49 protein-coding genes and 11 pseudogenes (1 of these 60 running past the window's edge) are annotated in these 56,336 nt (G+C 58.2%); 28 read left to right on the top strand and 32 right to left on the bottom strand.

From position 1 onward, the window contains the following. From CES87_RS25555 to cysB, 4 genes and pseudogenes are all read left to right on the top strand, one after another. Positions 1 to 557 (top strand): annotated as a pseudogene (locus CES87_RS25555) (putative 2-dehydropantoate 2-reductase) (it extends 399 nt beyond the left edge of the window). Positions 558 to 582: 25 nt separating this feature from the next. Beyond that, positions 583 to 1,487, top strand: a pseudogene (locus CES87_RS25550) (5'-nucleotidase). Between the two features lie 94 nt (positions 1,488 to 1,581). Then, entirely contained in the window at positions 1,582 to 2,085 is a 504-nt protein-coding gene (locus CES87_RS25545; protein WP_128608300.1) for a universal stress protein, read from the top strand. 113 nt (positions 2,086 to 2,198) lie between these two features. Then, positions 2,199 to 3,173, top strand: a complete 975-nt coding sequence (cysB, locus tag CES87_RS25540) for an HTH-type transcriptional regulator CysB (RefSeq protein ID WP_008057010.1) — start codon at positions 2,199 to 2,201, stop codon at positions 3,171 to 3,173. Between the two features lie 6 nt (positions 3,174 to 3,179). Here cysB and CES87_RS25535 read toward each other — a convergent pair whose 3' ends face one another. Together CES87_RS25535 and CES87_RS25530 are read right to left on the bottom strand one after the other, a co-directional pair. Beyond that, positions 3,180 to 3,662 (bottom strand): GreA/GreB family elongation factor, encoded by a 483-nt coding sequence (locus CES87_RS25535; RefSeq protein ID WP_128608299.1) that lies wholly within the window; start codon positions 3,660 to 3,662, stop codon positions 3,180 to 3,182. A 2-nt stretch (positions 3,663 to 3,664) separates the two neighbouring features. Continuing rightward, positions 3,665 to 4,075, bottom strand: coding sequence for a hypothetical protein (locus CES87_RS25530; protein WP_128608298.1), 411 nt, complete (start codon positions 4,073 to 4,075; stop codon positions 3,665 to 3,667). Between the two features lie 123 nt (positions 4,076 to 4,198). On the opposite strand from CES87_RS25530, the gene earP reads away from it, so the two are divergent. Both earP and CES87_RS25520 read left to right on the top strand, forming a co-directional pair. Beyond that, complete coding sequence (gene earP / locus CES87_RS25525) at positions 4,199 to 5,341, top strand: elongation factor P maturation arginine rhamnosyltransferase EarP (protein WP_128608297.1); 1,143 nt, start codon at positions 4,199 to 4,201, stop codon at positions 5,339 to 5,341. A 48-nt stretch (positions 5,342 to 5,389) separates the two neighbouring features. After that, entirely contained in the window at positions 5,390 to 5,959 is a 570-nt protein-coding gene (locus CES87_RS25520; protein ID WP_007943632.1) for an elongation factor P, read from the top strand. Between the two features lie 188 nt (positions 5,960 to 6,147). Here the strand turns inward: CES87_RS25520 and CES87_RS25515 are convergent, their stop codons facing one another. From CES87_RS25515 to CES87_RS25500, 4 genes and pseudogenes are all read right to left on the bottom strand, one after another. After that, entirely contained in the window at positions 6,148 to 7,158 is a 1,011-nt protein-coding gene (locus tag CES87_RS25515) for an alpha/beta hydrolase (protein ID WP_128608296.1), read from the bottom strand. Between the two features lie 37 nt (positions 7,159 to 7,195). Next, the gene (locus CES87_RS25510; RefSeq protein ID WP_128608295.1) at positions 7,196 to 7,615 is read right to left on the bottom strand and encodes an organic hydroperoxide resistance protein; all 420 of its coding nucleotides are present in this window, start codon (positions 7,613 to 7,615) and stop codon (positions 7,196 to 7,198) included. A gap of 329 nt (positions 7,616 to 7,944) precedes the next feature. Then, positions 7,945 to 8,406: a MarR family winged helix-turn-helix transcriptional regulator gene (locus CES87_RS25505; RefSeq protein WP_128608356.1), complete on the bottom strand. Its 462-nt coding sequence runs from the start codon at positions 8,404 to 8,406 to the stop codon at positions 7,945 to 7,947. A 69-nt stretch (positions 8,407 to 8,475) separates the two neighbouring features. Beyond that, positions 8,476 to 9,431: pseudogene (locus CES87_RS25500) on the bottom strand (LysR family transcriptional regulator). Positions 9,432 to 9,542: 111 nt separating this feature from the next. Here CES87_RS25500 and CES87_RS25495 point away from each other — a divergent pair. After that, a complete protein-coding gene (locus tag CES87_RS25495; protein ID WP_128608294.1) occupies positions 9,543 to 10,292 on the top strand; it encodes a sulfite exporter TauE/SafE family protein in 750 nt (249 codons plus the stop codon). Here CES87_RS25495 and CES87_RS25490 read toward each other — a convergent pair. After that, entirely contained in the window at positions 10,282 to 11,136 is an 855-nt protein-coding gene (locus tag CES87_RS25490; RefSeq protein WP_128608293.1) for a LysR substrate-binding domain-containing protein, read from the bottom strand. The two genes, CES87_RS25495 and CES87_RS25490, sit on opposite strands and share 11 nt — an antisense overlap. 95 nt (positions 11,137 to 11,231) lie before the next feature. Here CES87_RS25490 and CES87_RS25485 point away from each other — a divergent pair, with 95 nt between their 5' ends. Together CES87_RS25485 and CES87_RS25480 are read left to right on the top strand one after the other, a co-directional pair. Continuing rightward, on the top strand, positions 11,232 to 11,447 hold the full coding sequence (locus CES87_RS25485) for a DUF1127 domain-containing protein (RefSeq protein WP_128608292.1): 216 nt from the start codon (positions 11,232 to 11,234) through the stop codon (positions 11,445 to 11,447). 64 nt (positions 11,448 to 11,511) lie between these two features. Next, a complete protein-coding gene (locus CES87_RS25480) occupies positions 11,512 to 12,741 on the top strand; it encodes a winged helix-turn-helix domain-containing protein (protein ID WP_128608291.1) in 1,230 nt (409 codons plus the stop codon). A gap of 113 nt (positions 12,742 to 12,854) precedes the next feature. Here the strand turns inward: CES87_RS25480 and CES87_RS25475 are convergent, their stop codons facing one another. Then, the gene (locus CES87_RS25475; protein WP_128608290.1) at positions 12,855 to 14,201 is read right to left on the bottom strand and encodes a class II 3-deoxy-7-phosphoheptulonate synthase; all 1,347 of its coding nucleotides are present in this window, start codon (positions 14,199 to 14,201) and stop codon (positions 12,855 to 12,857) included. 163 nt (positions 14,202 to 14,364) lie between these two features. On the opposite strand from CES87_RS25475, the pseudogene CES87_RS25470 reads away from it, so the two are divergent. Continuing rightward, positions 14,365 to 15,119 (top strand): annotated as a pseudogene (locus CES87_RS25470) (spermidine synthase). Between the two features lie 92 nt (positions 15,120 to 15,211). Here CES87_RS25470 and CES87_RS25465 read toward each other — a convergent pair. Next, positions 15,212 to 16,021 (bottom strand): crotonase/enoyl-CoA hydratase family protein, encoded by an 810-nt coding sequence (locus CES87_RS25465; protein ID WP_128608289.1) that lies wholly within the window; start codon positions 16,019 to 16,021, stop codon positions 15,212 to 15,214. 419 nt (positions 16,022 to 16,440) lie between these two features. Here CES87_RS25465 and CES87_RS25460 point away from each other — a divergent pair, with 419 nt between their 5' ends. After that, a complete protein-coding gene (locus CES87_RS25460; protein WP_128608288.1) occupies positions 16,441 to 18,114 on the top strand; it encodes a DEAD/DEAH box helicase in 1,674 nt (557 codons plus the stop codon). Positions 18,115 to 18,214: 100 nt separating this feature from the next. Here the strand turns inward: CES87_RS25460 and CES87_RS25455 are convergent. Continuing rightward, positions 18,215 to 18,981: pseudogene (locus tag CES87_RS25455) on the bottom strand (class III extradiol ring-cleavage dioxygenase). A gap of 102 nt (positions 18,982 to 19,083) precedes the next feature. Here CES87_RS25455 and CES87_RS25450 point away from each other — a divergent pair. Continuing rightward, a complete protein-coding gene (locus CES87_RS25450; RefSeq protein ID WP_128608287.1) occupies positions 19,084 to 19,740 on the top strand; it encodes a thiopurine S-methyltransferase in 657 nt (218 codons plus the stop codon). Between the two features lie 179 nt (positions 19,741 to 19,919). Here CES87_RS25450 and htpX read toward each other — a convergent pair whose 3' ends face one another. Further along, positions 19,920 to 20,810 (bottom strand): protease HtpX, encoded by an 891-nt coding sequence (htpX, locus tag CES87_RS25445; RefSeq protein ID WP_128608286.1) that lies wholly within the window; start codon positions 20,808 to 20,810, stop codon positions 19,920 to 19,922. A gap of 317 nt (positions 20,811 to 21,127) precedes the next feature. Further along, complete coding sequence (locus tag CES87_RS25440) at positions 21,128 to 22,339, bottom strand: pyridoxal phosphate-dependent aminotransferase (RefSeq protein WP_128608285.1); 1,212 nt, start codon at positions 22,337 to 22,339, stop codon at positions 21,128 to 21,130. A 226-nt stretch (positions 22,340 to 22,565) separates the two neighbouring features. On the opposite strand from CES87_RS25440, the gene msrB reads away from it, so the two are divergent. From msrB to CES87_RS25420, 3 genes are all read left to right on the top strand, one after another. Continuing rightward, on the top strand, positions 22,566 to 22,961 hold the full coding sequence (gene msrB / locus CES87_RS25435) for a peptide-methionine (R)-S-oxide reductase MsrB (protein WP_128608284.1): 396 nt from the start codon (positions 22,566 to 22,568) through the stop codon (positions 22,959 to 22,961). Between the two features lie 253 nt (positions 22,962 to 23,214). Then, positions 23,215 to 23,700: a glutathione peroxidase gene (locus CES87_RS25425; protein ID WP_128608283.1), complete on the top strand. Its 486-nt coding sequence runs from the start codon at positions 23,215 to 23,217 to the stop codon at positions 23,698 to 23,700. After that, a complete protein-coding gene (locus CES87_RS25420; RefSeq protein WP_128608282.1) occupies positions 23,697 to 24,158 on the top strand; it encodes a MarR family winged helix-turn-helix transcriptional regulator in 462 nt (153 codons plus the stop codon). Before CES87_RS25425 ends, CES87_RS25420 begins: the two co-directional genes overlap by 4 nt. Here CES87_RS25420 and CES87_RS25415 read toward each other — a convergent pair. Continuing rightward, positions 24,142 to 26,463, bottom strand: coding sequence for an ATP-binding protein (locus CES87_RS25415; protein ID WP_178081482.1), 2,322 nt, complete (start codon positions 26,461 to 26,463; stop codon positions 24,142 to 24,144). The two genes, CES87_RS25420 and CES87_RS25415, sit on opposite strands and share 17 nt — an antisense overlap. A gap of 166 nt (positions 26,464 to 26,629) precedes the next feature. Between CES87_RS25415 and CES87_RS25410 the strand changes: the two genes are divergently transcribed. Further along, positions 26,630 to 27,520 (top strand): ATP-binding protein, encoded by an 891-nt coding sequence (locus tag CES87_RS25410; RefSeq protein WP_128608280.1) that lies wholly within the window; start codon positions 26,630 to 26,632, stop codon positions 27,518 to 27,520. Continuing rightward, a pseudogene (locus tag CES87_RS25405) lies at positions 27,517 to 27,998 on the top strand (GAF domain-containing protein). Before CES87_RS25410 ends, CES87_RS25405 begins: the two are co-directional and overlap by 4 nt. Positions 27,999 to 28,012: 14 nt before the next feature. Here the strand turns inward: CES87_RS25405 and CES87_RS25400 are convergent. The 9 genes and pseudogenes from CES87_RS25400 to CES87_RS25360 form a co-directional block, all read right to left on the bottom strand. Next, positions 28,013 to 30,964, bottom strand: coding sequence for an HD domain-containing phosphohydrolase (locus CES87_RS25400; RefSeq protein ID WP_128608279.1), 2,952 nt, complete (start codon positions 30,962 to 30,964; stop codon positions 28,013 to 28,015). Between the two features lie 48 nt (positions 30,965 to 31,012). Further along, the gene (locus tag CES87_RS25395) at positions 31,013 to 34,654 is read right to left on the bottom strand and encodes a transporter substrate-binding domain-containing protein (protein WP_128608278.1); all 3,642 of its coding nucleotides are present in this window, start codon (positions 34,652 to 34,654) and stop codon (positions 31,013 to 31,015) included. Positions 34,655 to 34,662: 8 nt separating this feature from the next. Then, positions 34,663 to 35,288 (bottom strand): annotated as a pseudogene (locus tag CES87_RS25390) (response regulator). A 229-nt stretch (positions 35,289 to 35,517) separates the two neighbouring features. After that, positions 35,518 to 35,918, bottom strand: a pseudogene (locus tag CES87_RS25385) (response regulator). A 179-nt stretch (positions 35,919 to 36,097) separates the two neighbouring features. Beyond that, complete coding sequence (locus tag CES87_RS25380; protein ID WP_128608277.1) at positions 36,098 to 37,426, bottom strand: deoxyguanosinetriphosphate triphosphohydrolase; 1,329 nt, start codon at positions 37,424 to 37,426, stop codon at positions 36,098 to 36,100. An 88-nt stretch (positions 37,427 to 37,514) separates the two neighbouring features. After that, a complete protein-coding gene (locus CES87_RS25375; RefSeq protein ID WP_128608276.1) occupies positions 37,515 to 38,678 on the bottom strand; it encodes an EAL domain-containing protein in 1,164 nt (387 codons plus the stop codon). Between the two features lie 126 nt (positions 38,679 to 38,804). Beyond that, positions 38,805 to 39,146, bottom strand: coding sequence for a hypothetical protein (locus CES87_RS25370; protein ID WP_128608275.1), 342 nt, complete (start codon positions 39,144 to 39,146; stop codon positions 38,805 to 38,807). After that, on the bottom strand, positions 39,143 to 39,532 hold the full coding sequence (locus CES87_RS25365; RefSeq protein ID WP_128608274.1) for a phage holin family protein: 390 nt from the start codon (positions 39,530 to 39,532) through the stop codon (positions 39,143 to 39,145). The genes CES87_RS25370 and CES87_RS25365 overlap by 4 nt, the downstream gene beginning before the upstream one ends. 2 nt (positions 39,533 to 39,534) lie before the next feature. Beyond that, complete coding sequence (locus CES87_RS25360) at positions 39,535 to 39,849, bottom strand: YqjD family protein (protein WP_077044586.1); 315 nt, start codon at positions 39,847 to 39,849, stop codon at positions 39,535 to 39,537. 326 nt (positions 39,850 to 40,175) lie between these two features. Between CES87_RS25360 and CES87_RS25355 the strand changes: the two are divergent. The 5 genes and pseudogenes from CES87_RS25355 (at position 40,176) to CES87_RS25335 (ending at position 43,614) form a co-directional block, all read left to right on the top strand. Continuing rightward, positions 40,176 to 41,383 (top strand): annotated as a pseudogene (locus CES87_RS25355) (ammonium transporter). A gap of 106 nt (positions 41,384 to 41,489) precedes the next feature. Then, positions 41,490 to 41,725 (top strand): annotated as a pseudogene (locus tag CES87_RS25350) (glutaredoxin family protein). Positions 41,726 to 41,896: 171 nt separating this feature from the next. Next, positions 41,897 to 42,214, top strand: coding sequence for a transcriptional regulator (locus tag CES87_RS25345; RefSeq protein WP_128608273.1), 318 nt, complete (start codon positions 41,897 to 41,899; stop codon positions 42,212 to 42,214). Positions 42,215 to 42,285: 71 nt separating this feature from the next. Then, the gene (locus CES87_RS25340) at positions 42,286 to 43,176 is read left to right on the top strand and encodes a pseudouridine synthase (protein WP_128608272.1); all 891 of its coding nucleotides are present in this window, start codon (positions 42,286 to 42,288) and stop codon (positions 43,174 to 43,176) included. A gap of 159 nt (positions 43,177 to 43,335) precedes the next feature. Continuing rightward, a complete protein-coding gene (locus CES87_RS25335; protein WP_128608271.1) occupies positions 43,336 to 43,614 on the top strand; it encodes a hypothetical protein in 279 nt (92 codons plus the stop codon). A gap of 86 nt (positions 43,615 to 43,700) precedes the next feature. Here the strand turns inward: CES87_RS25335 and CES87_RS25330 are convergent, their stop codons facing one another. Continuing rightward, the gene (locus CES87_RS25330) at positions 43,701 to 43,922 is read right to left on the bottom strand and encodes a YgdI/YgdR family lipoprotein (RefSeq protein ID WP_128608270.1); all 222 of its coding nucleotides are present in this window, start codon (positions 43,920 to 43,922) and stop codon (positions 43,701 to 43,703) included. Positions 43,923 to 43,999: 77 nt separating this feature from the next. Further along, positions 44,000 to 44,602 (bottom strand): molybdenum cofactor guanylyltransferase MobA, encoded by a 603-nt coding sequence (gene mobA, locus CES87_RS25325; protein ID WP_128608269.1) that lies wholly within the window; start codon positions 44,600 to 44,602, stop codon positions 44,000 to 44,002. A gap of 81 nt (positions 44,603 to 44,683) precedes the next feature. On the opposite strand from mobA, the gene moaB reads away from it, so the two are divergent. Together moaB and glp are read left to right on the top strand one after the other, a co-directional pair. After that, positions 44,684 to 45,223 (top strand): molybdenum cofactor biosynthesis protein B, encoded by a 540-nt coding sequence (gene moaB, locus CES87_RS25320; protein WP_128608268.1) that lies wholly within the window; start codon positions 44,684 to 44,686, stop codon positions 45,221 to 45,223. Then, positions 45,207 to 46,433: a gephyrin-like molybdotransferase Glp gene (gene glp / locus CES87_RS25315; RefSeq protein WP_128608267.1), complete on the top strand. Its 1,227-nt coding sequence runs from the start codon at positions 45,207 to 45,209 to the stop codon at positions 46,431 to 46,433. The genes moaB and glp overlap by 17 nt, the downstream gene beginning before the upstream one ends. Before the next feature lie 63 nt (positions 46,434 to 46,496). Here the strand turns inward: glp and CES87_RS25310 are convergent, their stop codons facing one another. Then, the gene (locus CES87_RS25310) at positions 46,497 to 46,805 is read right to left on the bottom strand and encodes a hypothetical protein (protein WP_128608266.1); all 309 of its coding nucleotides are present in this window, start codon (positions 46,803 to 46,805) and stop codon (positions 46,497 to 46,499) included. A 227-nt stretch (positions 46,806 to 47,032) separates the two neighbouring features. On the opposite strand from CES87_RS25310, the gene yegS reads away from it, so the two are divergent. Continuing rightward, a complete protein-coding gene (gene yegS, locus CES87_RS25305; protein ID WP_128608265.1) occupies positions 47,033 to 47,950 on the top strand; it encodes a lipid kinase YegS in 918 nt (305 codons plus the stop codon). Here yegS and CES87_RS25300 read toward each other — a convergent pair. From CES87_RS25300 to CES87_RS25290, 3 genes are all read right to left on the bottom strand, one after another. Next, entirely contained in the window at positions 47,934 to 48,590 is a 657-nt protein-coding gene (locus CES87_RS25300; RefSeq protein ID WP_128608264.1) for a response regulator transcription factor, read from the bottom strand. The genes yegS and CES87_RS25300 overlap by 17 nt on opposite strands. Further along, positions 48,587 to 49,480, bottom strand: a complete 894-nt coding sequence (locus tag CES87_RS25295; RefSeq protein WP_128608355.1) for a sensor histidine kinase — start codon at positions 49,478 to 49,480, stop codon at positions 48,587 to 48,589. Before CES87_RS25295 ends, CES87_RS25300 begins: the two co-directional genes overlap by 4 nt. A 504-nt stretch (positions 49,481 to 49,984) precedes the next feature. After that, positions 49,985 to 50,455 (bottom strand): hypothetical protein, encoded by a 471-nt coding sequence (locus tag CES87_RS25290; protein ID WP_128608263.1) that lies wholly within the window; start codon positions 50,453 to 50,455, stop codon positions 49,985 to 49,987. Positions 50,456 to 50,917: 462 nt separating this feature from the next. Between CES87_RS25290 and CES87_RS25285 the strand changes: the two genes are divergently transcribed. Both CES87_RS25285 and CES87_RS25280 read left to right on the top strand, forming a co-directional pair. Further along, a complete protein-coding gene (locus CES87_RS25285) occupies positions 50,918 to 51,853 on the top strand; it encodes a chemotaxis protein CheV (protein ID WP_128608262.1) in 936 nt (311 codons plus the stop codon). Between the two features lie 188 nt (positions 51,854 to 52,041). Next, a complete protein-coding gene (locus CES87_RS25280; protein WP_128608261.1) occupies positions 52,042 to 52,848 on the top strand; it encodes an MOSC domain-containing protein in 807 nt (268 codons plus the stop codon). 74 nt (positions 52,849 to 52,922) lie between these two features. On the opposite strand, the gene CES87_RS25275 is transcribed toward CES87_RS25280, so the two are convergent. From CES87_RS25275 to CES87_RS25265, 3 genes and pseudogenes are all read right to left on the bottom strand, one after another. Next, positions 52,923 to 53,207 (bottom strand): pyrimidine/purine nucleoside phosphorylase, encoded by a 285-nt coding sequence (locus tag CES87_RS25275; protein ID WP_128608260.1) that lies wholly within the window; start codon positions 53,205 to 53,207, stop codon positions 52,923 to 52,925. Between the two features lie 60 nt (positions 53,208 to 53,267). Next, entirely contained in the window at positions 53,268 to 53,819 is a 552-nt protein-coding gene (locus CES87_RS25270) for an exonuclease domain-containing protein (RefSeq protein WP_128608259.1), read from the bottom strand. A gap of 100 nt (positions 53,820 to 53,919) precedes the next feature. Next, a pseudogene (locus tag CES87_RS25265) lies at positions 53,920 to 55,807 on the bottom strand (biotin carboxylase N-terminal domain-containing protein); the annotation flags it as partial. Between CES87_RS25265 and CES87_RS33620 the strand changes: the two are divergent. Further along, complete coding sequence (locus tag CES87_RS33620) at positions 55,694 to 55,933, top strand: hypothetical protein (protein WP_256591085.1); 240 nt, start codon at positions 55,694 to 55,696, stop codon at positions 55,931 to 55,933. The pseudogene CES87_RS25265 and the gene CES87_RS33620 overlap by 114 nt on opposite strands. 24 nt (positions 55,934 to 55,957) lie before the next feature. On the opposite strand, the gene CES87_RS25260 is transcribed toward CES87_RS33620, so the two are convergent. Next, a partial coding sequence (locus CES87_RS25260) for an enoyl-CoA hydratase-related protein (RefSeq protein WP_256591083.1) occupies positions 55,958 to 56,336 on the bottom strand: 379 nt, incomplete at its 5' end.

Below are 56,336 nucleotides of genomic sequence, written 5' to 3'. Positions count from 1 at the left end.
ACATCTGCGTTCATCGCGAAGGTCCAGGCGTCATTACCCATCAGGCGCTGGGTGCGGTGCATGTTGGCTACCACAGCGGCCACATAGCCAATGGACCGGAACGCACCGCGATTGTCGAGGAAGGCGTCGGGCTGTTTCGTACCGCCGGCATCGACTCCCAGGCCATGGCGAACTTGCACCAGGCACGATGGCAAAAACTGGTCTGGAATATCCCTTACAACGGTCTTTCAGTGTTGCTGGGGGCGAGCACGACGCCGTTGATGGCCGATACCGATAGCCGTGAGCTGATCAAGGCACTGATGGCCGAAGTGGTCCAGGGGGCAATCGCCTGTGGTCATGATGTACCGGCGGGCTATGCCGAGCATTTGTTCATGATGACCGAGAAAATGCCCGACTACTGGCCGAGCATGTACCACGATTTTCTGCACAAACGACCGCTGGAGCTGGACGCCATTTACGCCCGGCCTCTGGCAGCGGCAAAGGCCGCGGGATGCGAATTGCCGCGGGTCGAGGCTTTGTATCGCAGTCTGGGTTTTATCGATCGACGCAACCGGTAAGTCGATCACCTGAGGGAGCAAGGGCATGGCAAAGACTATCGACGACAAACTGGTGCTGGCGATTTCATCGCGGGCACTGTTCGACCTGAGTGAAAGCCACAAGGTCTATCTGTCGGGTGGCGTCGAGGCCTACCGGCAGTATCAGATCGAGCACGAAGACGAAATCCTTGAACCTGGCGATGCCTTTCCCTTGGTGCAGAAACTCCTCATCTCAATGCCAGCCTCGGCCGCGCCCGGGTCGAGGTGATCCTGGTGTCGCGCAACAGCGCCGACACCGGCCTGCGGGTGTTCAACTCGATCCATCACTATGGGCTGGCGATTTCCCGCGCGGCGTTTGTCGGCGGACGCAGTCCTTATCCATATCTCAAAGCCTTTGGCTGCGACCTGTTTCTGTCGACCCATGCCGAAGACGTACGCAGCGCACTGGACGCGGGGTTTGCCGCGGCGACCATCCTGTCGGGAGGCGCGAGCCGCGCCGCCAGCGATGAATTGCGCATTGCATTCGATGGTGATGCGGTGCTGTTTTCCGACGAGTCCGAGCGCGTGTATCAGGCGGGTGGCCTGGAGGCGTTTCAGGCCAGCGAACGCGAAGCGGCCCGCGAACCGTTGCGGGGTGGGCCGTTCAAAGGTTTCCTTGCTGCCCTCAATCTGTTGCAGCGTGAGTTCCCGGATGACGCCTGCCCGATCCGCACGGCGCTGGTGACGGCCCGCTCGGCGCCGGCCCACGAGCGGGTGATCCGCACCTTGCGCGAATGGGACATTCGGCTGGATGAATCGCTGTTCCTCGGTGGCCTGACCAAGTCGGCGTTTCTCGAAGCCTTCGCCGCCGATGTCTTTTTCGATGATCAGGCCGGTCATTGCGAACTGGCCCGGGAAGTCGTCGCCACCGGTCATGTACCCCATGGCATAAGCAACGAGCAAAAGGTTTAAGCCCGCCGATCAACGTGTTACGCCGGACGTCGCACTCGCCACGGCACTGCTAAGCTGAATCAATCTCCGCCATGTTGGCATTAGAGGAGGTCATATGATTCGCTCGATGCTTTATGCCACTGACCTCGGTCTATACGCACCTTTGGTGATGCAGCATGCCTTGGCATTGGCCCGGACATTCAATGCCGACCTGTACGTGGTGCATGCGGTTGAACCCATGGGGCTGTTCGCCGAATCGGTGCTACAGAGTTACCTCGATGAGCAGGCGTTGAACGAGTTCCACAGTCAGGGCTTGAACACGGTCATTGCCAATATTGAGCAGCGGGTGCTCGACAGCTTTCGCGAAGAGCTGGGGGATGAAGGGGGGCAGGACCTGGAACGGATACAAGCGGTTCGGGTGCTTCAGGGAGATCCGTCGCAAGTGATTCTCGACCAGGCAGAGAAACTCTCCGTGGATTTGTTGATCGTAGGTAGTCATAGCCATGGTGCTGGCGCGGAAACGCCTTTGGGCAGGACCGCAGCGCGGGTATTGCAGTTGGCTCGGGTCCCGGTCTATCTGGTGCCGCTGGTAGAGCGCCGTCGTCAAGGGGACCGCTAGAACACGAATAGTGGCAGTTTGATAAAAAAGTTCTAGATTTATTCTTCAAACCATTAATATAGTTATATACCGTCGCTGATGCCCGTGGCGTCTACCTGCTTTGAGGGATTCATATGAAGCTTCAACAACTGCGCTACATCTGGGAAGTGGCGCACCACGACCTCAACGTTTCCGCTACAGCCCAAAGCCTCTACACCTCGCAACCGGGCATCAGTAAACAGATCCGCCTGCTGGAAGACGAATTGGGCGTCGAGGTCTTCGCCCGAAGCGGCAAGCACCTGACCCGCGTCACTCCGGCCGGCGAGCGCATCATCACCACCGCCGGCGAGATCCTGCGCAAGGTTGAAAGCATCAAGCAGATCGCCCAGGAATTCTCCAACGAGAAGAAAGGCACCCTGTCGATCGCCACCACCCACACCCAGGCGCGGTATGCTTTGCCACCGGTGATCAGCAATTTCATCAAGCAGTACCCGGACGTCGCGCTGCACATGCACCAGGGTTCGCCGATGCAGATCGCCGAAATGGCCGCTGACGGCACCGTGGATTTCGCCATCGCCACTGAGGCGCTCGAGCTGTTCGGCGACCTGGTGATGATGCCGTGCTATCGCTGGAACCGCTGCGTGGTCGTGCCTCAGGGCCACCCGCTGACCAAGTTGTCGAAGCTGACCCTCGAAGCCCTGGCTGAATACCCGATCGTGACTTATGTGTTCGGTTTCACCGGCCGTTCGAAACTCGACGAAGCTTTCAGCCATCGCGGCCTGACGCCGAAAGTGGTGTTCACCGCGGCCGACGCCGACGTGATCAAGACTTACGTTCGCCTGGGCCTGGGCGTAGGCATCGTGGCAAAAATGGCGGTTGATACCAAGCTAGACAATGACCTGGTGGTGCTCGATGCCAGCGAGCTGTTCGAATCCAGCGTCACCAAGATCGGTTTCCGTCGCGGTACCTTCCTGCGTGGTTTCATGTGCGACTTCATCGAGAAGTTTGCGCCGCACCTGACCCGCGAAGTCATGGCCAAAGCCATCCAGTGTCACAATAAGCAGGAACTGGAAGAGCTCTTCGACGGCGTCGAATTGCCGGTTCATTAAGCTTTCCTAGACGACCTCGGTGACAGCAAAATGTTGCCGAGCGCCCGCCACCAGAATCTCCACCTCATCGCCTTCGACCTTGCCCAGCAGGCTTTTGCCCAGCGGTGAGCGCGGGGTGATGACGGTAATGGTTTGCCCGATCAGATCAACCTTCAGGCCCGCCGCATCTGGCGCCAGAAACAACCATTGCTCGCGACCCTTTTCGTCTTCCAGGCCGAGTAGCGTGCCGACTTCAATGCCGCGCTGCTCGTCATAAGGACGCAATATCAGGTTTTGGCAAAGCGCCAATGACTGTCGAATCTCCCCGACCCGTTTGGCCTGCCCGGCAGCCAGATAGGACGCCTCCAGACCCAGCGTGTCGTACTTGTTTTCGGCGATGTTTTCTTCGTGGGTCGCGGTTTCGTAAGCGGTTTGCGCAGCGCGCTCGGCGATGTCGAGGTCGATGCGTAGCTTGTCGAGAATCAGTTGGTGGACAGTTTGCTTATTCACGATCAATCACAGAATTGCAGGACGTTGGCGCGGCTTTTTTCGCTCGGTGCCGTCTGGTCCTGTTGCAACCAGAATTGGCATTTGGGGTTCGACAGATTGCGACTGCTGCTGCGCGCCTGATCGAGCCGTTGCACCTGCTCGTTCTTGCGCAGGTTTTCTTCGTACTGTTCGAACAGCGGACTCTGCGGCGCAATATCCGGCACTGGTTGCGCCACCACGGGTGGTTTGGCCAGTTGCTCCACCGCTGCGGCGACGGGCGCCAATTGCTCGCTGAAAATAAAGCGAGAGACAAGCCAGCAGGTCAGCGCAATAGCGATGAACCCCAGCCACAAACCGAGGGCGATGCTGCCGGTCAGTTGCAGGGCATTGAGCTGGATCGGCAATGGGCGGCGCGGGTTGGGACGGTAGGGCATGGCTGCCTCCTGGCGGTGGTCGCGGGCAAGTGGCGATTGTCGCACGAAGATTAATCGTCGTCGGCTCTTCTGCGCGGGGTAATTTATGCGGACAATCGCTGCCTTTGCCAACGGGAACCTGAAATGCCTATGATGAAAACCCGCTGGGATATTTTTTGCACCGTGGTCGACAACTTCGGCGACATCGGCGTGACCTGGCGTCTGGCCCGGCAACTGGTTGCCGAACATGGGGTGACGGTGCGTTTGTGGGTCGATGACCTGCGCGCCTTCGAGCGCATGTGCCCGGAAATCGATATCCACACCTCGCAACAATGGCAGCAGGGCGTCGAAGTGCGGCACTGGGCGACCGACTGGCAACCGGCTGAAGCCGCGGAGGTGGTGATCGCTGCGTTCGCCTGCCAGTTGCCAGGTGCCTATATGGACGCCATGGCTGAACGGGAAAAAACGCCGCTGTGGATGAACCTCGATTACTTGAGTGCCGAGGACTGGGTTATCGGCTGCCACGGCTTGCCATCGGTGAAGTACAAACACGTGCAAAAGTTCTTCTTCTTTCCGGGGTTCCAGAAAGGCACGGGAGGCTTATTGCGTGAAAGAGGATTGCTCGAGCGGCGCCGCACGTTTCAGCAAAGCCCCGAAATGCAGCGCGAGTTCCTGCTAGGTCTGGGGGTTAATCCTGCCCAGGGCGCGCAATTGATCTCGCTGTTTGCCTACGAAAATGCGGGGCTGGCCAGTTGGCTGGACGCGCTGGTGGGCGATTCGACGCCCACTCATTTGCTGGTACCTGAAGGGCGGATCCTCGGCGATGTCGAGCAATGGCTCGGGGTGAGGGGGCTGGCGGCCGGTGCGCTGCATGTGCGTGATGCCCTGACTGTGCAAGTATTGCCGTTCGTCCGACAGGACCAGTATGACCAGTTGCTGTGGAGCTGTGATTTCAACGCCGTTCGCGGTGAGGACTCCTTTGTCCGCGCCCAGTGGGCAGCGCGCCCGTTGCTCTGGCACATCTATCAGCAGGAGGAAGACGTTCATCTGGACAAACTTGAAGCCTTCCTCGGGTTGTATGTGAGCAGTCTGTCGGAACCGGCGCGCGACGCGATCAGCGGTCTTTGGCGAGCATGGAATGCCGGTGACAATATGACGGACCACTGGCAATCCACCCGCAAACACTGGCCGGAGCTGCAAAAACACGCCGAGACGTGGTGTCTGGAACAGGCCTCGCAGGCCGATCTTGCCGCAGCGCTGGTACAGTTTTATGTAAATTGGATATGATACGCGGCCTAGATTTTTGTAAATCCCATCCAAATTCGGATATTCGCAATGAAAACTGGTAAAGAACTGAAACCCGGGACCGTGATCCGTCTCGAAAACGATCCTTGGCTGGTTCAGAAAGCTGAATTCACCAAGTCGGGTCGTAACAGCGCGATCATGAAGACCAAGCTGAAAAACCTGCTGACCGGTTACAAGACCGAGATCGTTTACAGCGCCGACGACAAACTGGACGACGTAATCCTCGACCGTAAAGAAGCGACCCTGTCCTTCATCAGCGGCGACACCTACACGTTCATGGACACCACCGACTACACCATGTACGAGCTGAACGCTGAAGACATCGAAGCCGTTCTGCCTTTCGTTGAAGAAGGCATGACCGATGTTTGCGAAGCGATCTTCTTCGAAGAGCGTCTGGTTTCCGTAGAGCTGCCGACCACTATCGTGCGTCAGGTTGACTACACCGAAGGTTCCGCTCGCGGCGACACTTCCGGCAAGGTGATGAAGCCTGCCAAACTGAAGAACGGTACCGAGCTGTCGGTTGCTGACTTCATCGAAATCGGCGACATGATCGAGATCGATACCCGCGAAGGCGGTTCCTACAAAGGCCGTGCTAAATAAGCACAGCTTCAGGAATGAAAAAGCCCGACCATTGAGTCGGGCTTTTTTGTGCCTGTCGGGAACACCCTAATCCCCTGTGGGAGCGAGCCTGCTCGCGATGGTCGTTAACGATAACGCGCGGCTATCTGAATGCCCGCGTTGTCTGGGCGTCCATCGCGAGCAGGCTCGCTCCTACAGGGTGATCGGTGTTACTTCAGATGTTGCTTGAGCTCTTCGGACGCCTGCAGCATCGCCGAACGCACCGCCGGCACCTGGCTCACCACATTGAGCAAGCCGTAGTCGTGGATCATGCCGTTGTAGCGAACCGAGGTCACGGGCACACCGGCTTCGTCGAGTTTGCGGGCGTAGGCTTCACCTTCATCGCGCAGAACGTCGGCACCGGCCGTCTGCACCAGTGCCGGTGGCAGGCCCTTGAGTTGCGCAGGGGTTGCCCGCAACGGCGAGGCGTAAATCTCGTTCCGCTGTTTGGGATCGGTGGTGTAGTTGTCCCAGAACCACTTCATCATGTTCCTGCTGAGGAAGTGCCCTTCGGCGAACTGGTTGTAGGAGGCTGTCTCGAAGTTGGCATCGGTCACCGGCCACAGCAGCACCTGGAACTTGATCGATGGAGTGCCTTTGTCTTTTGCCATCAGCGCGACCACAGCCGCCATGTTGCCGCCAACACTGTTGCCGGCCACGGCCAGGCGCTTGCCATCGACGTTGATCTCTTTACCGTGCTCGGCCACCCACTTGGTCGCGGCATAAGCCTGGTTGATCGCCACCGGGTAGTGCGCTTCCGGCGACGGCGTGTAGTTGACGAAAACCGCCGCTGCGCCCGAACCCACGACCAGGTCACGAACCAGCCGCTCATGGGTCGGGAAGTCTCCCAGTACCCAGCCGCCGCCGTGGAAGAACATGAACACTGGCAGCTCGCCTTTGACCCCCGCCGGCCGGACGATAGTCAGGCTAAGCGGTTGGCCATCGACCTGGATGGTCTTCTCGCTGACATCGGCTTTTGGCAGCGTCAGCTTCACCCCGGCCTGCGCGCCCACCAGCACGGCGCGGGCATCTTTGGGCGTCATCTGTTCCATGGGTTTGCCGGTGCCGGCATTCAACACATCGAGAAACGCCTGGGTGGTGTGTTCAACGTCGCCGGCGAATGCGCTATGGACAGACAGGGCGAGAAGAGTACCGGTCAAAACTTTGCCGAAAGTGTTCATATTCATTTCCTGTTCGGGCCTGAGTGGGCAGCAGCGGTTAGACGGTCACGTGCAGACGCACTTCGACGTTTCCACGGGTTGCGTTGGAGTACGGGCAGACCAGGTGTGCAGCGTCGACCAGAGTTTGTGCATCGGCTTGTTCAAGCCCCGGCAGGCTGATGTGCAGGTCGATATCCAGACCAAAGCCGCCAGGGATCTGGCCGATGCCGACATGGGCGGTGATCGAGGCGTCATCCGGAATTTTGCGTTTGGTCTGGCTGGCGACGAATTTCAATGCGCCGATGAAGCAGGCTGAATAGCCGGCTGCGAACAGTTGCTCAGGGTTGGTCGCCGCACCGCCAGCACCGCCGAGCTCTTTCGGAGTGGCGAGTTTGACGTCGAGAATGTTGTCACTGGAAATCGCACGACCGTCACGGCCACCAGTGGAAGTTGCGATTGCGGTGTAGAGAGTTTGCATGGTGAAGGCCTCGTTCGGGTTTGATTTTTGCGCTAAATGTTTGCGCGCTAAATAAGTGCGAAATGAATGTATCGCGCAAATGTTTAGTGCGCAATATAAATTTTGAGAAAAATCCCGAACGAATGTTTGGGGGGACGAATGAGCTTCTCTGAAAGCATCGAGATAGAGCTGTAAAGGACTGCTTTTCAGAGGGAAATATTTTTGAAGGATGGCAAATGTGGGAGCGGGCTTGCTCGCGAATGCGGTGTGTCAGCCAACACAACTGCTGAATGACACACCGCATTCGCGAGCAAGCCCGCTCCCACACTTGATTTGTGGTGAATTAAAAATCACAGGCTGTCTTGCAAATGCCGACGCAGCTCCTGCAGTTCCCCTTGCAGCTTTTGCAGCCGCTCCAGCGTCATGCCACTTGCGCCGAGGATGCACTGGGGAATGTCCCGCGCCTTGTCGCGCAAGGCGCGGCCTTGTTCGGTGAGTTCGACGATCACCACGCGCTCATCTTCACGGCTGCGGGTGCGGCTTAACAAACCTTCGGCTTCCAGGCGTTTGAGCAGCGGCGTGAGCGAGCCGGGATCGGTCAACAGGCGGGCGCTGATTTCGCCCACGGTCAAGCCGTCCTGTTCCCACAGCACCATCATCGCCAGGTACTGTGGATAAGTCAGGCCCAAGGCCTGCAGCAAGGGTTTGTAGACCTTGGTCATCATCAGCGAAGTGGAATGCAAGGCGAAGCAGGCCTGGTTGTCCAGCAGCAGGTCGTCGCAGTTGTCCGGGATGTTGCGCTCGGTGGTCATTTCGAAGCCTTGATCAGTGATCGTCATGAATCTAGCGGGCAAATTTTTAATGCACCAGACAATTCTAGACTAGTGGCGACCTAGATGGGTTTGCAGCACCAGATCCCAAGGAGGGATCGGGCTGAAACGGGTCTTCAGGTATTCCAGCAGCAGGCGACTGCGGGAATTGGGCTGCTGCTCCAGACGCAAGGCATAGATCCCGGTGCGTTCCGGTTTGGTTAGGCCGTTTTCGCAGAACAGGGGCAGCAGTTCGCCACGCAACAAATATTCACTGGCCAGCCAGGTCGGCAAGTGCGCAATGCCCAACCCGGCCAGTGCGCCGCAGACCAGTGCTTCGGCATTGTTGGCGCTCATGCGTACGCGCGACGGGCGGTGCAAATGCATCTGGCCGTCCCGTTCGAAGCGCCAGGCGAAAGATGGGGCCAGGCCGTCCCAGTCGAGGCCGTCGTGTTCAATCAACTGCGCCGGCTCACTCGGCACTCCGCGGCGCTGCAAATAGTCAGGGCTGGCGCAGGCGATACGCACAATGCTCGCCAGCGGTGTGGCCACCAACCGGGTGTCGGCCAATAGCCCGGCGCGCAGGACCAGATCGACCTTGCCGAGGTTCAAGCCCTGCGTGTCGACAAAACTGTCGATCAGGTGCAGTTGCACGTCGAGGCCGGGGTAGAGCATCAGAAAATCAGCGATCACCGGTGCCAGATGCCGTCGACCGAACGCTGCCGGCGCATCCACCCGAATCAAACCTTCTGGCGCGCTGCTGAGGGACACTGCTTCGGCCCTGGCCAAGCGTAACTCAGCGACGATCCGCCGCGCGCGCTCGGCAAATGCCAGGCCTGCGGGGTGGCGCGTACCGCGTGGGTGCTGCGAATGAACAATTGGCTGCCGACCGCGCTTTCCAGGCTGTCGATCCGCCGTGCCACCGCCGAAGGTGTAAGTGGATGGCGGCGCGAGGCGGCGGAAAAGCTGCCGGTTTCCAGCACGTCCAGAAACAGGCTCAATTGGTCGGTCAGTTGGTTGGGATTCATGATGCACTCTTGCCTATGCGAGATTGGCATAGCCATTGTGCGTTGCTGTGCGTTTCCCCGCCAGCGCCAACTGCGTAGGATCAATTGCCTGAATATGAAGGGGAAAATGCAGTGATTGAGTTCCTGATGTACCTGGTCTTCGGCGCCGCCTTGGGCACCCTCGGTGGGATTTTCGGTATCGGTGGTGGTTTAATCGCCATTCCTCTGCTGGGCGTGTTGTGTGGTCTCGATCAGCAGATCGCCCAAGGTACGGCACTGGTGATGGTGGTACCCAACGTGATGCTTGCGCTGTGGCGCTATCACCAGCGTAACCGCATCGAATTGCGCCACGCGCTGCCGTTGGCCTCGATGGGTTTCTGCTTTGCATGGGTTGGTTCGATCTGGGCGGTGGGCATTGACGCTCAAACCATGCGTATAGGTTTCGTCGCATTCCTGATCGCGCTATCGGCTTACAACCTGGTGCGCATGTTCTTCGCCAGTGCACCGGCTTCTACGCAGATGAACTATTCATGGCCGTGGCTGGGCGTGCTCGGTGCCGCATCCGGCACCATGGGCGGTCTGTTTGGTGTGGGCGGGGCAGTGGTGGCGACGCCTGTATTGACTAGCGTATTCGGCGCCAGCCAAGTGGTTGCCCAGGGCTTGTCGCTGGCGCTGGCCCTGCCGAGTACCGGTGTGACCCTGGTTACATACGCGGTGCACCATCAGGTGAACTGGATGATCGGCGTGCCTCTGGCAATCGGCGGTCTGATGAGCATCAGTTGGGGCGTGAAGATCGCCCACGCCATGCCGGAACGCGTGCTGCGTGCACTGTTCTGCGGCTTCCTGGTGTTCTGCGCGGTGATGCTCGCCTTCAAAGTTTGAAGCCTTCGATGATGTGTTCGGCCAGGCACTCAGTGATCGGAGACGGATTGTGCAGATTGCGCACCAGCATGATGCTGGCCTCGGGCAACACTGGCAGGTCTTCGGCTTCGCCGAGGATGCGCATGTCCGGGGTGACCAGGCTTTCCAGTTGCGCGGTCACCGCCAGACCGGCACTGACCACCGCCATGATCGCCGACAAACTGTCGCTGTTGTAGGCCACGCGGTAATCGCGGCCCATGGCATCCAGGGCATTGCAGGCCCATAATCGGCAGAAGCAATCACTATTGAACATCGCCAGTGGCAACGGCGACTGCTCGTGGGCGCTGTAGCATTGTGCCTCGGCCCAGACGAAGCGCTCTTTGCGCAACAACTGGCCGATTTCACTGCCCGGCTCGCGGGTGACGATGGACAGGTCCAGGTCCTGACGCATCAGTAGTTGTTTTGATGATTCGCAGTGCACCTCGATCTGGATCAGCGGGTAGGACTGGGCAAACCGCCGCAGAATCCCCGGTAGAAAACGCATCACGTAATCATCCGGCGTTCCGATACGCACCATGCCAACCATGTGCGGTTCGCGCAGGGTGTTGAATACTTCGCTGTGCAACTTGAGGATGCGTCGGGCATAGCCGAGCAATACCTGGCCTTCGGCCGTTAGCCGCACTTGCCGGCCGTCGCGCTGGAACAATTGCCGCTGCAACACATCTTCTTCCAGCCGCTTCATCTGCATGCTCACGGCTGACTGGGTGCGGTTTACCTGTTCGCCGGCGCGGGTAAATCCGCCCTGGTCGGCGATAGCGACGAAGGTGCGCAGCACTTCGGTATCGATACTCGGGTAGGCAGACATTCATCAATCTCCGAGATATGTGACATCAGAAACATTCGTTGGATTGATCTTAGGCCTGGGGTGAGACTGAAGCCATCCAAACGGAGGGCAACAAGATGAAAGGTCAACATGAACATCAAGCCGTCGAAAAACACTCGATTCACCTGGTGTCCGATCTGCTGCACAAATTCAGTCGCTGGTACGAACTTCACCGGGAACGCGAGTTGCTGGCAAGTCTGAGTGATGAAGCACTGAAGGACATCGGCATGAGTCGAGCGGATGTGGAGTTCGAGTCGGTCAAGCCGTTCTGGAGTGATCCGATGCATAAATGAGTAACGCCCAACTACACAAACCGACTTTCGGTGAGGTAGGTTGCGAGCAGACAAGGAGATGCTCATGCCCGCAACACTGTCCTTCTCCATCAAACAGGCTCGGCGTCTGGCGCTGGCTGCCCAAGGATTCAACGGGCGCCAGCCGCCAGCGACGATCAAACCGGTTCAGCTCAACCGACTGATCGAACGGCTGGGCATTTTGCAGATCGACTCCGTCAATGCAGTGGTGCGTTCGCACTACCTTCCGTTGTTTTCCCGCCTTGGTAATTACTCTTGCGACTTGCTCGACCAGGCTGCCTGGGGTCAGGGCCGGCGTCGCACCTTGTTCGAATATTGGGGCCATGAAGCTTCTCTGTTGCCCTTGTCGATGTACCCGTTGATGCGCTGGCGTATGCAGCGTGCGACGCGGGGCGAAGACATTTATCAACAAATGGCGCGTTTTGGTCGTGAGCAGCAGGACACGATTCGCCGGGTGCTCGCCTGCGTTCGGGAGCTGGGCGCGCTAGGCGCAGGCAGCCTTTCGACTCGCCAGGAGCGGGCAGGGCCGTGGTGGGACTGGAGCGCGGAAAAACATGCGCTGGAATGGTTGTTCGCCGCCGGTGAAGTGACTGTCGCGGGCCGGCGCGGATTCGAGCGGCTTTATGACCTTCCTGAGCGGGTGATTCCCTCGGCAATCCTTGCGCAACCCCAACTCAGCGAGGCCGAGGCCCAGCGAGGTTTGTTGCTGCATGCGGCGACCGCGCTGGGCGTGGGTACAGAGAGGGACCTGCGCGACTATTTCCGTTTGAACACAGCTGACAGTCGCCCGCGTATTGAGGAATTGGTCGAATCGGGCGAGTTGCTTTCCTGCGAGGTCCAGGGCTGGCGGCAACCTGCGTATTGCCTGCCCGAGCGCAAGGTGCCGCGCAAGGTCGAGGCCAGCGCGTTGCTTTCACCTTTCGATTCGCTGATCTGGGAACGCAGCCGCACCGAGCGCCTGTTCGATTTTCGCTACCGGCTGGAGATTTACACACCGCAGGACAAGCGGGTTTATGGCTATTACGTCTTGCCGTTTTTGCACAATGAACAGATTGCAGCGCGGGTTGATCTGCGCTCTGAAAGGGGCGCGGGCCGGTTGGCGGTGCATGCGGTGCATGAGGAAGAGCAGGGGCTGGATGACGAAGGGATGCTGGCGTTGGCGGTCAATCTGCGGCAGATGGCGGATTGGTTGGGGCTTAAGCGGGTTCAATTGAATTGCCCGCGGGCGAGTGCGGGGCGGTTGCGGGTGGCATTGGCCACAATTGATGGTGTTTGAGCTGGCCCCTTCGCGGGCGAGCCCGCTCCCACAATTACCGCGCCGATCACAAATCATTAGCACAGCGGGGATCCTGTAGGAGCGAGGCTTGCCCGCGAAGGGTTTAATGCGATTTAACGACGAACCTGCTTTAGAGTCTCAGCAATCAAAAACGCCAATTCCAGCGACTGATCGGCATTCATCCGTGGGTCGCAATGGGTGTGATAACGATCCGATAAACCATCTTCGGTAATAGGCCGCGCTCCGCCAATGCACTCGGTAACGTTCTGCCCGGTCATCTCGATGTGGATACCGCCGGCATAAGTGCCTTCGGCTTCGTGTACCTGGAAGAACTGCTTCACTTCCCCGAGGATCTGCGCGAAGTCGCGGGTCTTGTAGCCGCTGCTGGCCTTGATGGTGTTGCCGTGCATCGGGTCCGAGCTCCACAGCACTTGCCTGCCTTCACGCTGCACAGCGCGAATCAGCTGCGGCAAGTGATCGCCGACCTTGTTCGCACCCATCCGCGCAATCAGGTTCAGACGGCCCGGATCGTTGTCCGGGTTGAGCACGTCGATCAGGCGGATCAGGTCTTCAGGGTTCATGCTCGGACCGACCTTGACCCCGATCGGGTTGTTCACCCCGCGCAGGAATTCGACGTGGGCACCGTCGAGCTGACGGGTGCGGTCGCCGATCCACAGCATGTGGGCCGAGCAATCGTAGTAATCGTTGGTCAGACTGTCGCGCCGCACGAACGCTTCTTCGTAGTTCAGCAGCAACGCTTCGTGTGCAGTGAAGAAACTGGTCTCGCGCAGCTGCGGCGAGGTGTCCATGCCGCAGGCGCGCATGAAGGCCAGGGTTTCATCGATGCGGTCGGCCAGGTGGCTGTACTTTTCCGCCAGGGCCGAGTTGGCGATGAAGTCCAGGTTCCACTTGTGCACCTGATGCAGGTCGGCAAACCCGCCCTGGGCGAAGGCGCGCAACAGGTTCAGGGTGGCGGTGGATTGGTGATAGGACTGCAGCAGGCGCTCCGGGTCCGGCACGCGGCTTTTTTCGTCGAAACCGATACCGTTGACGATGTCGCCGCGATAGGCCGGCAGGGTCACGCCGTCGATGGTCTCGTCGTTGGCCGAACGCGGCTTGGCGAACTGACCGGCCATGCGCCCGACCTTGACCACCGGGCAACCTGCCGCGAAGGTCATGACAATCGCCATCTGCAGCAGCACCTTGAAGGTGTCGCGGATTTTCGCGGCGGAGAACTCGGCGAAGCTTTCGGCGCAATCCCCGCCCTGCAACAGGAACGCGCGACCCTGGGTCACTTCGGCAAACTGACGGCGCAATTCCCGGGCTTCACCGGCAAACACCAGTGGCGGATAGCTGGCCAGGGTTTGCTCGACCTGCTGCAAATGCGCCGCGTCGGGGTATTGGGGTTGTTGCTGGATCGGCAAGGCGCGCCAGCTGTCAGGGCTCCAGGGTTGGCTCATCACGGTCTCTGCTGTTTTACGCTCGGGCAACCATGTTATCAGCAATTAGTGCGTGACCTGTTCCCGTCGCTTCGCGGACAATCGCGCCTTTGCCGCTGCCCGCAGCGGTGTTATTGCGCTGCTGTTTCTTACATTGCAGGCACGGTGACGATCGGGGGACGAAATGACTGAGGAGCGCGTCGAGCATTTGCTCGCCGAGGTGCAGGACGAATTTGGCGTGATTCGCGTGCTGGAAGTGGCCGATTACCGTTTTCTCGAGTTCGGTGATGCCATCGAGCAAAGCTGCGTGTTCACCGCCGACCCGAGTTGGCTCGAATACGATTACACCCGGGCGATGCTAATTGGTGCGCTGTGCCACGAACAGCCGGAATCCGCGCTGTTCCTCGGTCTCGGCGCCGGTACGCTGACCCAGGCCTGCCTCAAGTTCCTGCCGCTGGAAGATGTCGAAGCCATCGAGCTGCGCCCCGATGTGCCGCGCCTGGCCATCGAATACCTTGGGCTGGATGATGACCCGCGCCTTTACATACGTGTAGGCGATGCGCTGGAGTTGCTGGACACCGCCGAGCCGGCGGACCTGATTTTTGTCGACCTCTATACCGACGTCGGCCCGGGTGTGGGGCATCTGGCCTGGACCTTCCTGGAAAACTGTCAGAAACGCCTGAATCCAGGTGGTTGGCTGGTGATCAACCAATGGGCTACCGACGATGGCAAGCCACTGGGCGCCGCGTTGCTGCGCGGGCTCTACCATCGGCATTACTGGGAGTTGCCGGTGAAGGAGGGCAACGTGATCCTGATCGTGCCTTCGGAACTGGATCAGGAGCTGGATATGCAGGGCTGACCGCTCGTGCCGAAGCGCTGGCGCCGCAACTGGGGTATTCGTTGCAGTCGTTGATCAAGTGCATTCGCCCGGCAACATAGGTCGGTGTCTGTTAGGGCCTCATCGCGGGCAAGCCCGCTCCCACAGGTCTCGCGCAGTCCCTGTAGGAGCGAGGCTTGCCCGCGAAGGCAATTTACGCCTCGACACAAATTTCAAACCCTTTGAAAACCCCGGGCCGCCGCTCCACCAGCGACCGCACACCCTCCTGCGCATCCTCACTGGTCAGCAGCTTCTTCACCAGCGCTGGCAACCCTTGCGCTGCGGCGGTTTCACCCTCATAGCGCGCCTGCCGGGCAGACATCAGCGTTGCCTGAACCCCCAACGGCGCCTGTCGGGCGATTCGCTCGGCCAGCTCGATCGCCCGCGGCAGCAAATCCTCGCTGGCCATGACTTCCTGTACCAGGCCCAGGTGCAAGGCATCATGGGCATCGAATTCGTCGCCAGTCAGCATCCAGCGCATGGCGTTGCCCCATCCGGCCACTTGATGCAGGCGCAAGGTGGCACCGCCGAAGGGAAAGATGCCGCGCTGCACTTCCATTTGTGCAAAGCGGGTATTGCTGGCGCACAAGTTGATATCGGCGGCCAGCATCAACTCGATACCTATGGTCAGGCAGTAACCCTGTGCGGCGACAATCACCGGTTTGCTGACCCTGGGACCGGCGAACACCCCCCATGGATCGCAACCGCCGGGCGGTGCTTGCCAGCCCTCGGTCAGCGCCGCGCTGGCGCTCGCCAGATCCAGCCCGGCAGTGAAATGCTCCCCATGGCTGAAGACCACCGCCACTCGCGCCTCGCTGTCGGCTTCGAACTCGCCGTAGGCCAGGCTCAATTCGTTGAGCAGGTCGAGATCGAAGGCGTTGCGTTTGGCTACCCGATCAAGGCCGATCAACAGGACATGACCGCGCTTTTCACGACTCACACGGCTGGCGTTGAGCTCTTTCATGGTGCATTTCCTCGGGCAGGAAGGGGCGTCGGACCGACGGTCTGTGTGTTCAGGGTGAACCGTTTAGCGCCATCGCCCGCAGGCTGGGCCTTTGAAAAATAGACGCTTGCAGGATTATCCGCAAAGCCTGTGACAGAACGCCGTATGCGGGAGTTTTGCGTTAAAAAAAGGCTCCCTTTTTCAGCAAATTCCGGTATAGTGCGCGCCGGCCTTTAGCCGGGCCGCGTTTAGGTAGAGCAATTCCCCGAAGTCAGCTTCGGCTGCACGTCCGTACTGCGGACTCTTCCTTGACGATTCTTTTCATTCATTCGTTTTCGCAAATCCCCGCCGACAAAGCTGCCAGGGCGACTCTTGAGTCTCAACACGGCACGCGCAGCTTTGGAGCATGGGTCTTTGCGGATGCACTTAGAGGCAGACCCATGACCCAGGAAACCGGCGGCTTCGCCGCTTTTAATCTTAATCCGAATATTCTTGCAGCTGTCATTGCGACCGGCTACGAAGAACCTTCGGCTATTCAGCAGCAATCGATCCCGATCATCATGGCCGGCCAAGACATGATTGGCCAAGCGCAAACCGGTACGGGTAAAACCGCCGCGTTCGCCCTGCCGATCCTGCATCGCATCGATCCTGCCAAGCGCGAGCCGCAAGCCCTGATCCTGGCCCCAACTCGTGAGTTGGCGCTACAAGTTGCAACCGCTTTCGAAACCTACGCCAAGCAAATGCCAGGCGTGACTGTTGTGGCTGTCTACGGCGGCGCGCCGATGGGCCCACAATTGAAAGCTATCCGTAATGGCGCACAGATCGTTGTCGCCACTCCGGGCCGTCTGTGCGACCACCTGCGTCGCGACGAAAAAGTTCTGGCGACCGTGAACCACCTGGTTCTCGATGAAGCAGACGAAATGCTCAAACTGGGCTTCATGGACGACCTGGAAGTCATCTTCAAGGCCCTGCCTGCAACCCGTCAGACCGTATTGTTCTCGGCTACCCTGCCGCAGTCGATCCGTGCCATTGCCGAACGCCATCTGCGCGATCCGCAACACGTGAAGATCCAGACCAAGACTCAGACCGTTACCGCGATCGAACAGGCTCACCTGTTGGTTCACGCTGACCAGAAGACCTCGGCTGTATTGAGCCTGCTGGAAGTGGAAGATTTCGACGCGCTGATCATGTTCGTGCGTACCAAGCAAGCGACCCTGGACCTGGCCAGCGCCCTGGAAGCCAAAGGCTACAAAGCCGCTGCGCTGAACGGTGACATTGCCCAGAACCAGCGTGAGCGCGTGATCGACTCCCTCAAGGATGGCCGTCTGGACATCGTTGTAGCGACCGACGTTGCCGCTCGTGGTCTGGACGTTCCGCGCATCACTCACGTGTTCAACGTTGACATGCCGTACGATCCAGAGTCCTACGTTCACCGTATCGGCCGTACCGGCCGTGCCGGTCGCGAAGGTCGTGCGCTGCTGCTGGTGACTCCGCGTGAGCGCCGCATGCTGCAAGTGATCGAGCGTGTAACCGGTCAGAAGGTTGCTGAAGTTCGCCTGCCGGACGCTCAAGCCGTTCTGGATGCACGCATCAAGAAGCTGACCAACAGCCTGTCGCCGCTAGTGGCTGATGCCGAGTCGACTCACGGTGATCTGCTCGATCGCCTGACCGCTGACATCGGTTGCAGCCCGCGTGCCCTGGCCGCAGCCCTGCTGCGCAAGGCTACGAACGGTCAAGCGCTGAACCTGGCCGCTATCGAGAAAGAGCGTCCACTGGTGCCGAACAACGCACCGCGTGGCGATCGTCCAGAGCGTTCCGGTGATCGTCCTGAGCGTGGTGATCGCGAGCGTCGTGCTCCGATTCCGCTGGCCGAAGGTCGTGCTCGTTGCCGTACCGCGCTGGGTGCGCGTGATGGTATCGCTGCCAAGAACCTGCTGGGCGCCATCCTCAACGAAGGTGGTCTGGCGCGTGAAGCCATCGGTCGCATCCAGGTGCGTGACAGCTTCAGCCTCGTCGAGCTGCCGGAAGATGGTCTGGAGCGTCTGCTGACCAAGCTGAAGGACACTCGCGTTGCCGGTAAGCAGTTGAAGCTGCGTCGCTACCGCGAAGATTGATCCGCTCTCGGGCTGATTGATCGAACATAAAAAATCCCCGACTGGTTCGGGGATTTTTATGCCTGATCGTTCCACGCTGTGGGAACGATCATTATGGAAATTATCCGAAGCGGTAAATATCCATGCCCAGCGCGCCCATGGTGAAACCCTGGTGGGCAACGCTGAAATCTCCCCCGGCGCTGCGGGCAAAGTACAGCGGCAGCAAATGCTCATCGCTGGGATGGTTGCGCACGGCGTTCGGTGCTTGCTGACGATAATCGTGCAAAGCCGCTTCGTCGTTGGCCACAAGTTTTTCGATCATCCAGTCGCGGAACGCCTGCGCCCAAGGCTCGACGCTCTCAGGGCCGGCATGCCAATCCAGTTCCCGCAGGTTGTGGGTAATGCTGCCGGAGCCGATCAATAACACGTCTTGTCCACGCAGGCTCGCCAGGGCATGGCCGACGCGCGATTGTAGGGCGGGGCCACCGCGGGTTGGTAGGGAAACCTGGACAATCGGAATATCAGCCTGCGGATACATCAATGACAAGGGCACCCAAACGCCATGGTCTAATGGCCGCTGGGTGTCGATGCGGGCGGGTAGATTTGCTGCGTTCAACAGCTCGACAACCACTGCCGCCAGTTGGGGGTCGCCGGGTGCCGGGTATTGCACTTCGAACAGCGCCCTTGGAAAGCCACCGAAGTCATGCCAGGTTTCGGGCCGGGGTTTGCGCTTACCAAGAGTTCATGGCTTTCCCAGTGCGCGGAAACAATCACGATGGCTTTGGGTTTCGGCATTTCTGCCGCAAGGCGAGCGAGGGCCGGCCCGCTGGCGCCGGGTTCCAGGGCAAGCATCGGGGAGCCGTGGGATATGTACAGGCTGGGGAACATGTATGAGCTCCTGAGAGTTAAGATGGCACCATCTTCAGTCAGATCATTGATCTAAATCTAATATAAGTTTTAGGGTGTTTTGATCGAATTTCGGGGTTATTTATGCAGCCGGAGTTTTGGCACAAGAAGTGGGCGTCGAATCAGATCGGCTTTCACCTGCCGCAGGTGAACCCTTATCTGCAACGGTTCTGGCCACAGCTGGGTCTGGAGGAAAGTACGCGGGTGCTGGTGCCGCTGTGCGGCAAGAGCCTGGATCTGTTATGGCTGGCGCACTGCGGGCATGAGGTTCTCGGTGTCGAATTGTCGGAGAAGGCCGTGGAGGACTTCTTCAGTGAGCATCAATTGGACCCGGCCGTCAGTGAGCAAGGAGCTTTCAATGTCTATCGGGCAGGCTCTATCGAACTTTGGTGCGGGGATTTTTTCGCGTTGACGGCGGGCGACGTCGCCGACTGCTCCGCGCTTTATGATCGCGCCGCACTGATTGCGTTGCCGCCGCCGATGCGCGAGCAATACGCGGCGCATCTGAACCGGATTCTGCCCAAGGGCTCTCTTGGGCTGTTGATCACCCTGGACTACGATCAGACACAAATGTCCGGACCGCCATTTGCCGTGCTCGATGATGAAGTGCAGCGGTTATTAGGGGTTTCGTGGGGTTTGAAAGTCCTGGAGGATCAGGACGTTCTGAGCGAGAGCGGGAAATTTCTGGAGGCGGGTGTCACTCGGCTTGAGGAGCGCGTGTATCGGGTATCCAGCCGCTAATTTGTGTGGAATGTTTCGGCCCTATCGCGAGCAGGCTCACTCCCACATTGGATCTGTGTTGTATGAAAATCCATTGTAGGAGTGAGTCTGCTCGCGATGGGGACAGACTGATCCCCAGGATTCAGTAGACAAAAAAAGGCCCGCATCACTGCGGGCCTTCTTGTTTACCTCGCAACCTCTCAGCCGCGGCGGCGCGCCAGCGCGTCGATACGTTCTTCCAGCGGCGGGTGGCTCATGAACATGCGGGCGAACCCTTGTTTGATGCCACCGTTGATGCCGAAGGCATTCAGGGTGTCGGGCATATGTACCGGCAGGCCTTGTTCCGCACGCAGGCGTTGGAGGGCGCCGATCATCGCGGCGGTACCGGCCAGGCGAGCGCCGGCTTCGTCGGCACGGAATTCCCGTTTACGCGAGAACCACATGACGATGGCGCTGGCCAGGATACCCAGGACCAGTTCGGCGAAAATGGTTGCCACGTAGTAGGCGATGCCCTGGCCTTCTTCGTTCTTGAAGATCACCTTGTCGACAAAGTTGCCGATGATCCGTGCGAAGAACATCACGAAAGTGTTCACCACACCCTGGATCAACGCCAGGGTCACCATGTCGCCGTTAGCCACGTGGCCGATTTCGTGGGCCAGGACGGCTTTCACTTCGTCCGGTGAGAAACGCTCGAGCAAGCCCTGGCTGACCGCGACCAGTGCGTCGTTCTTGTTCCAGCCGGTGGCGAAAGCGTTCGCCTCATAGGCCGGGAAAATCCCGACTTCGGGCATCTTGATCCCGGCTTCCCGGGACAATTGCTCGACGGTTTGCAGCAGCCATTGCTCGTGACGAGTACGTGGCTGGGTGATGATCTGGGTGCTGGTGCTCATCTTCGCCATCCACTTGGAGATGAACAGCGAGAACAGGGAACCGGCGAAACCAAAGACCGCACAGAAAATCAGCAGCTGATTAAGGTTGAGATCAACCCCGTTGGCCGCCATGAACCCGTTGAAGCCGAAAAGGCTCAGGGTGATGCTGGCAATCAGCACGACCGCCAGGTTAGTGGCCAAAAACAGCAGGATGCGCATCATGGTTGTAGAAATCTCCTTTTGCTAAAAATGTAGCGTACTGCGGGGTATATAAGGTGCTGCACCGGGGTATTCAACCGGGTGACTATTTCAAACTGTGTCCTACGGCAAAAGCTTAGCTGCTTGCAGGGCATTTCCGATGGCGAACAGGGAAGTGTTTGTAGGACTAAAGAACGCCCCGGGCCCCTGTCGTTGTTAGACGTGAGCAGGCAACGTGTTATCGCTCAGGGACCTGGGGGCAGGGATCGGTAGGGCGCAAGCATGTGTTGCTGAATGAATCACCGTGCGACGAGTGTTGGCGTCGCACGGTGACAGGTCACCTATTGGCGATAGGATTTGAGGAAGTTGCCGATGCGTCCGATGGCCATGTCCAGGTCATCGACGCGTGGCAGGGTTACAACGCGGAAGTGGTCCGGCCATGGCCAGTTGAAGGCCGTGCCTTGCACCACCAGCAGCTTTTCGGAGAGCAGCAGGTCGAGGACGAATTTCTCGTCGTTGTGGATAGGGCAGACTTTCGGGTCGATGCGCGGGAACGCATACAGTGCGCCCATCGGCTTGACGCAGCTCACGCCCGGAATGTCGTTGAGCAGTTCCCAGGTACGGTTGCGCTGTTCCAGCAGGCGTCCTGCCGGCAGCACCAGATCGTTGATGCTCTGATACCCACCCAGCGCGGTCTGGATTGCATGCTGGCTCGGCACGTTGGCACACAGGCGCATGTTGGCCAGCATGTCGATGCCTTCGATGTAGCTTTGGGCGTGGTGTTTCGGGCCGGAAATCGCGATCCAGCCGGAACGGAAACCGGCGACGCGATAGGACTTGGACAGACCGTTGAAGGTCAGGCAAAGCAGGTCCGGCGCCAGGGATGCGGTGCAGATATGCACGGCATCGTCGTAGAGGATCTTGTCGTAGATCTCATCGGAAAACACCACCAGATTGTGCTGGCGGGCCAGTTCCAGCATGCCCAACAGGACTTCTTTGGAGTACACCGCACCGGTCGGGTTGTTCGGGTTGATGATTACCAGCGCCTTGGTGTTCGGGGTGATCTTGGCCTTGATGTCAGCCAGATCCGGCCACCAGTTAGCCTGCTCGTCGCACAGGTAGTGCACCGGATTACCACCTGACAGGCTCACGGCTGCGGTCCACAGCGGGTAGTCCGGCGCCGGCACCAGCACTTCGTCACCGTTGTTGAGCAGGGCCTGCATCGACATCACGATCAGCTCGGAAACGCCGTTGCCCAGGTAGATGTCTTCAATGCCGACGCCTTCCACCTGCTTTTGCTGGTAGTACTGCATGACGGCCTTGCGCGCGCTGAACAGGCCCTTGGAGTCGCTGTAGCCTTGGGCTGTCGGCAGGTTGCGGATCACGTCCTGGAGAATTTCGTCCGGCGCTTCGAAACCAAATGGCGCCGGGTTGCCGATGTTCAGCTTGAGGATGCGGTGACCTTCCTCTTCCAGGCGCTTGGCGTGCTTGAGCACTGGGCCGCGAATGTCGTAGCAGACGTTGGCGAGCTTGTTCGATTTGCTGACCTGCATGGCGATGTGTTCCCGAAAATGAACGATCCAGGCGGCGTGTGAACAACCGTACTGGGAATCCTGCGTAATCACACAGGCCTGGCGCCTTGAGAGGCAGCACCCATAAATCCGTTTGAATGCGCGTGGTCTGGCTGCCAGACTGGCGTTTGACGAGGCGCAATCATACGTGCCGCCCGATCAGTGGAAAAGATACAGATCGGGCTTTTTCAGCCGCCGAGGTGTGATGATGGAAAAGTTGGAAAAAACCCTGGAAGAATGGAAAGCCATGCTCGACCCCGAACAGTACAACGTGTGCCGGCTCAAGGGCACCGAGCGCCCGTTCTCCGGCAAATACAACGACAGCAAGGTCGACGGTGTCTACCACTGCATCTGCTGTAACGAGCCGCTGTTCGATTCCAGCACCAAGTTCGATTCCGGCTGCGGCTGGCCGAGCTTCTACGCGCCGATCGGCGACAGCGCCATGGTCGAGATCCGCGACATCAGCCACGGCATGATCCGCACCGAAGTGGTCTGCGCCAAGTGCGATGCGCACCTGGGGCACGTGTTCCCGGACGGCCCGCCACCTACCGGCCTGCGTTACTGCATCAACTCGGTGTGCCTGGACCTGGTGCCGCGCGGCTAACCAGCATTTTTTATCAGGGCCACCTCAATTCCTGTAGGAGCCGGCTTGCCGGCGAAGGCGTCTCCATTGGCGATGCAAGGCTCAAGGCCGCCTTCGCTGGCAAGCCAGCTCCTACAAGGGGCGGGGGATGAATGGAACATTTGCGGCTGACGCAACAGTTTGCGGCGTGGATCGGAATATCGATTCATTAAATTGCACACAATTCAATTGTTCGCTATGTTTGTCTGATCTTCCTGAGTTTGGAGCCTTCACCATGAGCGACAACCTGCTGAGCATTCCGTGCACCACCATCAAGGGCGAGCAAAAGACCCTGGCGGATTTCGCTGGCAAAGCCGTGCTGGTGGTCAATACCGCCAGCAAATGCGGTTTCACCCCTCAGTACAAAGGCCTCGAAGAACTATGGCAAACCTACAAGGATCAAGGCCTGGTGGTGCTGGGCTTTCCCTGCAATCAATTCGGCAAGCAGGAACCGGGTAATGAAGGGGCGATCAGCGAGTTCTGCGAGTTGAACTACGGCGTCAGTTTCCCGCTGTTCAAAAAGATCGAGGTCAACGGCGCCAGCGCCCATCCGCTGTTCGTGCAGTTGAAAAAGCGCGCACCGGGTGTGCTCGGTTCCCAGGGCATCAAGTGGAACTTCACCAAGTTCCTGATTGGCAAGGACGGCCAACTGGTCAAGCGTTTTGCCCCGGCGACCAAGCCGCAGGACCTGAGCCGCGAGATCGAAGCCCTGCTCAAATGAACACCCTGTCCGTCGATTCGCTGAACCTCGACAGTCAGCTTTGCTTCAAGCTGTACGCCGCTTCCCGGGCGGTGATCCGTGCCTATAAGCCGATGCTTGATCAACTGGGCCTGACATACCCGCAATACCTGGCGATGCTGGTGTTGTGGGAATGGCAGGAGTCAGCGCCGGAGCAGCCGACCGTCAAGGCTCTGGGCGAGCGCCTGGCGCTGGATTCCGGCACGCTGACGCCGTTGCTCAAGCGTCTTGAGCAATTGCAACTGGTTCAGCGTCAACGCTCGGCTCGGGATGAACGAGAGGTGCACTTGAGTCTGTCACCAACCGGTCTGGCGTTGCGCGATCAGGTCGGGCCGTTGAAGGCCCGACTGTTGTGCGACAGCGGCGTGGATCTGGATCGCCTGAATCAGTTGCGCGACGGCCTGGATCACCTGTTGGGGCAAATCAAGGCACTGTCGTAGCGGGTATCCATACATCCAGCAGCGCAGCCAGTTCTTCCCGACGCAAAGGTTTGGCCAGGTAGTCGCTCATACCCGCCGCACGACAGCGTTCGCGTTCCTCGGACATGGCGTTGGCGGTCAGGGCGACAATAGGCAATTGCGGCCAGCGTCCGCTGCGGCGGATTTGCCGGCTGGCTTCATAGCCGTCCATCACCGGCATGTTGCAGTCCATCAACACCAGATCGAATTCGCTGCTTTCCAGCTGATCCAGTGCCTCGACACCATGAGCGGCGATGATAACCTCGCATCCGAGTTTGCCGAGCATGCCCTTGGCCACCAGTTGATTGACCGGGTTGTCCTCGACCAGCAGTACCCGCGCGCGGCGTTGCGGGGATTGGGTGTCGATCCGGGAGTCGTTGATGGTGGCGATTTCCGGTTGCAGGACGCGCCGTAAGGTCTGGTGCAGCGCATTGCGCGCCAAGGGGCGAGCCTGCTGCTGCAAGGGGGCGAGGGCGTTGGCTTGTTCGCTGGGCATGAAACTGCCGTAAGCGGTCACCAACAAAATTGGCGCAGTGATGGTGGGGCGCAGATTGAACAGGCATTCAGGGCAATCGGTAATCAGCACATCGGGATTCAGGCCGATCAATGGGTCGTCGATGGCGCGTTGCTGATAGTCCAGCCCCCAACCGGGCAATACGCTGCCGAGCAGTTCCGCCAGGCCGCTGCTGGCGGAGGTGATGGCGACGACCTTGCCCTGTAAAGACGACGGGGCGAGGGCCCGAGTGTGGCGGGGCAGTGGCAGTTGCGCGCAGAACTGGCTGCCGAAACCGGCCTCCGAACTGATGGTCAGGCGTCCTTGCATGGCTTCGCAGAGATTGTAGGTCAGCGCCAGGCCCAACCCGGTGCCGCCGAATTGCCGGGTAATCCCGGCACCGGCCTGGGTAAAGGGCTGGAAGATCTTGACCTGGGCGTCCTGGGGGATACCGATGCCTGTGTCACAGACATCGATTCTGACGCCGTCACCGAATGCCGACAGGCGCACATCGACTCGCCCGAAACGGGTGAACTTGAGGGCATTGGACAGCAGGTTGCTGACAATCTGCCGGACCCGGGTCGGATCGCCCAGCACCAGTGCCGGGAACTGCGGATCGATCAGGCAGGTGAGCTCTACGCTGGGTGCAGCATTCTGCGACAGCAGGTTGGCGGTGTCTTCGACCAGCGAGCCCAGATCGAACGGGATGTGCTCGAGTTCGAGCTGACCGGCATCGAATTTCGACAAATCGAGAATATCGTTGAGCAATTCCACCAGCACCTTGCCCGAGTCATGGGCAATGGACAGTTGTTGCTGTTGCTCGGCATTCAGCGGTCCGTCAAGTGACAGCGCGATCATCCCCAGCAGGCCATTCAGGGGCGTGCGGATTTCATGGCTCATGTTGGCCAGGAACACCGAGCGCGCTTCGGCCATGTCCAGTGCGGTACTGCGGGCAACTTCCAGCTCCTGATTGGATTGGCTGAGCCGGGCGTTGATTGCCTTGAGTTCGGCGGTGCGCGCCGAGACGATGTTTTCCAGCTGGCTGAGGTAATCGGTCAGGCGGTTTTCCGCGTTGCGTCGCTGCTGGATTTCGGTGGCGACGTTTTCGAATTGCTGGTTGGCGACTTTTACCAGTACGCCGATCTCATCGTTGGTGTGTCCTGCCGGACATTCCAGAGAGGTGGGTTCAACGCTGTTCGAATCGCGGCCGCTGAGTTCGCGGATAACCCGTACTAATGGTTTGGTCAGCATCGCATAGAACAGCGCCAGCAGGATGCCGGTCAGGATCAAACTGCGGGCGAAGCCGTTGAGCAAAGTCACTTCGGCGCGACGCAGGAATCGATAACCGAATGAGTATGTGTCGACTTCCAGCCGCAGTGTGCCGAGGGATTCGTTCGGAAAGTGGTTTAGATAGAGGCGGTCTTCGAATTGCCGGTCGGCACCGAACAGCAGGTCGCTGAGCACGCGATAGCCGCTTTGCAGGCCGGGGCGCTTGACGTTGGCCAGCACGTTACCGTTGTTGTCGGTCAGTTTCGCGCTGATGATCGCCGGTGAGCGCAGAAGGCCCAGGGTCAGTTCCTGAGCGAGCTCGGCGTCGATGTTGTAGGCGATGCGTGAGGCGGGGTTGTGGCTGATTTCCAGCAAAGAAAGGATTTCACGGTTGATGGAGGCGTCTTCACTGGCATAATCGATGCCTATTTGCAGTAGGCTGAGCAGCATGCCCAGAATGAAACCGACCAGCACGGTAAGCCGTGCCTGTTTGTAAGACAGCCGGTGGGTGAACTTGATATCCATGGGGTGTCGAACCACTTCCGTTTCCCTTCGCTGCTCAAGCATAGCCGATCATGCATGGATGCCGATGTTCTCGCGAGCCCGTGTACCGGGGCTTCGCCCGGTCATCGAACGCTGTGTTTTGTCGCTGTATTGTCATCATTACTGTGAACGTGCCCGAGGAGAAGACGTGGATTCCCGATTGAATGCTTTTCTTGAACGCGCCGATGCCGTTCTGGCCCGTATCGAGCCGCTGCTGCCCACCCCTCGGCAAGCCATCGACTGGACAAACTGCCTGGCTGCACGCTGGCAGCGCGAGGGGCGCAGCGGATTTCTGCTGCCGCTGGAAGTCAGCCTCGACATGCGTCTGTCCGACCTGATCGGCGTCGACCGGCAAGTGGAGCAACTGGGGCGCAATACCCAGCAGTTTCTTGACGGCATGCCGGCCAACCACGCTTTGCTCTGGGGTTCGCGCGGCACCGGTAAATCGTCGTTGATCCGCGCCCTGTTGGCCGAGCACGCCAAGGCTGGTTTGCGCCTGATCGAGATCGAGCGCGATCACCTGGCGGACTTGCCGCGGGTGGTCGAACAGATCGCAACATTGCCCCAACGTTTCGTGCTGTTTTGCGATGACCTGTCGTTCGAGTCGGGCGAGGGCGACTATCGCGTACTCAAAAGTGTACTCGATGGCTCCCTCGAACAGGCACCGGACAACGTGTTGCTGTACGCCACTTCCAATCGTCGCCACTTGGTGCCGGAAAAGGAAAGCGATAACGAAAACTGGAAAAGGGTCGATGGCGAATTGCACCCTAGCGAGGCGGTGGAAGACAAGATCGCCCTGTCTGATCGCTTCGGCCTGTGGCTGTCATTCTACCCGTTTACCCAGGAACACTTCCTCAACGTCGTCGAACACTGGATCGGTCAACTGGCCGACAAGGCCGGCCTGAAGTGGCAACGCACCGAAGAGCTGGACATCCTCGCGGTGCGCTGGGCCACGGGGCGCGGCAATCGTAACGGACGTTGTGCGTATCAATTTGCCCGCTATTGGGTCGGGCTGAAACTGTTGGAGCGCAAGGCATGATCGATTTACACAAGAGCGGCCAGGGCCTCGAAGGCTACGGCATGCTACTCGCGCAGCTGGAATCACTGCTGGCGGACGAGCGGGATTTCATCGCCAACGCCGCGCAGTTTTCGGCGTTTCTGTTCAATCAACTCGATGATTTGAACTGGGCCGGTTTCTACCTCAATCGCAACGAAGAACTGGTATTGGGTCCGTTCCAGGGGCAGATCGCCTGTGTGCGGATTCCATTTGGTCGGGGCGTGTGCGGAACGGCGGCAGCGACCTTGCAGACGCAGTTGGTCGAAGACGTGCACGCGTTCCCGGGCATATCGCGTGTGACAGTGCGTCGAACAGTGAGCTGGTGGTGCCGCTGGTGAAGAACGGTCGCCTGATCGGTGTACTGGACCTCGACAGTCCGAAACTGGCGCGCTTTACCGCGCAGGATCAGGCAGGTATCGAGCAACTGGCGGCGATTTTCCTGCGCCTGACCGATTGCTGATTGCTGATTTATGATCACGCCGACAGCCCGGCCTTGATCAGCAGGACTGATGTGTCTACCGCATCGATCTGCCGTGGATCGAGGAAACGCTCGGCGTACTGCAGATAGATGTGCGCCTTGATGAACAGCCCGAACAACTGCGGGTCGATGTGGGCATCCCGGCACATGGTGGCCATGATGCCCAGTGCCTCGCTCAATGACTTGGCTTTTTTGTAGGGTCGGTCGGCAGCGGTCAGCGCTTCGAAAATATCGGCAATCGCCATCATCCGCGCCGGTAGGCTCATGTCCTCACGCGTTAAGCGTTTGGGATAACCGGTGCCGTCCATTTTTTCGTGGTGGCCGCCGGCGATTTCCGGGACGCTGCGCAAGTGGCCGGGGAAGGGCAGGTGGTTGAGCATCAGGATCGTCTGCACCATATGGTGATTGATGATGTAGCGCTCTTCACTCGTCAGGGTTCCGCGGCTAATGCTCAGGTTATAGAGTTCGCCGCGGTTGTACTTGTAGCGCGGAACATCGAGTTTGAACCCCCAGGGATTGTCCGGCGCAATCAGTTCGGTTTCGGCGCGTTCGAACAGATGCTCGGGTTTGTCCGTCAGCAACGACTCGGTGACCGGTAGTATCGGTGCCGGGGTGCGGGCCTGACGCCGGTTCTCTTCCCAGGAAACACCCAACCGGTCATCCAGGGTTCGCGTCCAGGTGCGCTGACCGATGCTGCGCAGGCGCTGCAGGTCGCTCTCAGCCATGGCCTCGCCGCCGAGATTGCAGCGGGCAATGAAGGCAAATTCATCGTCCAGTTCGCCCAGAGTGGCATTACGCAGCTGCGCCAGGTGCTGCTCGTCGCCACCCTGGGCGAGCGCTTGCCAGAATCTGATCCACGCATCGCGCTTGAGCACTTCGAAACGGGTGCGGATTTCGTGGATGCGGTCGTTCAGGGTTTCCAGTTTCGTGGCTTTATCAACGACGTATTCCGGGGTGGTGATCTTGCCGCAGTCGTGGAGCCAGGCGGCGATGTACAGTGACTCCCATTCATCTTCGGTGGGTTGGTAGCCGCTGAAGGCCGGGTCTTTGCTTGCCGCCGCGGCCCGGGCAAGCATCAGGGTCAAGGCCGGCACGCGCTGGCAATGCCCGCCGGTGTAAGGGCTCTTGGCGTCAATCGCACTGGCCAGTAGCTTGATGAATGCGTCCAGCAGTTGTTTCTGCCGGGCTTGCAGACGTTGACTTTCGATACTTACCGCAGCCGCACCGGACACGGCCTGCAGAAACGCAATACGGTCCGGACCGAGCTTTTCCATATCGCTCTGGTTACCGCTGTCGGCCAGCAGAAATACCAATAGACCCACGGTTTCGTTATGCCGGTTGTGCAAACGGATGCCGATCAGATGAACCCGAGGACATTTCAGTGCGAGGAGCACTTTCTGCAGGTCCCCGGCCTGCTCAAAGCCCAAATTGCTGACGACATTGTCGGCGGTCTTCAACTGCTGCAGCCAGGCAGGGCTCTGTGGGTTCTGAAACTCGTGGGCCTGGATATCGAACGACGTCAGGGCCTGCGCATTCTCGTTGATGACCAGGCCGTGGGGCTCCATGCGATCGCCGTCACCTTCGCGCAGGTAGATCAGGCCGGCCTGGGCCTGGCCGATTTTCACGGTTTCAAACAACACCCGTTCCAGCAATGGGGCAAATCGGGTTTCGGCGCTCAGGCTGTCGGTGATCTGGAAGAAGCTCGCCAGAGTGTCTTTCGTACGGGCCATCGACACGCTCAGTTGGTCGACTTCGAGCACCAGGGAGCGACGGGAGAGCGGCACGTTGAATTCGAAACTGCGAATCGCATCCACTTCCCGCACCAGTGCACGCAGGGGCTTGACCAAAATTCGCGAGGTCAACCAGCCCAGCGGCACGCACAACAGCAACGTCGCCAGGGTAATCAGCGCACCTTGCCGGCGCATGCGGTAGGCATCGACGAGCAATTCATCTTCCGGCACCAACATCGCCAGTTGCAATCCCTGAGGGCCGCCTTCCTGCATGCTGCTGAGGGCCACGATCCATTGGCGACCGCCGGCATTCAGGCGATTGCCTTCAGGAGGGCTGTTGAGTAGCGCACCCAGACTGGGGTTCAGGTCGGCGGCCTTGATCAGGCGGGCGGTCTGATCGTCGATGATCAATCGGCTGGCGTCGGGGTAGGCGATGGCATTGCCCTGGGCATCGAACAGCACGATTTCGGTGGCGGGAGTCACCACATGTTTGGCCAGGGTGGCACTGAGTTCGGCCAGGGTCAGGTCTGCGCCCATCACGACCTGCTCGCCACTGCGCCGTGCCAGGGTGGTGCCGATGTTGTGGGTGGAGAAAAAAATATAGGGTTCGGTAGTGATCTGATCATGATCATGATCGCGGTTGGCGCTGGTGAACCAGGTGCGACTGCGCGGATCGTAGGAGTCGCCCGGGTTGTCCTGACGACTGATGAAGGCCAGGTCCTGATCGAAAAACAAGAATTGGGAATGCGTCTGGCCGCTACTGTTTCGCTCGATGCTCCACACTTGATAAGCCGCTGTCTGCGGGGCCTTGAGTAGCGTTTTCAGGGAGGCGGTTCGCAGAGGACGAACCATGAAAAAATCACCATTGCCGTAGCCCAGGTACAGCGACGCCAGATCAGGGTTGTCCGTGAGCGACTGGCTGAAGGGTTTGAGCATCGCCAGGCGTTGCTCCAGATCCGGCGTCTGGATCGCTGGGTTGAGAACCAGCAAGCTCAGCAGGTGACGAATCGGTTCGTAAGTAGCTTTTAAATCGAGGCGCACATCTTGCTCGATGCGATTGAAGAGCTTCTCGCTGCTGGACAGGATGATCTGAGTGGTTTGTCGATAATTGAAAATGCCCAGCACCACCCCGGTCAGCAACAGCAGGACGGTGAACATCACGCTGATATGAACGTGCAGGGGAAACTGCCGTTGATCCGGGCGCAGTGGGCTGGGCATGCAGGTCACTCCGTGATGGTTAACACACTGCTCAGCGTCAAAGCATAGTTAAGCCTCTGTCATCCTGCTTTCGTCGTTGTGCCCGATTTGTTGCAGCAATGCCTGGTCCAGTTCCAGCAGGGCGCGCTCCACTGCTGCACAGCATTCAGCGACTTTTTCGGGATGGAATTGGTCGCGGCAGGAGATTTCCAGCGCCTCGCAGCTGTCGATCAATCGAGTGGCCTGAGCGATTCGGGCGGCACCCTTGATTTTATGGGCGATATCCAGGAATGCCTGTGGGTCCGTGGAGCCGCAAAGCGCCAGTAACCCTTGGCGGTCCTGTCGGTTGCTGTTGAGCAGTTCAGTCAACAAGCGCTGGTTCAATACCGGGTTGCCACCGGTCAACTGCTGAAGCCCTTCCAGGCTGAAGGCTGGTGTGAGTGAGGTCGGTGCCAGGCCTTCAACCCATTGGCTCAGGGCAGTCAAAGTCAGGGGTTTGAACAGGCAGTCATTCATCCCGGCGTGCTTGCAGCGTTGAATTTCTTCCGGTTGTGCGTTGGCGGTAAAACCCAGAACGGTACACGGCGGCTGCTGCGTTTGTTTTTCGTGTAGGCGGATGGCGCGGACCAGCTCATATCCATTCATGACCGGCATGTTGCAATCGGCGATCACCAGATCGAACACGTCGGCTTTCCACGTCTCGAATCCTGCCTGACCATCAGATGCGACACTGAATCGATGGCCCAGAAACTCCAGCTGCTGACACATGAGTAAGCGATTGGCCGCATGATCATCGACCACCAGAACATTCAACGGGGCGATGGCGGCGCGTATCGGTGTTTCAGTTTTTTCCACTCGGGACTCACCTGGCAGTGTGGAAAGAAGCAGCGACATCGTTACGTGCGTACCGACACCCGGCTGACTGGTCAATTGCAGGCTACCGCCCATCATTTCGCACAGGCTGCGGCTGATCACCAGGCCAAGCCCGGCGCCACCCCGGGCCGTTTGCCCGACGTTATCGGCCTGAGCGAAGGGCTCGAACAGGCGTTGTTGATCCTGTGCGCTGATCCCGATGCCGCTGTCCTCGACCTGCAACTGCATCCGCACTTGATCGGGTTCGGTGGTCGGGCGCAAGTCGACGGTAATCCTGACTCGGCCCTGTTCGGTAAACTTGATGGCGTTGCTGACCAGGTTTGACAGCACCTGCTTGAAGCGCATCGGATCGAGCAGGACATCGATGGGGGGATAGACCGGGTTGAAATCCAGCTGAAGTTCAAGTTCTTTCTGCCGGGCCAACCCGTCGAAAATCCGTATCACGGACGCCACGATTTCTCGCGGATTGACACGTTCCGGGCTCAGGCTCAGGTGCCCGGATTCGATGCGCGCGATATCGAGAATGTCGCCAATCAGTTCCAGCAGATCCTTCGCCGAGTTGTACGCCACATCGATGGCGGGACGATCCGGGTGTTGGTGTTCGATACGCTTGAGCGTGAGTTCGAGCATGCCGATGACCGCGTTCATTGGCGTGCGGATTTCATGGCTCATGGTGGCCAGAAACGTGCTTTTGGCGCGGTTGGCTTCATCGGCACGCTCTTTCGCGCAGCGCAGATCATCGAACAGCTGCCGGCGTTCGCTGATGTCGATCCAGCCACCGATGATGCCTTGCACTTCACCGCTTGAGTCACGGTAGGGAAGAATCCAGTGGTAGATCGTCAACCGACGGCCACCAATGTGCATCGGACGGTCGAGAATCAGCGGTCGGCCCTCGGCCACTACGCGCTGATAGTCTGCCTGATATTCCTGGGCTTCGAAGGCATTGCTCAGGGTGCCCTGGATGACACTTTTGCCGATGACATCTTCGCGTTTGGCGCTGAAGGCTTGCAGGTAACTGTCATTGCAGCTTTGCAGCAGACCCTGACGATCACGCACATAAATCGGGTGAGGCGTGCCATTGACCAGCGAACGCATGAACTCGAATTGATCGCTCAATGCGCGCTCGGCTCTCTTGCGTTGATTGATCTGGCGACGCATATAAGCGTTCCAGGCCCCGGAAATCAGTAACAGCGCTCCGGCACCGAAGACGATTTGATAGAACAGCCGCTGATAGTTGCGCCAGGTGCTTTGCGATGACGCCGAAAAGCCCCGCCAACGGCTGTTGATGATGCCCAGCTCCTCGGGCGCGATGCTCAATAGCGCCTTGTTGAGGATGTCATGGAGTTCCTTGGCCTCCCGACTGGTGGCCAGGGAAAAGGCTGCCTGCTCGGTGCCGATGGTGGTACTGATCTGAAGGGTGTGTTCGAAGAGTCGCGATGAAATGAAGTAGTTGGCAATCACCAATGAGTTCACCGTGCCTTCTGCCTGACCCTCGGCCAGCATCTCCACGGCGCTGAACGTGTCCGGAGTTTCGATGAGCTTCACCCGCGGAAACTCGCTACGCAGATACGCGATCAGCGGATGTCCCTGGGCAATAGCCAGGCGTTTGCCTTGAAGCTGCGTAAGATTGGTCGGGCTGTCTGCGGCCTTGCGTGTCATCAGGACATAGGAATTTTGCAGGTATGGGCGGCTGAAATTCAGCAAGGTGTCCCGTTGTGCGCTGGGGAGCAGTGCAGCGATCAGGTCAGCCTGGTCACTCTTGATTCGCTGGATCATTTCGCTATCGCTGCGGCTGCGCTGGATGTCGAAGCGCAAGCCGGTGCGTAATCTGATGAGCTCAAGCAAATCCGCGGCAACGCCACGAAAGTTGCCGGCGCTGTCGAAAAACGTGAGCGGCGCGAACGCCTCATTGACCACCACGCGGACTACCGGATGTTGAGCCAGCCAGCGTTCCTCGCTGTAACTGAGCTCCAGGTTGTGATCGGTGAGCAGAATGTCACTGCCAGCGCTCCAGCGTTTGGCGATGTTTTCTCGAACACTGGTGGGGATGGCCAATAGCATCGCATTGATGATGCCGAGCAACTCCGGATTGTTCTTGTGCACCGCAAAACTGAAACCGTGGGCTTCGTGTTTGCCGAAGTTGGCCATGCGGATGTTGTTCAGGTAGCCCTTGTTGATCATGTAGTGGGTGGAAATGGTATCGCCGAGGAACACGTCAGCCTGATCGAAGGCAACAGCATTGATCGCATTCTGATAGGACGGGTAGGACGTGATGATGGCCTTCGGATACAGAGTCTTTACCTCCTCCAGCGGCAAGTAGTGATAAACCATGCTCAGTCGCATGCCGGCAAGGCCATCGGTCAGGGATCGGGTTTCACCTTCACGGGTCACCAGGACCGGTTGATCCACGGCGTAGGGCCTGGACAGTACAATTTCGGCATTGCGTGCCTCGAATCCATTGGCGGTACCGAGCAGGTCGACTTCACCTTTTTCAAGCGCTTCAATGGCTGCTCCTCGGGATGCGAAACGCTGAACCCTGATGGGTAAACCGGTGTTCTGGCCGAGGATACCCGCGTAATCGGCTGTGAAACCTTCATAGTCGTGGCCGCTGAGGGTCAGGTCGAAGGGCGGATAATCTGGCGCGGAGGTGCCAAGAATCAGCTCTTGTCTATTCTTGAGCCACTGGCGTTGTGATTTATCCAGTTGTACTTCCAGGTGCCCGGCCGTCGAGCGGCTCAGCAAGGCGTAGTTTTCACTGCTCTGCGCTGCGAGCAATGAGGTACTCAGGCATAGGCCCACGGCCACCAGTATCAGATAATCCGTTAAACGGCTGGGCATCCTGTCTCTCACACTAATGCGTTACGTTTTGCCATTTCGATGAGTTCAACCAATGACTGGGCCTTGAGTTTTTGCATGAGACGTTTTTTATAAGTGCTGACAGTCTTGTTGCTCAGAAACATGCCTTTGGCAATTTCCTTGTTGGTACGACCTTGTGCAAAGAGTTGCAATACCATCAGCTCCCGGTCGTTGACAGATTTGAATAGCTCCAGTTCGGCACATCGCGCTTCGTCGCCACGAACCGGATTCAACGCCTCGCTTGGAAAGTAGTTGTAACCAGACAATACTGCTTTGATAGCGCTGACCAGTTCGCTGAGATCCTCCTGTTTACAGACATACCCTGAAGCACCGGATTGCATGCACCGAATACCAAAAGTGTTGGGCATTGTGCGGTGAGTACCAGAGTTTTCAGTGGAGTACTCATTGCGTTGAAACGGGCCAGAACTTCCAGACCGTCCAATTTGGGAATGCTGATGTCGAGAATGACCAGGTCGGGCATGCATTCGCGAACCATCTGCATGGCGTCGACCCCATTGTCAGTTTCACCGACGACTTTGTAGCCTTCGTGTTCAAGCAGCATGCGAACGGCAAGGCGGATGACGGGGTGATCGTCGACAATAAAAACGGAGTTCATAATCAAATCCCATGCGAGCTGAAATAAAGCGCGCACCTTAGCTCAGATAATTGAGTGGACGTATGAACGGACGTACCCGTAGCAGCAATATAGGAATGTTCCTACAAGCGAAAGAGAATAGGCTTACGCTTGAACTAGATTTTTTATATGGGTGAATGATAGTTATTTTTATTTAGTTGCTGTTTCGATGGCTTCGTTTGGAGGTTTTTTATCGTTTTTCGACTGGTTTTTATAACTGCTTTCGTGGCGTTGTGGTCAGCAGTTTCATGAACTCAGCCTGTTTCAATGGTTTGACCAAATAGCCAAGTAATGGAAGGTCATGAATGCTTGCAATGTTTTCAAGCCATCCAGTTCAGCGGGTGTGAGGCTACTTAAAAGGATTGCTTGTTTGATCATCCCATGGCGACTGGCGAATTTGACCAAATCAATCCCGCAGATGTCGGGTAGACATTGATCGCACAAAAGAATATCGAAAGGTTGTTCAGCACCAAGCATTTGTTGCAGGGCGCCTTGGGCACTGTCGGTTGTGGTCAACCGGGTAAAACCATAACTCTCGAGCAGATATTGGGTTGCCCGGAGCTGAAACGGATGGTCTTCCACCAACAAGATGCGCAGATTGTCTTTATTCATATTATTCACGCTGCTTTCATTGAACCCAGTGGACGTGATTGTTTCGCGTCAATATGGGGTTATCGATCAGTTCACTCGACACCAGCTGTAGGGAAATTCAGCGAGCGTTGAATGTACTTGGTTTTTATGGGGGGGATCGGCCATTACAGGTGGCGTAATGGCTGATTAACCGGTGCTCGTCAGTAACTGGAACGTCCCGTCATTTCCAGCGCCATGTCGCTGGCGTAGCTGTCCGTCATGCCGGCGATGAAATCGATCATTCGCAGAAATGACGTGTGTAACGAGCCATGCGGATCGGGTGCATTGTTGCCCAGCAGGTCGAGCACCCGACGACTCTTGAAGGATGGCGTTCGACCGTTGTGTTGTTCCAGGGCTGCGCCACAGAAGGCGTTGAGCAGGATTTCCAGCGTGGTGTAGGCGCCGATTTCGTGCAGGGTCTTGCGTTTGTCCTGGAAGATTTTTTTACGGGCCATGTCTTTTGCATTCAGGACGCAACGTTTGGCCGGGCCGTGCATGTGTTCCACCAGATCGCCCGACAGCGTACCGGCCAGCAATGTGTCTTGCTGCTCGACAAAGGCACGGGCTGCAGCATTGGTCAGGTGCTCAATGGCTTTGCCGCGCAGGATGGCCAGTTTGCGTCGGCGAGAATCCCCGGGACCAAGCTGCCTATAGGTTTCCGGCAGATCATCACCCACCAGGTCCAGCAGCAGGGATTCGACTTCAGCGTATTCCAGTAACGCCATTTCCAGGCCGTCTTCGAGGTCGATCAACGCGTAGCAGATGTCATCGGCAGCCTCCATCAGGTACACCAGCGGGTGACGTGCCCAGCGCTGTTCTTCGAGTTGTGGCAGGCCGAGTTTCTGGGCGATCTGTTCCAGCAGCGGCAATTCGCTCTGGTAGCAGCCGAACTTGTGTTTCTTGTACCCCAGCGAATCGGCATGCTTGGCCGTCCAGGGGTACTTCAGATAAGTACCGAGGGTGGCGTAGGTCAGTCGCGTGCCGCCATCGAACTGGTGGTACTCCAGCTGAGTCAGTACCCGAAAGCCTTGGGCGTTGCCTTCGAAATTGAGGAAGTCATCGCGCTCTGCCTCACTCATTGCATCCAGCCAGCCACGACCGGCGGCTTGCTGGAACCAGTGACGAATCGCATCCTCGCCGGAGTGGCCGAACGGAGGATTACCGATGTCATGGGCCAGGCAAGCCGATTGCACCACCATCCCCAGGTCGCTGGGCTCGCACCAGTCAGGGAGGGCGCTGCGGATGGTCTCACCGACGCGCATGCCCAACGAACGGCCGACGCAGCTGACTTCCAGCGAGTGAGTCAGACGTGTGTGGATATGGTCGTTGCTGGAGACCGGATGCACCTGGGTCTTGCGCCCGAGACGACGAAACGCTCCCGAGAAAATGATGCGGTCATGATCTTTGTGAAAAGGACTGCGGCCAAGTTCTTGCGGGCTGTGCAGAGGCTTTCCGAGGCGTTCGCGGGTGAGCAGGGTGTGCCAATCCAAGGCGGTTTCTCTCCGTCGGGTGACTAGAGTCCCTAGCTTCCCGGTTCGCGCCGGGACCTGCAAGTGGAACTAATTAATTGAGAACCCCCTAGAACCCGACGGCATCAATATCGATAAGTAGCAAGCGTTCGCCATTGTCGAAAAATTGCCCGGCGGTGAGGCAGTACTGATTGCTCGTGGCATCGCGATAAGTGCTGGAGAGCGTCAGGCGCCGTTCATCCCCGCCTTCGGCCAGCAATTGATAAAAATACGGGCGCCATGACCAGTTATGGCCAAGGTAGCGATTGTCGGCGACCCAGCCGTTGTTGCGCCATTCCAGGTTCGGCGTCAGCTGGGTGCCCTGACGGTCGCATTGATAGAAGCGCAACAGCCAGGGAAAGGCGTCGAGTTGAGGCAAGGCACTGAGCGGGGCGCGAGCCTGCGCCCAGGCTTGCAGGATCGCCATCAGTTCGCTGAGTTGCTGACGCATGATCATCAGACGACCGCGTTCGGCCAGTTTCTGCTTCACATAGCGCTGACGCAGTTGTGCAAAATGCTCGACGAATGCACCGGCGCAAAAGAAATCTTCTTGTGCCCCGGCGAACAGGAAACCCTGCACGTAGCGTGAACCGCACTCCAACGCAAAATTAAGCTGAGCGTCGGTTTCCACGCCTTCGGCGATGATCCAGCAACCGGTTTTTTCCGCCATTTGCGCCAAGGCTTTGACCACATCGCTACTTGGTCCGCCCAGTGCCGCCGCCTGAAACAAACGCATGTCGAGTTTGAGAATGTCCGGTTGCAGCGCCAGCACGCGATCGAGCTGGGAATAACCGGCACCGAAATCATCGATTGCGATTCGTGCGCCGGCTAAACGGTAACGCGCCACAACTTGAGCCAGGCGCTGGATATCACCACGCAGTTCGGTGATCTCGAAGACGATTCGCTTTGGGTCGACACCGTACTTGTTCAGTTGCTTGAGGCTTGGCAGCGGCTTGTCCGGGCCCAAGCGACTGATCCAGCGCGGAGAAATGTTCAGGCTGAGAAACCAGTCGCAGGGCGCCTCATGCAGGCGACTCAACGCGTTATCACGCAGTTGGCGATCCAGGCGACGCAGGGCCGCGGCGCTTGTGCGCGGGTCGGCGAACAAGGGGCCCACCGATGCCAACTGACCGTCTGCCTGACGCAGTCGACCCAGCGCCTCGACACCCGCAATCCGTCCGGTAGCGGTATCGATGAACGGCTGAAAACAGGCGAGCGGTTGCCCGTCAATCACAAGGCCTCCTTAGTGGATCTTGTTTTGGATAAAGCCTGGCGACCGACATAGGCACGCAGGATCGAACCCCTCGATAAAGAGGTTCATCCCGTGGGTATTGCAAGAATGTAGCCAGAAAGTGACAGCTTAGGGTTTGCGCGAGGAGCCTTGCATAACGAGTTTGATCAGTGGCCCTAGCGTGGTGCCAAGCCGAACCAGTCGGGTCAGGCTGCTGACACCTGCGCCCTTGGCGCCCTTGCCGGTCAGAAAGCCCAGCAGGGTTACCGCCGCCACGCCCCAGAGTGGAGCGTGCTTGATGCCGAGGCCGTCGTGCAGGTTTTGCGTCATCGCGCGAACACGCTGCAAGGGTTGCAGTAGTTGTGCGGATTCGTGGCGGATTTCCTGTCGATGCATTTCCATGCGCAGGCGAATCAACATCTTGCGCATTTCCGTGCGCGAGCTGTTGCGAGGCAGTTCAGGCAGGTTCATGGCAGCAGGCGCTCCCGATCGTTGGCCAGTTCTTCCAGAGTGCCATGGAAGGGTGAGGACTCATCGAAAATCGCCGCTCTCAGGCGAATGCCGCAGAAGATCGCCGCCAAGGTATAGAACACGCAAAGGCCGATGATGGCCGCGAGACGATAGGTGTCCCAAAACAGGATCATAACCAGCGTCGACAACCCCACCAGCAACAGCAGGGCAAACACCAGTGCCAGGCCTGCAAACAGCAGCAGGCTTACGGTGCGGGCCTTTTGTTCCTGCAATTCGATGCCGAACAGTTCGACATGGCTGTGCAGCAATCCAAGAACGGCCGCACCCAGTCGCCGCGATGAGGTACTTGCGCCCGTCGTGGACGAGCCGAATTCATCGATCGACATAATCAGCGCCGGGTTGCCAACAGGCCGATAAGGAAACCCACGCCAGCGGCAATGCCGACCGATTGCCATGGGTTGGCCTGGACATAATCCTCGGTGGCAGTGACGGCAGCCTTGCCGCGCTCGCGCAGGGAATCTTCGGTCAGCTTCAAGGTTTCCCGTGCACGCAGCAAGCTGTCGTGGATCTGCTCGCGCAACTCGTCGGCCTGATCGCCGGCCAGGGAAGCCGTATGTTCCAGCAACCGTTCTGTGTCGCTGACCAGTGTCTGAAAATCGTTCATCAGGATTTCTTGAGCAGTCTTTGCCTTGATGCTGGCCATTGGTGATCTCCATAGGTGGCGTCTGAAACGTTCGAGTATGAGCCTTGTGTGAAGGTTCAGTACAAATGACTGGTACAACTTTTGCTGTGTCGTGGTGCGCCAGCCTGCGCTATTGCGCTGTTGCTGGGCATGATTTGCCGAAAACATTAATTCAAACAAACAAAACCCGAGCAAATGTCCCGGTCGTGATCGGCCTTGACGAATACTGTGCGCCAAAGCGGTTCATCGGGAGTGACGCGCTCGATTCAGTGCGTCACAACTTGGTGCATGGATTGCCCGCACGAACTGCTTTGGTGCTTTTTTCAGCCTTAAGGTCTGCCTCATCCATGGAAAATCTGCAAAGCGCTGTGGACAGTCTGGTCCATAGCTCCAATACGTTGTTCATCCTGATCGGTGCGGTCATGGTACTGGCCATGCACGCCGGTTTTGCCTTTCTCGAAGTCGGTACGGTTCGGCAAAAAAACCAGGTCAATGCGCTGTCGAAGATCCTCAGCGACTTCGCCGTTTCTACCCTCGCTTACTTCTTTATAGGCTATTGGATTTCCTACGGGGTGACCTTCATGCAACCAGCGGCGGTGATCAATGCCGATCACGGTTATGGGCTGGTCAAATTTTTCTTTTTACTGACTTTTGCTGCGGCGATCCCGGCGATCATTTCTGGAGGCATCGCCGAGCGTGCGCGATTCGTGCCGCAACTGTGCGCGACAGCACTGATCGTGGCGTTCGTCTATCCCTTCTTCGAAGGCATGATCTGGAACGGAAACCTTGGTTTGCAAGCCTGGTTGCTGGAACGCTTCGGCGCCAGCTTCCATGATTTTGCCGGTTCCGTGGTGGTCCATGCCATGGGCGGCTGGCTGGCGCTGGCGGCGGTGTTGCTGCTGGGGCCGCGCAATGGTCGATACCGCGAAGGGCGCCTGGTGGCATTCGCGCCGTCGAGCATTCCGTTTCTGGCGTTGGGGTCGTGGATCCTGATCGTCGGCTGGTTCGGTTTCAACGTGATGAGCGCGCAAACCCTGCAAGGCGTCAGCGGACTGGTGGCAGTGAATTCGCTGATGGCCATGGTCGGTGGCACTGTGGCGGCCTTGATTGTCGGGCGCAATGACCCGGGCTTTCTGCACAACGGTCCGCTGGCCGGGTTGGTGGCGATCTGTGCCGGCTCCGACTTGATGCACCCGGTGGGCGCACTGGTGACTGGGGCCATTGCCGGGGCATTGTTTGTCTGGTGCTTTACCGCCGCTCAAGGCAAATGGCACATCGATGATGTGCTGGGTGTCTGGCCGTTGCACGGTCTGTGTGGTGTGTGGGCGGGATTGCCTGTGGAGTTTTCGGCCAGAGTGCACTGGGTGGGCTGGGCGGGGTGAGCCTGATCAGCCAGTTGATCGGCACGACGCTGGGAGTGATCGTGGCATTGGCCGGTGGCTTCGCGGTATATGGCGCGATCAAGGCGTTCCATGGTCTGCGTCTGAGCCAGGAAGAAGAGTATTACGGTGCGGATTTGTCGGTCCACAAGATCGGTGCTGTCAGCCAGGACTAATTTGCAGTCTGGCGCTACTGGTGATTGCCGCTATGGCTTGCCCGGGCGCTCGACGGTTTTTCGGGGCAGGCCTAGAATAGTCTTAAATTTTTTTGGTTGAGCGCTCATGCCTCCTGAATGTCAGCTGTTCGGCACCTTGGGGTGCCATCTCTGTGAAGTGGCCGAAGCCATGCTGATGGAGTTTGTCGAGCGCGGCCTGCTGGTGGAACTGGTGGACATCGCTGACGAAGAAACATGGTTTCAGGCCTACAGTCTGCGTATTCCGGTATTACGTCGGGTCGATACGGGGCCGAGCTGGGCTGGCCGTTCGGATCCGACGACGTCGTGGCCTTCCTGCGTTAAACGGTTTTTGGCGATGGCGGGGTGCCCGCCGGTCGAACTTTGCGATTGATCCCTTGGCTTATCCGTTACGATTCGGATACTGTATGCGCATACAGTTATTTCGGATTGCTGCACTGCTGTCCCTAGGCTCAGGGTTGAGCAGGCGTGTCCGGGCGTGAGAGGGAGTGAATCGTGGTCAATGTCGAGCAACTGAAGAGCAGCGTGAACCGGATGTCGGCGGACGTGGTACGCGAGGCTGTTCTCGAATTGCGTCTGGATGGGCTGGTAACGGAAGGGAAGACACCTTTCAACAAACTGCATTTCAATACCTGTTTCGCTGAAATCGAAGCCTTGTTCCAGCGCGCGGGTTATCACCGGCAACTGGATGTCGTGGGCTATCAGGGCTTGTTGTATGCGCTGTATGACTCGAGTCGCTGGGAGGCGGTCGACGTACTGCGCTGGCTCAAGGAGTACACCGAGGCGGCGGCGCGCAGGCAGATTCCGGCATGAAGATTCTCCGCTGGGTTCGTTTGCGCCGCTGTTGGATAATGCCGCTCTGCATTGAGGTTTAGAGCTTTCGTATGTCGAGTTCATCTTTTTCCGCTGCACACAGTCAGGCCAGCACGCTCTACTTGCCGCCTGGCTCGTGGCAGACCGTTTTCGATTGCCTGTGCGAACATTTCAGCGCCATCGGTCGCGAGCAATGGCTGGACCGAATCGCCCGTGGCCGTGTTCTCGACGGACAAGGTGCGCCAATCGCCCTTGATCTGCCCTACAAGGAAGGTCTGCGCATTCACTATTTTCGGGAGGTGCCGGACGAAAGGCCGATCCCGGTAATCGAGTCGATCCTGTACGCGGACGAACATCTGGTGGTGGCGGACAAGCCTCATTTCCTGCCAGTGACCCCGGCGGGTGAATACGTCGAACAGACCTTGCTGAGACGGCTGATCCGTCGTTTGGACAACCCGCACCTGGTGCCACTGCATCGCATAGACCGGCATACGGCGGGACTGGTTTTGTTTTCAGCCAACCCTCAAAGCCGCTCGGCGTATCAGTCGCTGTTTCCTTCGCGGCAAATCGAAAAACGTTATGAGGCCATTGCCCGGGCATTACCCGAGCTCTCGTTTCCGTTGGTGCACAAAAGCCGACTCGTTGATGGCGAGCCTTTCTTTCGTATGCAGGAAGGGCCGGGCACCCCTAATACCGAAACGGCTGTCGAGGTCAGGGAGAAGAATGGTGATCTCTGGCGTTACGGCCTTTACCCGGTGACGGGCAAGAAACATCAGCTGCGGGTACACATGACAGCGTTAGGCGCGAGCATTTGCAACGACCCGTTTTATCCTCATGTACTCAAGGATGTGGAGGATGATTACGCCAATCCTTTGAAACTGTTGGCCCAGGGGCTGAAGTTTGTGGACCCGGTCACCGGGCAGGAACGGGAGTTCGAGAGCACGATCACCCTGCAATGGTAATCAAGAGGGTTATCGTCCTGTTCATGACGTTGTTAGAAAAGATCGAATTTATGCGCAGGTTTGCAGTCATTTGAACAGGCCCCACGAACGTGGCGTACAAAGAACTCGGCACGGCCGGATCGTTCGGCGGCTCCGAGAGCTTCCGTGCAAGGAGATACCATGAAACGTACCGTTTTCGCTGGAATGTTCATTTGCGCTGCAGTAGTGGCCTCGCCCGTGTTTGGCGCAGACCACGACCTGTGCACGATCAAGCTCCAGGAGCTCAGGGACAAAGTTAGCAGCCTGCCAGCCACGTCTGAAAATACCACCATGGACATCAAGCGAATGCAGGCCAGCGCGGAAGCGGCCAGAGCTGCCGATGACGACAGGAAGTGCATCACCGAGGCCACGCAAGCGCTGGCACGCGTGGATAAACTGAACAACGAGCCAAACCCTTAACAGATACTTTTTTTATTTTCGATTTTCAGAAAAGCAAATGCCCCGATAAATCGGGGCATTTTTGTGTCCGGTAGTCGCCGCTCAGATTACAACTCTTTAACAGTGCGAACCTGATCCTTGTTGATGCGGGTCTGCTTGCCATCCAGTTGTTCGAATTCGTAGAAGCCCGAATCCTTGTCGTACTTTGGCGTGTCGACGGCCTGGATTTCGCGACCGTCATTCAAGGTGATCACTGCAGGCGATGCGCAACCGGCGAGGGCAGCAAGGCCCAGTGCGAGCATGAAGGCGGTCAGGGTCCGTTGAGTCATGGGGTGTCTCCGAAAATTAATTCTTTTGGTTACTGAGCTTGAGACGTATGCAGCGCGTGCAAGTTCCTCGGGTACTTTCAGTCTGACACAGAGTTGTGTGTGCTTAACAGTTCCGGTGTGTTGAGGTTGGCCAGGCGCGGGTCGTTGTCAGGGCACTGTAGCGCAGTTGCGCCCAGCTTGCGCATGACTCGCCCCGGACTGCGCTCACCGTTGTTCCAGGCGCTTTCGAATTCGGCGCGAAGTGCCACGGGGATTACACACAGCAAAGGTTCCCAGTGGTCGTCGTGGCGCAGCATCAACGGTTTGTCCAGGTGTTGGCTGGCGGTTTCGCGCATGCTGGCGATCAGTGCCTCATCGATGCGCGGTACATCGCAAGGCAAGACCAGCAGGTGGGGATGGCGAGCGGCCTTCAGCCCTGCACGGATGCCGGCCAATGGCCCGGGAAAATCACCTTCGTCGTCGTGAACCAATTGGTCGGCGTAAGGCGCGTATTTTTCCAGATTGCGGTTGCAGGAGATGATCAGGTCATCGCTCAACAGGCGCGTCTTGCGATACAAATGTGCAATCAGCGGTTCGCCGTGCCATTCCACCAACCCTTTATCCTGACCGCCCATGCGTTGGCCGCGACCGCCTGCCAGGAGGAGAATGGAACAAGGTGGCAAATCCAAATTCGAGGTCATGGCGAGTCTCCATGGAGGCGACGAAAAAATGGGGCGCTGTGATATAACACCGGGCTGTTTCTCCTACAACTGGACGAGCCTATGAAAGCCAAGGCTGATGTACCTTTCGCACCGCTCAACATCGCGGTACTGACAGTCAGCGACACCCGCACCCTTGAAACCGATACCTCAGGCCAGGTCTTCGTCGACCGCTTGACAGCTGCCGGCCATAACCTGGCTTCCCGGGTTTTGCTTAAAGATGATCTCTACAAAATTCGCGCGCAAGTCGCTAGCTGGATTGCCGAAGATGTCGTGCAGGTGGTGCTGATTACTGGCGGCACAGGTTTTACAGGGCGCGATAGCACGCCGGAAGCGGTGAGTTGCTTGCTTGACAAGCAAGTCGATGGATTCGGCGAACTGTTCCGGCAGATTTCGGTGGCGGACATCGGCACGTCGACTGTTCAGTCCCGCGCCTTGGCGGGTCTGGCCAATGGCACGTTGGTCTGCTGTTTGCCGGGTTCGACCAATGCTGTGCGCACCGGTTGGGACGGCATTCTTGCCGAGCAGTTGGATTCGCGCCATCGACCATGCAATTTCGTGCCACATCTAAAACAGGCGGCTCCCTGTGAATCCCGTGGGTAGGCCGGGCAAGACTGGCAGCCTGATGCCTGTCGAGGTGGCGCTGGCACGGTTAGTGGAAATGGCTGACGCCTCAAGGATTGCCGAACGTGAGCGCTTGCCGTTGGCGCAGGTCCAGGGGCGGGTGCTGGCCGATGATCTGGTATCGACGCTTGATCTGCCACCATGGCCCAACAGTGCCATGGACGGTTATGCCTTGCGTATGGCCGATTGGACCGGAGAGCCGCTAGTCGTCAGCCAGAAGATTTTTGCCGGGCAGGCACCTGACGCCTTGAAGCCGGGCACCTGCGCACGAATCTTCACCGGGGCACCTGTTCCTGCAGGGGCCGATTGTGTGGAAATGCAGGAAAACGCCGACGTTCAGGCGGATGAGCGAGTACGTTTCACCGAAACCATCACCATCGGACAAAACATTCGCCCGCAAGGCCAGGAAGCCACGGTCGGTGAACTGATTTTGCCGGCGGGTACGCGTTTGGGGCCGATTGAACAAGGTCTGGTTGCCTCGCTTGGTTGTGCCGAACTGGACGTGATTCGCAAGGTTCGCGTTGCAGTTCTTTCGACCGGCGATGAGTTGATCGAACCAGGGCAGGCCCTTGGGCCAGGACAGATCTATAACAGCAATCGTGTTTTGCTCTGCAGTTGGTTGCAGCGTTTGGGTTGTGAAGTGATCGACGCTGGCATTCTTCCTGATGATCTGGTCACCACGCGTGCCCGACTTGGCGAGTTGAAGAATGTCGATCTGATTCTTTCTACCGGTGGTGTATCGGTGGGTGAGGCTGATTTTCTGGGCATTGCCTTGCGGGAAGAAGGGGAGTTGAGCCTATGGAAACTAGCCATCAAACCCGGAAAACCGCTGACATTCGGGCATTTTTGCGGCGTACCGGTTATTGGCCTGCCTGGCAATCCGGCGTCTACCCTGGTGACCTTCGCCTTGTTGGCCAGGCCCTATCTTTTGCGTCGTCAGGGCGTCAAACAGGTGGAGCCGCTGAAGGTGCAAGTGCCGGCAGGGTTTGACTGGCCCATAGCGGGAAATCGACGTGAGTACTTGCGCGGTCGTCTGGAAGGTGGACGGGCAATTATCTACAAAAATCAGAGTTCCGGTGTGTTGCGTAGTGCCGCCTGGGCCGATGGACTGGTTGAAGTACTGGAGAATAGAACGCTTGTTGCGGGTGACTACGTGCACTTCATTCCCCTGAGTGAAGTGCTGAGCTGACCTTTGTAGCCTTTTTGCCATGCTCGCCCGGTTGATACGACCGGGTTTAGCTTTCACGACCGATCAGTGAGCCAGTAGCAGCGTCACGAGCTGGTCGAAACGGCTATTGGCGATCCAACCTAGGAGGCCGAGCAGTACGGCGGTTCCGCCAGCCGCATAGGCGAGCCTGTGCTTGATGGATCTGATGTCACTGCGAACCTCTTCCATGTCTCTTCGTATGTACTTGAGGTGTGTCTCCAGTTCAACAACGCGAGATTCCATATCGACTTCTCCATTGGTCTTTTCGTTTTTGATTTCAGCCTGATAATTAGTCCGTTTCTCTGCGAGCAGTGCGACCGGAGCTACCGGTAGCCTGAGGTCATGACTATGCATTGCACGTCCTTGTGTTTGTCCTGCTGATGACTGAAACCGTAGACGCCAAGGTGTACCAATACCGCTTTGTGGTCAATTGAGCCGATTCCTCACGTTTTGTAAGAAAATTCCCGCCATGTAGGACTCAAGACCTTCCGCCTCAAAATAATTCGATTTATTGCGGCTTTTATCTGGTGTGACGCGGTCAACATCTCCCATACGCCATTCAGTCCCGGGAGTGACAACAAATGAGCGATCGCAAGGCGCTGTTGATTCTGCATGGTAAGCAGGCGCTCAACGAGGCAGTTCGCGCTGCCGTCGAAAGCAGGCGCGAACAAGGTTGGGAGCTGGCCGTTCGATTGACCTGGGAGGCTGGCGACGCACAGCGGCTGGTGGAGGAAGCGCTGGCTGCTGGCTACAGGCAGATCATCGCCGGGGGCGGTGACGGCACCCTGCGTGATATTGCCGAGACCATGGCCGCGCATTCGCCGGGGGCGAGTCTGGTACTAATGCCACTGGGAACCGCCAACGATTTTGCGAGCGCCGCCGGTGTTCCTCTGGAACCTGCGCAGGCTCTAGATCTACTGGACGTAAAACCGAGCGCGATTGATCTGGGGGAAGTCGCAGGGCAGGTATTTCTGAACATGGCCACGGGCGGTTTTGGCAGCAAGGTCACGGCCAATACCTCCGAGGAGCTGAAAAAAGTCCTCGGCGGAGCAGCTTATCTGTTCACTGGCTTGTCACGCTTCAGTGAGTTGCACGCCGCGTATGGCGAGTTGCAGGGGCCGGATTTTCACTGGAGTGGAGAACTGTTGGCACTGGGTATCGGTAATGGCCGGCAGGCGGGTGGCGGACATGTTTTGTGCCCGCAGGCACTGGCCGACGATGGTTTGCTCGATATCAGCATTTTGCCAGCCCCGCAGGAAGTGGTTGGCACCTTGAAAAACTTGCTGGCCGGTGGCTTCGGTATCGATAACCTGTTCGTGCGGGCGCGCCTGCCGTGGGTCGAGATCAAGGTTTGCGAAGGCCTCTACATCAACCTCGATGGCGAACCGCTGGAGGGTGACAGTCTGCGGTTCTCGACGCGGCCGGCGGCACTTCTGGTGCATTTGCCCGAAGGCTCGCCGCTGCTAAGTGCGACGGGACCTGTCAGTCATCCAGGCTGATGATCTGCTCGCGTACGGCGAACAACACCAGGCCAGCAACATCATAGATCTGTAAGCGCTTCATGATCTGCGAGCGATGGGTTTCCACGGTCTTGACGCTCAGGCCCAGGCCGTTGGCGATTTCCCGGGTGGATTTGCCGCGAACAATTAAACGCAGGATTTCCAGCTGACGCGCCGTCAGGTTGTGCGAGTCTGCGGGTTCGGGGGATTTCTGGGTTCGGGTCAGCGCCTGGGTGATGACGGTATGGGCAATGGCCGGGCTCAGGTAGCGTTCGTTGTTACGCAAGGCTTCCAGCGCATGTTCCAGTTCGGTGGCCGTGGTGTCCTTGAGCAGATAGCCATGAGCCCCGGATTCCAGTGCCTGCATGATGAGTGCCGGGTCGGTGTGCATCGACAGGATCAATACTTTGCTCTGCGGTCGGACCCGTTTGAGTTGCTGCAAGGCTTCCAGGCCGCCGGTCTGCTTCATGGAAATATCCAGCAGCACGATATCCGGGGACAAATGCTCGACCATTGCCAGCAACTGCGAGCCGTCATTGGCCTCGCCGATGACCGCGTAGCCAGGAAGGTCCAGCACCAGGGCGCGCACGCCAGCCCTGATCAGCGAGTGGTCGTCCACCAGAAGTAAGTTACAAGTCAATGCATAACCTTATTCGTACTGGCCCGTTCGAGCGCGCGAGGTGCCCACGGGAAGAGAGCTTCGATTTGAGTGCCTTTGCCCGGTTCGCTGGTAACGGTCAGTGTGCCGCCCAGCTGATTGATGCGCTCCGACATCCCGGCCATCCCGCGCTGTCCTTCACGACCAGGGTCTGTGGCTGGCGCGAAACCCTGACCGTCGTCACTGATCGATAGTGTCAGGCCCTGTGGCAAACGCTGCAGGCAGACCAGCAGATTCTTTGCTTGGGAATGGCGCAGAATGTTGGTGACCGCCTCCTGGGTAATGCGATAGGCCGCCACGGCCGTTTCTTCCGGTATCCCGGTCAGGCGTTGATGGCATTCCAGACTCCAGTGCACGGAGGTGTTGGTCAGCGTCTTGAGTAAATGTGCACGCAGACTGGCTTCCAGTCCAAGGCTGGTCAACTGTCGGGGATTGAGGATGGCCGATACGTCGCGGACTTTGGCGAGAGTCTCTTCCAGGGTGTCGCAAAGCACAGAACATTGCCCTTGGAGTTCTTCCGGCATTCGGCGTTTGAGCCAGTCACTTTGAAGTTTGGCTGCGGTCAGCAATTGGCCGATGTCGTCATGCAGTTCCCGGCTGAGGCGGTGACGTTCGTTTTCCTGGACCTGGAGCAAGCGATCGGCCAGTTCCTGCGGCTGAAATTTGATCGACTTGCGTGACAGGCGATATTGCACCCAGACACAGCCCAAGGCAGCAATGTTAAGCGCCAGCAGACTCAGCGGAAGATGAGTGGACAGGCAATAGATCAGCAGGCTGCCGAGCGTTGAGCAGACGCATAACAAAAGCGTGAACCGACGCGCGTTTTCTCGTGAAGGTGGCCACGTGGCGATTGACTTGAGGCTGGCGTACATAGCGGATGGAGCCAATGGATGTTCGCTGCGGGAAGGCCGGTCATGTGGCTGACTGGCCTCTGTTTTATAATGTTGTACAACGACGTCAATAGTGCTCAGTTTTTGTATAAGAAATCCATCCTGGAACTTGCTCTGGCAGTAGCCGTGGCAGTCATACTGCCATTAATTGATGCCAACTAATGGGCGGCATAATACCACTTAAGGTACCGTTGGTCGCGGATGGGATATACGTCGTGGGAGTCAGGAAGCAAGGCCGATCCGGATACTAAATCCACGTTGGAACAAGTGGGTAAGCGTCGGCTGAGAGGGTCGATTATCCATGGGTCTTTGTCTTTCAATACCCAGGCAAAACCCTGGTCGAGACAGCATGCAATGGCATGAAGGAAGCGTTGTTTATTCGCCTTTGTCGTTTATGGATATGCAATATTCAATTGCGACATGAATGCGTAAAAGTTACTGCGCACTCAAAGCAATAAATGTGGATTACGACACGGTTTCCTCGATCTAAGCCTGCCGCTCCAGATAGGGAACGAGTGAGAACGGTTTGGAATTAAGCGGTGGTTGAAACTGACTTTGGCCGACCTGGAAGGCAAAGGCTTCTATCAAAGTCGTCTGCTCGCTTTCATCGAGGCTCAGTTGGCCGGTGTTCTGGTCGATCAGCTCAAGTTGCCAGGCGATCAGTGTAAGGCAGTCTTTCAGCGCACCCAAGGCTTCGTCGTGCAGCTCCATGTGATTTTGCGCGTGGTTGAGCAAGCCATGAATATGCAGCGAAAACTCCGAAACGGCTGCCAGTGCAAGGGCGTCCGCCTTGCTGGCCAGTTTGAGGAGGGTGCTGAGCATGCAGTCGATGGCGTCCTTGTCATTGCTGATCAGTTGCAGATGACTCAGGCATTCCTCGGTCTTGGCCAGGAGTGATTCGGCTTCGATCAGAAATTCCGGAATCCACTTTGCCCACTCTTTGCGATTGTTCGGCATGCTTATCTCCGCAACTTCAGGACACATGAGGGGATGTCGTGTGTGTCGACAAGGACGATGGGCGTCCTGACGAAACCGTTTCGTCGTGAGATCGTGTTCCGGTCGATTTGAGTCCGGACTTGGGACCTACTTGAGAGGGTGGATGGCCACTGACCTTCGATCGCACACAAAAGCCTGACTCCATTCATGCAATGAGAATGGCGTCACATTAATGGCTATTAGATATTGCGAACATCAGGTTGTGCCTGATTGTTGCTAGGGGAATCCCTTACGTATCGGAACTTGTCGCGTAAACAATCGTCGCGTCGCAGAGAATAGCAGATGAATTCACAACGCCAGTAAATCATGATGCTAATGTGACATCAATGTTTGCGCGTTGCATTTTGTATGGGTCAAGGTCTGGCAAAAGCAGCCGATAACCTCCTATTAGTGAATTCATCAGTACAAGCCCAGGAGTCATTGATGGCCGGCATTCTCGATACGGTAGACCAACGTACGCAACTGGTAGGTGAGAATCGCCTGGAAATTCTCATGTTCCGACTGGCCGGACGACAATTGTTCGCAATCAACGTATTTAAAGTGCAGGAAGTCCTGCAACTGCCAAAACTGACCTTGATGCCGCAGCGCCATCCGTTCGTTTGCGGCGTCGTCAACTTGCGTGGTCAGACCCTGCCGGTGATTGACCTGTCCCAGGCGATTGGCATGCGTCCCCTGGTGCCGGGCCCGAACAGTACAATTATCGTCACCGAGTACAACCGTTCCGTGCAGGCGTTCCTGGTCGGTGGCGTGGACCGAATCGTCAACATGAACTGGGAAGCGATTCTGCCGCCGCCGACCAGCGCCGGTCGCCAGCACTATCTGACTGCCATCAGCAAGGTCGACGATCAGTTGGTGGAGATCATCGACGTGGAAAAAGTCCTGGCTGAAATCGTCCCTTACAACGCCAAGGTGTCCCGCGAAAAACTTGCCGACCCGGTGCTGGAGCGTGCCCGTGGCCGTGAAGTGCTATTGGTGGATGACTCCAATGTGGCCTTGACGCAATTACGCGACACGCTCGGTCAGTTGGGTGTGAAAATGCACATTGCCAGTGATGGATTGAAGGCGCTGAACATGCTCAAGGCCTGGGCCGATACTGGCGTGAACATGACCGACAAGCTGCTGATGGTCTTCACCGACGCGGAAATGCCGGAGATGGATGGCTATCGCCTGACCACGGAAATTCGCAACGACCCGCGTTTGCGTGGCCTTTATGTGGTGCTGCACACGTCGTTGTCTGGCAGTTTCAACGACTCGATGGTCAAGAAGGTCGGTTGCGACAACTTCCTCTCCAAGTTCCAGCCGGACAAACTGGTCGACGTGGTTCGCCAGCGCCTGATGCTCGATGAGGTCCCGGCGTAAAGTAGGCTTGATTGCTCTGTAGGAGCTGCCGCAGGCTGCGATCTTTTGATGTTGCCCTTGAAAATCAAAAGATCGCAGCCTCGTTGCACTCGACAGCTCCTACAAGGGGGCACGGTCAGGATTCTGCTCTTTGATTCGGCGATCAAGCTCGTATAGGGTGGCGTTTTTTACCCACCAGGGAGCTGGCCATGCTGCGTCTGAGCGCGCTTTATCGTTATCCGTTGAAATCCGGCAAGGGCGAGACCTTGCAGCAGGTCGGCCTCGACAAACTGGGATTGGACGGTGATCGACGCTGGATGCTGGTGGACGAGGCCAGCGGGCGCTTCCTGACCCAGCGGGCGGTGGCGCAGATGAGCCAGCTGTCAGCGTTGTGGAATGCTGATGGCGGCCTGACCCTCAATGCTGCGGGCCACTCACCGATCGATATCGCTTTGCCCGGCAGCGACGCCGAACTGCGCGGCGTGACCATCTGGCGCGACACGTTGCGTGTGCCGGATGCTGGCGACGCGGCGGGAGCCTGGGTCAGTGAATTCATTGGCAAACCGACGCGTTTGGTGCAAGTGCCACTGGATCGGGCACGGACTACCCAGGCCGGTTATGGCAAGGACGACGATCAGGTGGCATTCGCCGATGGCTTCCCCCTGTTGCTGATCGGTCAGGCGTCTCTGGAGGATCTGTCGCAACGGGTCGGTCGACCACTGGAAATGCTGCGATTTCGACCAAACCTGGTGATCGAAGGCAGTGACGCATTTGCCGAAGATAGCTGGAAGCGCATCCGCATCGGCGATGTCGAGTTCCGCGTGGTCAAGTCCTGCGCACGTTGCATTCTGACTACCATCGACCCGCAAACCGGCGAACGCAGCGCAGATCGCGAACCGTTCGCGACATTGCAGAATTACCGGGCGCAGGAGGACGGAGCGATGTTTGGCCAAAATCTGGTCAATGACGGTCACGGCACTCTCCAGGTCGGCATGCCGGTGACCATCCTTGAATAACTGCCTTTGAAATAAAAAATGCCCGTGTTTTCAAAAACACGGGCATTTTTTTGTCGCTGTGAAAACCCAGGGTTTTAGCCGCGGTATTCGCACAGGTAGGCCGTGTCGACGGCCACTTTCAGCTGGAATTTGCTGTTGGCTGGCACGTTGAACTGGCTGCCGGCGGTGAAGGTTTCCCAGTCGTTGCTGTCCGGCAGTTTGACAGTCAGTGCGCCGGACACCACATGCATGATTTCACGCTGGCTGGTACCGAATTCATATTCGCCCGCAGCCATGACGCCGATGGTCGCCGGACCTTCAGCGGTGCCAAAGGCGATCGACTTGACGGTGCCGTCGAAGTACTCGTTGACTTTAAACATGGGCGATTCCTCGAAAAGGGCTAAAAAGGGCCGGTCAGTATGCACAAGGGGCCGATGTCGTCACCTCTCCAAAGGGGGAAGAATCTGCGGTAACAGTCGCGCTGTATTGCGCGCATCTTCCAGCGCACGGTGTTGCTGACCGGTAAATTGCAGGCCAGCCATTTGCAGCGCGCCATTGAGCCCCAGCGGGCGGTCCAGGCGACGGGCCTTGGCAAAGCGCTGTTTGAGGTTGATGTGCGGTGTACGGCTCAAGACGCTATCGATTTGCAGATGCTGCCATTCCTGAATGAGCTGCTGGCGATCGTAATCGCCCCAGCTGACCCACCCCTCCAGTTGCGCATGATGCTGCCCGAGCCATTGTTCGAATGACGGCCAGATCTCGCTCAGCGTCGGCGCCAAATCGACGTCGGCCTGGGTGATGTGCGTCAATTGCCGACAAAACGGCGTCAACAGCGGCCGCCGCAATGGCCGCACAAAGCACTGGAAGTGATCCACTTCGCGCCCTTTGCGGTCCACCAGGGTGGCGCCGATTTCGATTATTTCCATTTCCGTTACTGGCCAACCACCCTCATCGGTGGTGGCTTCCAGATCAATGACCAGCCATTGAGGCATTGCAGGGTTCCTGGTATCCGCGTCCTGATAGGTTTTGAGCGTAGCCAAACCCGGCAGTTCCGCCTAGCGGCTTATTCGACCTCCAACAGAATCTGACGATTTTCACTTGATCGCCGACCCGGACCTGCAAGCGCTTGAGGACGCCGTCGATGCCTGATTTGAGCGGGTGCTCCATTTTCATGGCCTCCAGCACCAGCAGCAATTGACCCTTGCTGACCGGGCTGCCCTCGCTGACCAGCACGTCGACAATTGCGCCATCCATCGGCGCCTTGAGGGTGCCAGAGTTGACATTGTTCTGGCTGCTGACCAGGGCCTGGGTCCGGTCCGTCAGGCGTAGGCTGCCCGGACGGGTAAACAGGCAGATTTGCCCGGATTGCAGGCGCCAGGCATGGCGTTGACGGATGCCGTCGAGTTCCAGGGTGGCCCAGCGTCCGTCGCACTCGATGATCTTCAGTTCAAGGCTGCGATTGGCGACTTGAATCCGGTAAACCTCGCCCGGCACGGCGTTCAACTCAACCAACCACTCCTGATCTTCCAGACCCAGACGATAGTGCAGCGGCACACTGGCGTTGTTGCGCCAACCCGCCAGCGGGCCGCGGTGCGCCCGGGCCGAGGCTTGATAAAGCAGGGCGGCAGCAATGGCCAGTTCTTCTGCACTGGGCACATAAGGGTGCAGGCACGGATGGTCAGCGAAATGCTGTGCAATGAATCCGGTGCTGAATACGCCGCTGATGAATTGCGAATGTTGCAGCAGGCTGGCGAGCAGTCGCTGGTTGCTCTGCACTCCCAGCAGCACGCTGTCCTGCACCGCACGCAGCAACTTGCGTCGGGCTTCTTCGCGGGTGGCGCCATGGGCGATGATTTTGCCTAGCATCGGATCGTAAAAGGGGCTGATATGTCCGCCTTCGATCAAGCCATCATCGACCCGCACGCCACTTTGCAGCGCCGGTTCCCACGCCGTGATACGCCCGGTTGGGGTAGAAAACCCTGGGCCGGGTCTTCGGCATACAAGCGCACCTCCATGGCATGACCGTTGAGTTGCACCTGCTCCTGACGTAGCGGCAGCGGTTGGCCTTCGGCGATGTTCAGTTGCCAGGCCACCAGGTCCAGGCCGGTGATCAGTTCGGTGACCGGGTGTTCCACTTGCAGGCGGGTATTCATCTCCAAAAGTAAAACTGCCCGCGTGCATCCAGCAGGAACTCCACGGTGCCCGCACCAACGTAGTTCACGGCGCGACCGGCCTTGAGCGCCGCTTCACCCATGGCCTGACGCAATGGTGCGGTCATTACCGGGCAAGGTGCTTCCTCGATGACTTTCTGATGGCGGCGCTGGATCGAACAATCGCGCTCGCCGAGGTAGATCAGGTTGCCATGCTGGTCGCCGAACAGTTGAACCTCGACATGCCTGGGTTCGATCAACGCCTGTTCGAGGATCAGTTCGTCACTGCCAAAACCGTGCAGGGCTTCGGAGCGTGCGGTGCGAATCTGCTCCAGCAAATCACGGGCATCGTGCACCATCCGCATGCCGCGACCACCGCCGCCGGCACTGGCCTTGATCATCAGTGGATAACCAATGCGTTCGGCTTCGCGGGCCAGGGTCGCGTCATCCTGATCAGCGCCCTGATAACCCTGGATGCACGGTATGCCGGCGTTGATCATGGCGATTTTCGACAGGCGTTTGCTGCCCATCAGTTCGATGGCTTCGGGGCTGGGACCGATGAAGGTGATGCCGGCGTGCTCGCAGGCGCGGGCGAATCCGGCGTTTTCCGAGAGAAAACCGTAACCCGGATGGATCGCGTCCGCGCAGGTCAGGCGGGCCGCATCGATGATCGCCGGGATGTTCAGGTAAGACTGTTGCACCACAGCCGGACCGACATGTACGGATTCGTCGGCCATTTGCACATGCAGCGCATCGGCATCGGCATCGCTGAACACGGCAACGGTGCGGTAGCCCAAGGCCTGGGCGGTGCGCTGGATGCGGCAGGCGATTTCACCGCGGTTGGCGATGAGGATTTTGTGAATCCGGGCATTGGGTTTTCCCTTTCGGTTTGCGGTGAATGTCTGGGCCTCTTCGCGGGCAAGCCTCGCTCCTACGGGATATCACTCGACCTGTAGGAGCGAGGCTTGCCCGCGAAGCCTTTAAATGGCCCACCCCGGTTTTCGCTTCTGCACGAAAGCCATCGTCCCCTCAACGCCTTCAGCCCCGGTGACCGCATCGCTGAACCACTCGGCCGCTTCATCCAACAGCTCACTTGAGGGCTGCACGGCACTCGCCAGCAACAGCTTTTTAGTCGCCGCATTCGCTCCCGGCGCACAACACAACACATGCGCCAACACTTCATCGAGGCGTTCGGCCAATGCTTGCGGGTCATGTTCGACAAAGTGCACCAGGCCCATTCGTCGCGCCTGATTGCCATCGAAGCGTGCCGCGGTGAGGGCCAGTCGCCGGGTCTGAGTCAGGCCGATGCGCTGGACCACGAATGGTGCAATCTGCGCCGGCAACAGGCGAGGCTGGTTT

It is taken from the genome of Pseudomonas sp. ERMR1:02, assembly GCF_002277815.1.
Lineage (GTDB): Bacteria > Pseudomonadota > Gammaproteobacteria > Pseudomonadales > Pseudomonadaceae > Aquipseudomonas.
The sequence above is the reverse complement of the archived record's forward strand: the minus strand, read 5'-3'. Positions and strand labels throughout refer to the sequence as shown.

Bases quoted from the DNA above. Each gene is read 5' to 3' on its own strand.
- CES87_RS25545 (WP_128608300.1), top strand. From the start codon at position 1,582: ATGATTCGCTCGATGCTTTATGCCACTGACCTCGGTCTATACGCACCT.
- cysB (WP_008057010.1), top strand. From the start codon at position 2,199: ATGAAGCTTCAACAACTGCGCTACATCTGGGAAGTGGCGCACCACGAC.
- CES87_RS25530 (WP_128608298.1), bottom strand. From the start codon at position 4,075: ATGCCCTACCGTCCCAACCCGCGCCGCCCATTGCCGATCCAGCTCAAT.
- earP (WP_128608297.1), top strand. From the start codon at position 4,199: ATGCCTATGATGAAAACCCGCTGGGATATTTTTTGCACCGTGGTCGAC.
- CES87_RS25520 (WP_007943632.1), top strand. From the start codon at position 5,390: ATGAAAACTGGTAAAGAACTGAAACCCGGGACCGTGATCCGTCTCGAA.
- CES87_RS25515 (WP_128608296.1), bottom strand. From the start codon at position 7,158: ATGAACACTTTCGGCAAAGTTTTGACCGGTACTCTTCTCGCCCTGTCT.
- CES87_RS25510 (WP_128608295.1), bottom strand. From the start codon at position 7,615: ATGCAAACTCTCTACACCGCAATCGCAACTTCCACTGGTGGCCGTGAC.
- CES87_RS25505 (WP_128608356.1), bottom strand. From the start codon at position 8,406: ATGACCACCGAGCGCAACATCCCGGACAACTGCGACGACCTGCTGCTG.
- CES87_RS25490 (WP_128608293.1), bottom strand. From the start codon at position 11,136: ATGTCTGCCTACCCGAGTATCGATACCGAAGTGCTGCGCACCTTCGTC.
- CES87_RS25485 (WP_128608292.1), top strand. From the start codon at position 11,232: ATGAAAGGTCAACATGAACATCAAGCCGTCGAAAAACACTCGATTCAC.
- CES87_RS25480 (WP_128608291.1), top strand. From the start codon at position 11,512: ATGCCCGCAACACTGTCCTTCTCCATCAAACAGGCTCGGCGTCTGGCG.
- CES87_RS25475 (WP_128608290.1), bottom strand. From the start codon at position 14,201: ATGAGCCAACCCTGGAGCCCTGACAGCTGGCGCGCCTTGCCGATCCAG.
- CES87_RS25465 (WP_128608289.1), bottom strand. From the start codon at position 16,021: ATGAAAGAGCTCAACGCCAGCCGTGTGAGTCGTGAAAAGCGCGGTCAT.
- CES87_RS25460 (WP_128608288.1), top strand. From the start codon at position 16,441: ATGACCCAGGAAACCGGCGGCTTCGCCGCTTTTAATCTTAATCCGAAT.
- CES87_RS25450 (WP_128608287.1), top strand. From the start codon at position 19,084: ATGCAGCCGGAGTTTTGGCACAAGAAGTGGGCGTCGAATCAGATCGGC.
- htpX (WP_128608286.1), bottom strand. From the start codon at position 20,810: ATGATGCGCATCCTGCTGTTTTTGGCCACTAACCTGGCGGTCGTGCTG.
- CES87_RS25440 (WP_128608285.1), bottom strand. From the start codon at position 22,339: ATGCAGGTCAGCAAATCGAACAAGCTCGCCAACGTCTGCTACGACATT.
- msrB (WP_128608284.1), top strand. From the start codon at position 22,566: ATGGAAAAGTTGGAAAAAACCCTGGAAGAATGGAAAGCCATGCTCGAC.
- CES87_RS25425 (WP_128608283.1), top strand. From the start codon at position 23,215: ATGAGCGACAACCTGCTGAGCATTCCGTGCACCACCATCAAGGGCGAG.
- CES87_RS25420 (WP_128608282.1), top strand. From the start codon at position 23,697: ATGAACACCCTGTCCGTCGATTCGCTGAACCTCGACAGTCAGCTTTGC.
- CES87_RS25415 (WP_178081482.1), bottom strand. From the start codon at position 26,463: ATGGATATCAAGTTCACCCACCGGCTGTCTTACAAACAGGCACGGCTT.
- CES87_RS25400 (WP_128608279.1), bottom strand. From the start codon at position 30,964: ATGCCCAGCCCACTGCGCCCGGATCAACGGCAGTTTCCCCTGCACGTT.
- CES87_RS25395 (WP_128608278.1), bottom strand. From the start codon at position 34,654: ATGCCCAGCCGTTTAACGGATTATCTGATACTGGTGGCCGTGGGCCTA.
- CES87_RS25370 (WP_128608275.1), bottom strand. From the start codon at position 39,146: ATGAACCTGCCTGAACTGCCTCGCAACAGCTCGCGCACGGAAATGCGC.
- CES87_RS25365 (WP_128608274.1), bottom strand. From the start codon at position 39,532: ATGTCGATCGATGAATTCGGCTCGTCCACGACGGGCGCAAGTACCTCA.
- CES87_RS25360 (WP_077044586.1), bottom strand. From the start codon at position 39,849: ATGGCCAGCATCAAGGCAAAGACTGCTCAAGAAATCCTGATGAACGAT.
- CES87_RS25340 (WP_128608272.1), top strand. From the start codon at position 42,286: ATGTCGAGTTCATCTTTTTCCGCTGCACACAGTCAGGCCAGCACGCTC.
- CES87_RS25335 (WP_128608271.1), top strand. From the start codon at position 43,336: ATGAAACGTACCGTTTTCGCTGGAATGTTCATTTGCGCTGCAGTAGTG.
- CES87_RS25330 (WP_128608270.1), bottom strand. From the start codon at position 43,922: ATGACTCAACGGACCCTGACCGCCTTCATGCTCGCACTGGGCCTTGCT.
- mobA (WP_128608269.1), bottom strand. From the start codon at position 44,602: ATGACCTCGAATTTGGATTTGCCACCTTGTTCCATTCTCCTCCTGGCA.
- moaB (WP_128608268.1), top strand. From the start codon at position 44,684: ATGAAAGCCAAGGCTGATGTACCTTTCGCACCGCTCAACATCGCGGTA.
- CES87_RS25310 (WP_128608266.1), bottom strand. From the start codon at position 46,805: ATGCATAGTCATGACCTCAGGCTACCGGTAGCTCCGGTCGCACTGCTC.
- yegS (WP_128608265.1), top strand. From the start codon at position 47,033: ATGAGCGATCGCAAGGCGCTGTTGATTCTGCATGGTAAGCAGGCGCTC.
- CES87_RS25295 (WP_128608355.1), bottom strand. From the start codon at position 49,480: ATGTACGCCAGCCTCAAGTCAATCGCCACGTGGCCACCTTCACGAGAA.
- CES87_RS25290 (WP_128608263.1), bottom strand. From the start codon at position 50,455: ATGCCGAACAATCGCAAAGAGTGGGCAAAGTGGATTCCGGAATTTCTG.
- CES87_RS25285 (WP_128608262.1), top strand. From the start codon at position 50,918: ATGGCCGGCATTCTCGATACGGTAGACCAACGTACGCAACTGGTAGGT.
- CES87_RS25280 (WP_128608261.1), top strand. From the start codon at position 52,042: ATGCTGCGTCTGAGCGCGCTTTATCGTTATCCGTTGAAATCCGGCAAG.
- CES87_RS25275 (WP_128608260.1), bottom strand. From the start codon at position 53,207: ATGTTTAAAGTCAACGAGTACTTCGACGGCACCGTCAAGTCGATCGCC.
- CES87_RS25270 (WP_128608259.1), bottom strand. From the start codon at position 53,819: ATGCCTCAATGGCTGGTCATTGATCTGGAAGCCACCACCGATGAGGGT.
- CES87_RS33620 (WP_256591085.1), top strand. From the start codon at position 55,694: ATGTACGGATTCGTCGGCCATTTGCACATGCAGCGCATCGGCATCGGC.